This window comes from Cohnella suwonensis, assembly GCF_042655365.1.
Classification (GTDB): Bacteria; Bacillota; Bacilli; order Paenibacillales; family Paenibacillaceae; genus Cohnella; species Cohnella suwonensis.
This window is the reverse complement of record NZ_JBHSMH010000015.1, coordinates 1-57671: the sequence shown is the minus strand read 5'-3', so window position 1 is coordinate 57671 and position 57671 is coordinate 1. Positions and strand designations below refer to the sequence as shown.

41 protein-coding genes (1 of these 41 running past the window's edge) are annotated in these 57671 nt (G+C 54.2%); 40 read left to right on the top strand and 1 reads right to left on the bottom strand.

What is annotated here, in order from left to right:
• The 6 genes from ACFPPD_RS07340 to ACFPPD_RS07315 all read left to right on the top strand — a co-directional run.
• Positions 1 to 272: the final stretch of an extracellular solute-binding protein gene (locus ACFPPD_RS07340; RefSeq protein WP_209750017.1), read on the top strand. The gene continues 1294 nt to the left of window position 1, outside the view; only the last 272 of its 1566 coding nucleotides appear in the window; its start codon lies beyond the left edge, outside the window; its stop codon occupies positions 270 to 272.
• 71 nt (positions 273 to 343) lie between these two features.
• Entirely contained in the window at positions 344 to 1252 is a 909-nt protein-coding gene (locus ACFPPD_RS07335) for an ABC transporter permease (protein WP_378081683.1), read from the top strand.
• A gap of 15 nt (positions 1253 to 1267) precedes the next feature.
• Positions 1268 to 2134, top strand: coding sequence for a carbohydrate ABC transporter permease (locus ACFPPD_RS07330; RefSeq protein WP_209750018.1), 867 nt, complete (start codon positions 1268 to 1270; stop codon positions 2132 to 2134).
• 39 nt (positions 2135 to 2173) lie between these two features.
• The gene (locus tag ACFPPD_RS07325) at positions 2174 to 3205 is read left to right on the top strand and encodes a M14 family zinc carboxypeptidase (protein ID WP_209750019.1); all 1032 of its coding nucleotides are present in this window, start codon (positions 2174 to 2176) and stop codon (positions 3203 to 3205) included.
• Positions 3202 to 4395, top strand: a complete 1194-nt coding sequence (locus tag ACFPPD_RS07320) for a glycine C-acetyltransferase (protein ID WP_209750020.1) — start codon at positions 3202 to 3204, stop codon at positions 4393 to 4395. The genes ACFPPD_RS07325 and ACFPPD_RS07320 overlap by 4 nt, the downstream gene beginning before the upstream one ends.
• Positions 4396 to 4406: 11 nt before the next feature.
• Positions 4407 to 5441: an NAD-dependent epimerase/dehydratase family protein gene (locus ACFPPD_RS07315; RefSeq protein ID WP_209750021.1), complete on the top strand. Its 1035-nt coding sequence runs from the start codon at positions 4407 to 4409 to the stop codon at positions 5439 to 5441.
• Here the strand turns inward: ACFPPD_RS07315 and ACFPPD_RS07310 are convergent.
• Entirely contained in the window at positions 5393 to 6136 is a 744-nt protein-coding gene (locus tag ACFPPD_RS07310) for an AraC family transcriptional regulator (RefSeq protein WP_378081686.1), read from the bottom strand. The two genes, ACFPPD_RS07315 and ACFPPD_RS07310, sit on opposite strands and share 49 nt — an antisense overlap.
• A gap of 274 nt (positions 6137 to 6410) precedes the next feature.
• On the opposite strand from ACFPPD_RS07310, the gene ACFPPD_RS07305 reads away from it, so the two are divergent.
• The 34 genes from ACFPPD_RS07305 (at position 6411) to ACFPPD_RS07140 (ending at position 57224) form a co-directional block, all read left to right on the top strand.
• A complete protein-coding gene (locus tag ACFPPD_RS07305) occupies positions 6411 to 8168 on the top strand; it encodes a DUF4091 domain-containing protein (RefSeq protein ID WP_209750023.1) in 1758 nt (585 codons plus the stop codon).
• A gap of 246 nt (positions 8169 to 8414) precedes the next feature.
• Entirely contained in the window at positions 8415 to 11021 is a 2607-nt protein-coding gene (locus tag ACFPPD_RS07300; protein WP_209750024.1) for a LamG-like jellyroll fold domain-containing protein, read from the top strand.
• Between the two features lie 188 nt (positions 11022 to 11209).
• Positions 11210 to 11362 (top strand): AraC family transcriptional regulator, encoded by a 153-nt coding sequence (locus tag ACFPPD_RS07295; protein WP_209750054.1) that lies wholly within the window; start codon positions 11210 to 11212, stop codon positions 11360 to 11362.
• A gap of 393 nt (positions 11363 to 11755) precedes the next feature.
• A complete protein-coding gene (locus ACFPPD_RS07290) occupies positions 11756 to 13042 on the top strand; it encodes an ABC transporter substrate-binding protein (protein ID WP_209750025.1) in 1287 nt (428 codons plus the stop codon).
• Between the two features lie 89 nt (positions 13043 to 13131).
• Entirely contained in the window at positions 13132 to 14016 is an 885-nt protein-coding gene (locus ACFPPD_RS07285) for a carbohydrate ABC transporter permease (RefSeq protein ID WP_209750026.1), read from the top strand.
• An 18-nt stretch (positions 14017 to 14034) separates the two neighbouring features.
• Positions 14035 to 14850, top strand: coding sequence for a carbohydrate ABC transporter permease (locus ACFPPD_RS07280; protein ID WP_209750027.1), 816 nt, complete (start codon positions 14035 to 14037; stop codon positions 14848 to 14850).
• A 50-nt stretch (positions 14851 to 14900) separates the two neighbouring features.
• Positions 14901 to 15923, top strand: coding sequence for a LacI family DNA-binding transcriptional regulator (locus ACFPPD_RS07275; RefSeq protein ID WP_209750028.1), 1023 nt, complete (start codon positions 14901 to 14903; stop codon positions 15921 to 15923).
• A 30-nt stretch (positions 15924 to 15953) separates the two neighbouring features.
• Positions 15954 to 16904 carry a carbohydrate kinase family protein gene (locus ACFPPD_RS07270; RefSeq protein ID WP_209750029.1) on the top strand — a complete coding sequence of 317 codons (951 nt, stop codon included), beginning with the start codon at positions 15954 to 15956 and terminating at the stop codon, positions 16902 to 16904.
• Between the two features lie 25 nt (positions 16905 to 16929).
• Complete coding sequence (locus ACFPPD_RS07265; RefSeq protein ID WP_209750030.1) at positions 16930 to 18219, top strand: glycoside hydrolase family 125 protein; 1290 nt, start codon at positions 16930 to 16932, stop codon at positions 18217 to 18219.
• A 25-nt stretch (positions 18220 to 18244) separates the two neighbouring features.
• Complete coding sequence (locus tag ACFPPD_RS07260) at positions 18245 to 21283, top strand: glycoside hydrolase family 2 TIM barrel-domain containing protein (protein ID WP_209750031.1); 3039 nt, start codon at positions 18245 to 18247, stop codon at positions 21281 to 21283.
• Positions 21284 to 21308: 25 nt separating this feature from the next.
• Positions 21309 to 22247: an aldo/keto reductase gene (locus tag ACFPPD_RS07255; protein WP_209750032.1), complete on the top strand. Its 939-nt coding sequence runs from the start codon at positions 21309 to 21311 to the stop codon at positions 22245 to 22247.
• Entirely contained in the window at positions 22247 to 22999 is a 753-nt protein-coding gene (locus tag ACFPPD_RS07250; RefSeq protein ID WP_378081676.1) for a sugar phosphate isomerase/epimerase family protein, read from the top strand. The genes ACFPPD_RS07255 and ACFPPD_RS07250 overlap by 1 nt, the downstream gene beginning before the upstream one ends.
• 32 nt (positions 23000 to 23031) lie before the next feature.
• Positions 23032 to 26187: an alpha-mannosidase gene (locus ACFPPD_RS07245; protein ID WP_209750033.1), complete on the top strand. Its 3156-nt coding sequence runs from the start codon at positions 23032 to 23034 to the stop codon at positions 26185 to 26187.
• 18 nt (positions 26188 to 26205) lie between these two features.
• Positions 26206 to 28071, top strand: coding sequence for a 3D-(3,5/4)-trihydroxycyclohexane-1,2-dione acylhydrolase (decyclizing) (gene iolD / locus ACFPPD_RS07240; protein ID WP_209750034.1), 1866 nt, complete (start codon positions 26206 to 26208; stop codon positions 28069 to 28071).
• Between the two features lie 23 nt (positions 28072 to 28094).
• A complete protein-coding gene (gene iolC / locus ACFPPD_RS07235) occupies positions 28095 to 29090 on the top strand; it encodes a 5-dehydro-2-deoxygluconokinase (RefSeq protein WP_209750035.1) in 996 nt (331 codons plus the stop codon).
• Between the two features lie 22 nt (positions 29091 to 29112).
• Positions 29113 to 30573, top strand: a complete 1461-nt coding sequence (locus ACFPPD_RS07230) for a CoA-acylating methylmalonate-semialdehyde dehydrogenase (RefSeq protein ID WP_209750036.1) — start codon at positions 29113 to 29115, stop codon at positions 30571 to 30573.
• A 16-nt stretch (positions 30574 to 30589) separates the two neighbouring features.
• On the top strand, positions 30590 to 31396 hold the full coding sequence (iolB, locus tag ACFPPD_RS07225; protein ID WP_209750037.1) for a 5-deoxy-glucuronate isomerase: 807 nt from the start codon (positions 30590 to 30592) through the stop codon (positions 31394 to 31396).
• Between the two features lie 186 nt (positions 31397 to 31582).
• The gene (locus ACFPPD_RS07220; protein ID WP_209750038.1) at positions 31583 to 33277 is read left to right on the top strand and encodes a glycoside hydrolase family 2 protein; all 1695 of its coding nucleotides are present in this window, start codon (positions 31583 to 31585) and stop codon (positions 33275 to 33277) included.
• A 138-nt stretch (positions 33278 to 33415) separates the two neighbouring features.
• Positions 33416 to 35251, top strand: coding sequence for a sensor histidine kinase (locus ACFPPD_RS07215; RefSeq protein ID WP_209750039.1), 1836 nt, complete (start codon positions 33416 to 33418; stop codon positions 35249 to 35251).
• The gene (locus ACFPPD_RS07210; protein WP_209750040.1) at positions 35232 to 36722 is read left to right on the top strand and encodes a response regulator transcription factor; all 1491 of its coding nucleotides are present in this window, start codon (positions 35232 to 35234) and stop codon (positions 36720 to 36722) included. Before ACFPPD_RS07215 ends, ACFPPD_RS07210 begins: the two co-directional genes overlap by 20 nt.
• Positions 36723 to 36747: 25 nt before the next feature.
• On the top strand, positions 36748 to 38055 hold the full coding sequence (locus ACFPPD_RS07205; protein ID WP_209750041.1) for an ABC transporter substrate-binding protein: 1308 nt from the start codon (positions 36748 to 36750) through the stop codon (positions 38053 to 38055).
• A 129-nt stretch (positions 38056 to 38184) separates the two neighbouring features.
• A complete protein-coding gene (locus ACFPPD_RS07200; RefSeq protein WP_209750042.1) occupies positions 38185 to 39543 on the top strand; it encodes an ABC transporter substrate-binding protein in 1359 nt (452 codons plus the stop codon).
• 75 nt (positions 39544 to 39618) lie between these two features.
• Positions 39619 to 40491 carry a carbohydrate ABC transporter permease gene (locus ACFPPD_RS07195; protein ID WP_209750043.1) on the top strand — a complete coding sequence of 291 codons (873 nt, stop codon included), beginning with the start codon at positions 39619 to 39621 and terminating at the stop codon, positions 40489 to 40491.
• Positions 40491 to 41318 (top strand): carbohydrate ABC transporter permease, encoded by an 828-nt coding sequence (locus ACFPPD_RS07190; protein WP_209750044.1) that lies wholly within the window; start codon positions 40491 to 40493, stop codon positions 41316 to 41318. The genes ACFPPD_RS07195 and ACFPPD_RS07190 overlap by 1 nt, the downstream gene beginning before the upstream one ends.
• A gap of 26 nt (positions 41319 to 41344) precedes the next feature.
• Positions 41345 to 44095 carry a family 78 glycoside hydrolase catalytic domain gene (locus ACFPPD_RS07185; protein WP_209750045.1) on the top strand — a complete coding sequence of 917 codons (2751 nt, stop codon included), beginning with the start codon at positions 41345 to 41347 and terminating at the stop codon, positions 44093 to 44095.
• A 210-nt stretch (positions 44096 to 44305) separates the two neighbouring features.
• Complete coding sequence (gene nudK / locus ACFPPD_RS07180) at positions 44306 to 45301, top strand: GDP-mannose pyrophosphatase NudK (RefSeq protein ID WP_209750046.1); 996 nt, start codon at positions 44306 to 44308, stop codon at positions 45299 to 45301.
• 1 nt (position 45302) lies between these two features.
• Positions 45303 to 46286 (top strand): UDP-glucose 4-epimerase GalE, encoded by a 984-nt coding sequence (galE, locus tag ACFPPD_RS07175; protein ID WP_209750047.1) that lies wholly within the window; start codon positions 45303 to 45305, stop codon positions 46284 to 46286.
• A gap of 36 nt (positions 46287 to 46322) precedes the next feature.
• Positions 46323 to 47522 (top strand): MerR family transcriptional regulator, encoded by a 1200-nt coding sequence (locus ACFPPD_RS07170; protein ID WP_209750048.1) that lies wholly within the window; start codon positions 46323 to 46325, stop codon positions 47520 to 47522.
• Between the two features lie 150 nt (positions 47523 to 47672).
• Positions 47673 to 49442: a cache domain-containing sensor histidine kinase gene (locus ACFPPD_RS07165; protein ID WP_378081665.1), complete on the top strand. Its 1770-nt coding sequence runs from the start codon at positions 47673 to 47675 to the stop codon at positions 49440 to 49442.
• Positions 49435 to 50928 carry a response regulator transcription factor gene (locus tag ACFPPD_RS07160; protein ID WP_209750049.1) on the top strand — a complete coding sequence of 498 codons (1494 nt, stop codon included), beginning with the start codon at positions 49435 to 49437 and terminating at the stop codon, positions 50926 to 50928. Before ACFPPD_RS07165 ends, ACFPPD_RS07160 begins: the two co-directional genes overlap by 8 nt.
• Positions 50929 to 51164: 236 nt before the next feature.
• Entirely contained in the window at positions 51165 to 52523 is a 1359-nt protein-coding gene (locus ACFPPD_RS07155) for an ABC transporter substrate-binding protein (RefSeq protein WP_209750050.1), read from the top strand.
• An 87-nt stretch (positions 52524 to 52610) separates the two neighbouring features.
• Positions 52611 to 53477 carry a carbohydrate ABC transporter permease gene (locus tag ACFPPD_RS07150; RefSeq protein WP_209750051.1) on the top strand — a complete coding sequence of 289 codons (867 nt, stop codon included), beginning with the start codon at positions 52611 to 52613 and terminating at the stop codon, positions 53475 to 53477.
• Positions 53474 to 54304 carry a carbohydrate ABC transporter permease gene (locus ACFPPD_RS07145; protein ID WP_378081660.1) on the top strand — a complete coding sequence of 277 codons (831 nt, stop codon included), beginning with the start codon at positions 53474 to 53476 and terminating at the stop codon, positions 54302 to 54304. Before ACFPPD_RS07150 ends, ACFPPD_RS07145 begins: the two co-directional genes overlap by 4 nt.
• Positions 54305 to 54347: 43 nt before the next feature.
• Positions 54348 to 57224: a family 78 glycoside hydrolase catalytic domain gene (locus tag ACFPPD_RS07140; RefSeq protein WP_209750052.1), complete on the top strand. Its 2877-nt coding sequence runs from the start codon at positions 54348 to 54350 to the stop codon at positions 57222 to 57224.
• The last annotated feature ends 447 nt before the right edge of the window (positions 57225 to 57671 follow it).

Below are 57671 nucleotides of genomic sequence, written 5' to 3'. Positions count from 1 at the left end.
ATGAGCAATATGCGTTCACCGAAGCCGCTAAATACCAGTTCCCGGTCATCAACGCCCTGCCGCCTCTGACCGCCGAAGAAAAAAGCGCCATTGCCAACACGGAAGAGCAGGTAAGAAAATATTACGAAACGTCCATCGCCAAATTCATCTTGGGCGAAACCCCGATGACGGAATGGGACGCTTTCCTGGCCGAACTCACGAATCTTGGCTCGCAGAAGCTCATTGACGCCTACCAAATCGGATTGGATCGGCTCAAAAATAACATGAAATAAAGAGATCGCGATAGGGTTGGACGACTCCCGAAGACGTTCAGCCCTATCTTCTCGGGAAGGAGAACCGGCATTTGAAGCCATCCATCTTAGGGCAAATGAAGCGCGACCGCATCTTTCTGCTGCTGCTGGCACCCGTGCTGGTCTACTACATCCTGTTCAAGTACGTTCCCATGTTCGGAATCGCGATCTCTTTCATGGACTACAATTTGTTCAAAGGCGTTGCGGGGAGTCCATGGGTGGGTCTGAAATATTATAAGCTGATCATCGAAAACCGCGATGCCTTAGTCATTATCAAAAATACGGTGCTTCTCGGAGGATACAAGCTCCTGTTCGGTTTTCCGGCGCCTATCCTTCTGGCCATTATGCTCAATGAGCTTAGGGGTACGATCTTCAAACGGTTCGTGCAGTCGGTGAGTTACTTGCCTTACTTCCTTTCCACCGTAGTGGTATCGAGCATTATCGTTATGCTGTTGTCCCCTAGCACCGGCTGGCTCAACCATGCCATTCAACGGATGGGATTTCCGGCGATCAACTTCCTGCAGGAATCCGAATGGTTTCGGACGATCTACGTCAGCTCGGAAATCTGGCAGCAGGCGGGTTGGGGCTCCATTATTTTTCTGGCGGCCATTACGACCATCGATCCTCAGTTGTACGAGGCGGCCAAGATGGATGGCGCCGGCAGGATGAAGCAAATCCGGCATGTGACGCTTCCCGGTATCGCGACGACCGTCGTCATCATGTTCATTCTGCAGATCGGCCAAGTTCTGGAAATCGGCTTCGAAAAGGTGTTCTTATTGTCCAACGCGGCGACTTACGACACGTCGGACATTATCTCGACTTACGTCTACCGGGTGGGCATTCTGCAAGGGGGATACAGCTACGGCACGGCTATCGATTTGTTCATGGGAATCATAGGATTCCTGCTCGTATATGCGAGCAACAAGCTCAGCCGCAGATATGGGGAAACAAGTCTATGGTAAAGGAGAACTTGCGGATTGAAAAAGCATACGAGTCTTTTCGATGTCGTTAACATTCTGCTGCTGGGAATTTTCGCTTGCGCCATGCTGTTTCCCTTCGTTCACATGGCAGCGGTTTCGATAAGCTCCGCGGATCACGTGGTCGGAAATCGGATCGGCTTGTGGCCCAAAGGGATCAATTTCGATGCTTATACCGCCGTTTTTCAAGATAGCCGCATTCTGGTCGGCTACAAGAATACTCTCCTATACGTCGTGCTGGGGACCGCGCTCTCGCTGGCGTTCACGACGATGGGAGCCTATTCGTTATCGAGGAGGAACCTCGTCTTCGGCAAAACGTTCATGCTGTTGATCGTGTTCACCATGCTGTTCTCGGGCGGATTGATCCCGACTTACCTCGTGGTGCGCAGCTATCATTTGTTGGATACGATATGGGCCATGGTGCTGCCGGGACTCGTTTCCTCCTGGTACCTGATCATCATGCGCACGTTTTTTCAAGGCATTCCGCGGGATCTCGAGGAGTCCGGCAAAATCGACGGGTTGTCCGATCTGGGCATCCTGCTAAAAATCATCCTCCCCTTGTCGAAGCCCGTAATATTAACGATCTCCTTGTTCTATGCCGTGCAAATATGGAGTAACTTCTTTTACGCGCTTATTTTCATTCGGGATGCCAGCTTATTCCCGCTTCAAGTTATCATTCGGAACATCGTCCTAATCGGTCAATACTCGGATACCACCACGAGTTCCGCCGTCGGCGACAAGAACATCGTATTGGAATCGCTTAAGTACGCGGTGATTCTCGTCGGCACGCTGCCGATCATGCTGGTATATCCATTCATTCAAAAGCATTTTGTCAAAGGCGCTACGATGGGATCGATAAAAGGATAATGGACGGTCCTCATCACTTTCGCGAAGGAGGGACCGCTTTTGGTTGCGCCGTTCTGGAAAAGCAAGCTGTCGGAAATCGAGCAACGCCTGTTGAAGGTTAGCAGGGGAAAAGCAAGGATACTGGCTTCGTCGGCCGGCGGCCGCGACATTCATCTGGCCGAATACGGAGAGAAGATGGACTTCGGCCGGAGAGCCAATTATAACTCGGCTTGCGGCGCGGGAAATCCGGATCACTACGCCCGTAAAGGCGAAGACGCCAAACCCGTTCTGCTTCTCGTCGGAGGCGTTCACGGCGGGGAGCTTGAGGGCATCGCGGCGATTATGAACCTTATTCATCTGCTGGAAACCGGGAAGGATTATCGGGGAAAACGCCACGACTATTTATTGGACAACGCTCATCGATTCCGGTTGCTTCTCATTCCTTGCCTGAATCCCGACGGTCGGTCCAGGCTGCCGGTCGATACCTTGATCGATGTGCCATACGAGAAGTTCGTTTACTTCATGCAAGGCACCTGGAAAGACGGCACGCTCTGTTCGTGGCCCGACTGCAAGGCGGTTCATCCGATCAAGATCGCCTCCGGGTTTCTCGGCTCCTACTTCAACGATGACGGGGTCAATTTCATGCATGATAACTTTTTTAATCCCATGGCGCGCGAGACGGCGGCTCTGCTCGAACTGTCGGAGCTGGAAGCGGTCGATTTCCACGTGTCGCTGCACGGAGGAGCGAATGAGCCGATTCATTTTCCGGCGATCCATTATTTGCCTGCGTCCGTCAAACGGAAGCAGCAAGCGTTCAACGAGAGAATGGAAGCGGCCTGCCGTAGGCGGGGCTTTCCGTTCTCCCTAGTGGATCAAACCGAGACGGACGAAGAGAAGTCCCCGTTTCCGTCTTTCAACTTGACTTCGGCCGTCCATCATACTTGCGGCGGGATGAGCATGACGTTCGAATCCAATATGGGGCTTGACGAGCCGGGAGACAAAATGACGGAGGATGAGATTTTGGATAGCCATTTCGTCTTGTTCGAAGAGATGTTCCGGTTTGCTTTGGCAGAGAGCGAGGAAGCCGAATGACAAGCAAAACGCTGTCCGCTTTTCTGCTGAACCAGCTGAACGAACTGAAGGACCGGGGGCTCTATAACACGATCGACCCGCTGGAAGGTCCGAACGGACCGGTCATCCGCATGAAAGGCCGGGAGTTCGTGAACCTGTCTTCCAACAACTATTTGGGTTTGGCGACGGACAAGAGGCTGGTGGATGCCGCGGTCGAGGCCACGATTCGGTTTGGGGTGGGGAGCGGAGCCGTTCGCACCATTAACGGGACGCTCGCTTTGCACGTCGAGCTGGAGGAAAAATTGGCCGCCTTCAAAGGAACCGAAGCCGCCGTCGCCTTTCAATCGGGCTTTAACTGCAACATGGCGGCGATCTCCGCGGTCATGGGCGAAGGCGATGCCATTCTGTCGGATGAGCTGAATCACGCTTCCATTATCGACGGCTGCCGGTTGACCAAAGCGAAAGTGATCCGTTACCGCCATTCCGACATGGACGACTTGCGGACGAAGGCGAAGGAAGCCAGGGAATCCGGCGCGTTCGGGAAAATCATGGCCATCACGGACGGCGTGTTCTCGATGGACGGCGACGTGGCGAAGCTGCCGGACATCGCGGAGATCGCGGAATCCTATGATTTGATCACCTACGTGGACGACGCGCACGGTTCCGGGGTCCTTGGAGGCGGGGCGGGCACCGTCAAGCATTTCGGGCTTTCCGACCGGATCGATTTTCAGATCGGCACGTTGTCGAAAGCGGTCGGCGCGGTGGGCGGATACGTGGCGGGAACGCGGGAAGTCGTGGATTGGCTCAAAGCGCGAAGCCGTCCCTTCCTCTTCTCGACCGCGTTGCCGCCGGGAACGGTCGCGGCTTGCATAGAGGCGATCGGCATCCTGCAAGAAAGCAAGCAGCTGCAGGATCGGCTCTGGGAGAACGCCGCATATTTGCGGAGAGGACTTCAGGCGCTTGGCTTCTCGACGGGCCACACCGCAACGCCGATTACGCCTTGCATGATCGGAGACGAGGAAAAAACCCAACGCTTCAGCGCGAGATTGTACGAGGAAGGCGTATACGCGAAAGCCATCGTCTTCCCGACCGTGCCGAAGGGGACCGGAAGAGTCCGGAATATGCCCACGGCCGAACATACGACGAAGATGCTGGACCGCGCGCTCGCTGCCTACGGGAAAGCGGGCTGGGAGCTCGGCTTGATTCGATAGGAGGAAAAAACATGAGGCGGATTCTCGTGACCGGCGCGCTCGGCCAGATCGGGCGAGATTTGACGGACCGGCTGCGAGGGCTTTACGGACATGATGCGGTGATGGCGACAGATATCCGGAACGATCAAAGCGAGACGGCGATGTCCGGACCGTTCCGGCCGGTTGACGTTACCGACGGACTTGCGCTCTATGAAGCGGCCAAAGACCACCGTGCCGATGCGATCATCCATCTTGCGGCCCTGTTGTCCGCGACGGCGGAATCGAAGCCCATGCTCGCATGGCGGTTGAACATGGGAGGACAACTGAACGCGTTGGAAGCCTCAAGATCGCTGGGCTGCCAACTCTTTACGCCGAGCTCGATCGCCGCCTTCGGACCGGGCGCGCCCAAAAAAGATACGCCCCAAGATACGCTGCAACGCCCTTCCACCATGTACGGCATCAGTAAAGTATCCGGGGAGCTGCTCTGCGATTACTTTTTTCATAAATACGGAATCGACACGAGGGGACTTCGCTTCCCCGGATTGATCTCGCACGCCGCTCCTCCGGGAGGCGGGACGACCGACTTCGCCGTGGACATGTACGTCAGCGCCGTCAAATCCGGCAAATACGCGTCGTATATCGGCAAAGGAACCTTTCTCGACATGATGTATATGCCGGATGCGGTCGAGTCGGTGATCAAGCTCATGGAAGCGGACGCATCCCGGCTTAAGCATCGAAACGCCTTTAACGTTACGGCTATGAGCGTCGATCCGGAAGCGATCGCGTCCAGCATCCGCAGGCACGTGCCGGATTTCGAGCTTCAATATCGCATCGACCCCCTTCGGCAGGCCATCGCGGACGGGTGGCCGGACGCGATCGACGCGTCGGCGGCGCGAGAAGAATGGGGTTTCAACGCGGCATACGATCTGGATAAGATGACGGACGATATGCTGTCGAGCCTTTCCGGCAAGCCGTTATATGGCGATAATGGGGCGATTTTGCTATCGAGCCACGCGGGTCAAGATTGCCGGCCAAGGTCCGACAAGTATTCGGACGGGGTTTTATGATAATGTTTTTTGAACATCCGGCTGAAGTAGAGCTGATCTTCGAAGCCCACCATGTTTGCGATCTGCTGGATATTCAAGCTGGTGTGCTTCATGAGCTCTCGGGACCTCTGCAGCCGGAATCGAATAATGTACCGGTTCGGGGTGGTGGCAGTTAAGCGTTTGAATAAGGCGGTATACCGATCCGTGCTGAGATGCGAAATTTCGGCAAGCCGGTTCACGTAAATCTCTTCTGCGTAGTGTTGATGAATATATTTGATGGATTCATAGATTTCATTTCGAACGTGACCGCCCTTTGCGTTAACCTCCCGGTCCAGCTGCCGGGAAATGAGGGAAAACAGGTAGGAAAGATGCGAGGAGGAGGCCAACTCATAGCCGGCTTGCTTGTCGCGCAATTCGTCCATCATCTCTCCGAAGAGAGAAACGATCCGATCATCGAAACCTGCAAAAAAAGCGTTATTCTCCAGAAGCCCCACTTGATTCAGAAGCTCCTCCACGCCATATCCGGTAAAATGAACCCAGTAAGCCAAATATTCCTTTTCCAAGCGATGGCCGTATAGCTGCTCTTCGAAAGGCCGATACCAGAAAAAACTCCCGGGCCGCAGAACGTGCTCCCGTCCTTTGAGGTAGACTGTCATAGGTCCCGAAAGGTTGTAGGAAAGATAAAAATCCTTACGACCCGCTTTTCGGTGCGTCATTCGGAAAAAAGCCTCGAACTGATAGAACCCCGCCGAATTGAGGATCAAATGATGGCTTGGATCGCTGCAGCCCTGATCATCGTCGTCCGGCACCCGATAGAAACTCGAAAATTTCATACCCCTCACCTTTACGTTGGCATGCTTCAAACAGCTTGATTAAATCGTAGCACAAATGCGCGAAAAATCCATATTCCCGCGGATAAAAGATATACGAAAGCAAACCGACCGAAGACTATACTGAAGAGGAAGAATGACAAATTTTAGAGGTGATCGTATGAATGTAGCCGTAGGACTGGAGCATGAAAGCTATAAGTACGTTTTTGGCGCCTATCACAAATTCTCGGTGCCGTTTGACGAGCAAAAGGAAATTTCCCTCATCTGCGCGAGGAACGATCGGGCCGCGGTGCAGCTCCTCGTGTACGCCGATGAAGAAATGCTCGTATCCGTGAACGGGGAGACTTGTTTCCATGAGCGCGGCCCCATCGACATTGTCCGCGTGGAAGTCGAAGTACCGGGACTGAAGAACGGCCGGATCAAAGCGAGCCTGATCGGGCTCGTCGAGGACGATGACCGGCAATGGAAATCGGACATGATCTTGCAGCAGCCTTACGTATACGTAGAGAGAAGAAAAGCTCAGCCGGTTTGGATCGAAGCCGAGCTCGGGTCCGATGTCGAGCCCGGCGTATATTTTCCGAAAATTCACGTATACCGGCACCGAATGTTCGAGGATGAGACGTTGGTTCGGACGCTGACCTTCGAAATGAAAGTGTTGGACGTCGTGTTAACCGATCCGGCGGAGTATTCGTTTTATCTGGATTTGTGGCAGCACAGCTCCAATATCGCCCGTAAATACGACGTGGAGCTTTGGAGCGATCCGCATTTCGCGATTCTGGAAAACTACGTTTCCTCGCTGGCCGATCTCGGGCAAAAAGCCTCCGCCGTCGTCGTGTCCGAGATTCCCTGGTCGGGGCAAGCTTCCTGTTACGATCGGATCGATCCCGCGAATTTGTTCGAATATAACATCGTCAACGTGACGCATCACGGGAATGACGAATGGACGTACGACTTCCGATCCTTGAACCGATATGTAGAGCTATGCATGAAATACGGAATCGATCGGGAAATCGAAGTGTTCGGGTTGCTCAATATTTGGGTGCTCGAGGACGCGGGTTACGGCGGGGTGATCCAAGACCATGGCGATGCCGTCCGGATCCGGTACTACGACGAAAGCAGCCGGACCTACAAGTACATAAGGGAAAAACGGCAGCTGGAGCGCTACGTCGGCGCGCTGGAGAAGAACTTCGCCGAACGGGGATGGGCGGACAAAGTCCGGATCGTGGCGGATGAACCGGCGGACATCGGAATATTCAGGAACCGCTTGAAATTGTTGCAAGAGATGGCGCCGTCCTTCCAATACAAGGTCGCGATCAACCATGCCGCATTTATCGAAGAGGAAGGGCTCCTGGATCATGTGCCCGGCGTGGATTGCGTCGTCCAAGAATTCGATCGGCTTCAGGCCCTGATGCGTGATAAGCAAGGGAAAACATTGTATTACGTCGCTTGCGAGAACGCGTATCCTAACACCTTCATAAGCTCTCATCTATTGGAAAGCAGGCTCATTCCCTGGCTGGCGTGGTTATGGAATTTGGACGGATTTTTGCGTTGGAATTATACGGTCTGGCCGAACGATCCGTTGAAACGGATTTCCTATCATTTCCCGCTTTTTCCGGCAGGCGATACGAATTTCGTATATCCGGGCAGAGACGGGAAGCCGATGCTGACTCTCCGTTACAAGCTGCTACGAAAAGGGATCCGCGATTTCGAAATCATGAAAAGCTATGTCCGTCGGGGCGGAGATGCGGAGAAGCTCGCGCAGCGCATGCGCAAAGTGTTTTTATGGACGGACGCGAAGGAATTGCACCGGAACGCAAGGAGGAAAAGAGAAGAACTGTTTTCGCTCGATGACCGGGACTACGAAGACATCATAGGAGAAATCCTGTCGGAAATGGCGATTTTCGAACGGAACGCATAGCGGGTTCGGTATGAAAACAATCGAACCAAAACAAAGACGGCATGGAACCGACTTATATTTTCGAAAGAAGAATCGTTGAATAATAGACATCGATAGCATAGAAAGGTAATAGTTACATCTTTTAGCGCTTGCAGTAACTTTGGCTGCAGGCGTTATTTTATGCACGATGAGGAGGTGAACAGTATGTAACTCTCGTTGTCGCGTGCAGCTAAAGAATGTCCATTTGAAGATGAGGGAGGTTTAATAATGAAAAAAGGGTATATGATCGCCCTTTGCATCTTGCTGATTTCCTGTTTTCCGATCGCGGGCGAGGGGATGGCCGGCACGGCAACCGCCGCAGCCGCGACCGATGCGTCGGTCGTCGATATGTTCGGCAGGGAATTGAACAGCAATGGAATCGAACTGGTCGATTGGCAAGGGTATATAGCCAATCCGTACATTCAAATGACGGTCATACCGCCGGTGAGCGCTTCGTATCCGGTGACGATCAACTTGAACGCGCAGGGGTCGTCTCGGCTCATGATGGACCTGCCGAGCACGGTGTCGGCGACGGGCGCAACGAAGACGCTGACGTTCGCCAGCGCTTCCGAAACGAAGGATTTCAAGCTCGAAATTCACCCCGACCGCGTCGGCGGCAACGGCGACATCGAGAATTATACGCTCTCGCTGCTCGTGCAGGAGAACAACGGAAATTCGCACGCGCAGACGATCCCGATCCGCGTGACGGATCAGGACGAAAATGCGGCGACGACTTTTCCGCTACTGTTCGATTATCGCTTCGATACGATCACGAATTATTTCAGCAATCCGGGTATCAAGGCGGCGTCCGAACAGGCGATCAAGGATTGGTTCTACTTCTTCGACATGGCGCCTTTCGATACGGTCGCGGCCGGCGCGGAAACGAACTACGTGCCGAACGATAATTTTAACGGCAACACTACCGTCACGAACAATCAAGCCTATAACGGCGAATGGGTCATCCTCCGCGGCTTGAACGATCCGCATTCGACGGGGTGGACCACGAGCAACGGCCCATACCACACACGGGGCGGCGTACAAGCGCCGGGACCGATTCACCGCTCGATCGGCGCGGTGCTCGACTTCTTCCCGAATTTCTCGGCGCAAACCGACATGAACGACGACAATTGGTATTTAACGCAAAATGATCCCTCGACTTGCACCGTCAGCTGCGCGACCGACATCTATTCGGTCATCATGCACGAATTCGGGCACGGCCTCGTGTTCACCGGAGAATGGGACGGCATGGCCGCCTATGTCGCGAGCGGCGGCAATGACCCGGATGTCGTCGCGTACCAGGGTTACCCCGTACCGATCGACGGCGGCTATCATATCCCTGGCGAACAGCAATATTGGGATCGGATCAGCGGACAGAACGGCGGCCGCACTCATTACTTCCCATCGAAACGATGGATGCTGACGAAGCTGACGCTGCTCGTGGCGGAGAATGCGGGATGGAAGCTGAACCGGAACTTGACTCCGTTCCTCGCGCCATCCATCGTTACCGCTTCGCTGCCGAACGGAACGAAAGGCTCGGCCTATTCCCAGACGCTGGCCGCCAAGGGTGGCGTACCTTTCTACGACTGGAACGTCACGAGCGGCTCGCTGCCTCCGGGGCTGACGCTCAATCGTTTCACCGGCGCGATCACGGGCACGATCTCCGCCTCCGCGCCGCAGAACAGCTACACATTCACCGCTCAGCTGCGCGACTATGATACGGGAAGCGCGCCGGTCACCAAATCCTTCACGATTAACCTTGGCACGACGACGAATGAGCTAGTCGCGAACTATCTGTTCAACGAGACGAGCGGTACGGCCGCGGCGGATGCATCCGGTAACGGGAAGACAGCGACGCTTACCGGCGGAACTTCCTGGGTGGCCGGTCATGCTGGCAACGCCTTGAGCCTGAACGGCTCGACCGGCTATGCGAGCCTTCCTGCGGGCATCGTCAACGGGACGACGAGCCTGACGATCGCGGCGTGGGTGAAAGCGAACAGCTTAAGCAACTGGACGCGCATCTTCGATTTCGGCACCGGCACGACGGCCAACATGTTCTTGACTCCGCAGCCCGGCGCAGCGGGCTTGCGGTTCGCGATTACGACCGGCGGAAGCGGAGGAGAGCAGCGAATCAGCTCGACGACCGCGTTCCCTACGGGCGTATGGAAGCACGTCGCGGTGACGCTGTCGGGCTCGACCGGCACGCTGTACGTGGACGGCGCGCAAGTCGCGACGAACACGAGCATGACGCTGACCCCGTCGAGCCTGGGCAACACGACGCAGAACTGGATCGGCAGATCGGAATACGGCGATCCGTACTTTAACGGCGCGATCGACGACTTCCGGATCTACAACCGCGCGCTCGGCGCTTCGGAGATCGCTTCCCTGTACGGCGGTCCGACGATCGCGGATATTTCCTCGCAAGGCACGGCTCTCGCTTCATTCGTCTCGTCATGGGAGAGCTTGGCCGGCTTGAACGACACGTACGAGCCGACGAGCTCGAACGACCGCGGCCATCCCGTTTACGGAAACTGGGACAATCCAGGCACGACGCAGTGGGTGGAATACGACTTCAGCTCGAACAAGACGATTTCCAAATCGGACGTTTATTGGTTCGACGACAACGAGGGAATCGACTTGCCTGCCTCTTGCTCGATCCAGTATTGGAACGGCACCGCTTGGGTGAACGTTGGCAGTCCTTCGGGACTCGGCGTGCTGGGCAATCAATACAACACGACGACGTTCACGCCGGTAACGACGAACAAAATCCGGTTGAATATGACGGCGAAAGCCGGCGTGTCGACGGGACTCGAAAAATGGAAGGTGTACGGCTTCTAATAGGTTGACGATTCGACGAACTGTGCCTGCCGCGTCGATCCTTCGGGATCCGATGCGGCAGGCTTATCCGCGTGACGGGAGCACATCCGATGTAAGTCGGCAGCTCGGTGACAGCATCAAGTGGGCGAGAGACAACCTGATTCGGAAAAGAGCTGTCTCATTAGGATTGTTCCTAATGAGACAGCCCTATCGTTGGCCAGCAGCGGCTGACCGATCTAACGATTCAGGCTATCGCCCAGGCCGTCGGCATCGCCGATTATAATTATTTCACGAGGTTATTCCATAAGAAAACGGGAACGTCGCCGGCAGAATTCCGAAAAAAGAGACGAGGATTGATTTAAAGAATCGGCCGTTTATCAAAAAAGGTTATTGCAATAATAGGCATGGGGAGTTTATACTGGGCACATGTTCAAGTGAAAGCGATGACAAAGACAACATTCTGGTATCGATTCCATACGAACGACTCCTACTTCGCAAATCTCTGGATGACAAAAAAACGAACGGGGAACAATCCTAAATCTGGTATCGATTCCATACAAATGAACTTTAATATGGAATCGATACCAGAATCGGCGATTCATGAATATTTCAAGCCTCTTTTAAGGTGGTGGTGCTTGCTTACGAAGTTTCGCATGCTTCGATCGAAAGATTTAATGAAATGACAAGCATTAATGCAGGGAGATTGGCAAAGAACTGTACTAAACAACCATTTCATTATTCGGGGGGACGTTAGAATGAAATTCAAATCCTTGACTATCGCTTTGCTCTCTTGTTCGGTCATTCTCGGAATCACGGCGTGCGGCAATAACGCCAATAACGCCGGACCTAGCGGCAGTGCAAATGAAAGCGCTGCAAACGGGAAAATTACGTTGAAGATGTGGTACTGGAACGGCGCGATCTCCGATTCCACGATCGAGGCGGCCAAGGCGAAATTCCCGAATGTCGACCTTCAAGCGGAAAAGCTCCCGTCCGGAGGAGACTTCCTAACGAAACTGAAAACAACGATTACGGGCGGGGGCAGCGGTCCGGACATCGTCACGATGGATAGCTGGATTTCTACGATGATTACTTATAAAGAAAAATTCGTGAATTTATACGATCAAGGCGCGCGGGACATCCAACCTCAGTACTTGGATTGGAAATGGCAGTTGGGCGCGTCGTCCGACGATAAATATTTGATCGGCTTGCCGATCGACGTCGCTCCGGTCGTGCTTTACTATCGCAGCGATTTGTTCAAGGAAGCCGGAGTGGCAAGCACGCCGGAAGAAGTCAAAAATCAGGTGAAAACGTGGGACGATTACTTTAATCTTCTCAAGCAAGTGAAAGACAAAACCGGATCCCAATCGGCCACGGTCGTGGATATTTTCAGAAGCCTGATCGGTCAAAGCAGCCAAACCTTCTTCGATCAAGACGGAAAATACATCGGAGATCAAGCGCACATCAAGGGAGCTTGGGATTCGTCGGTCAAAGCTTATCAAGCCGGCTTGACGTTCCCGTTCGCCAGCGATTCCGAGAAGAACGCGGCCATGAACAACGGTAAAATCTCTTCCTTCACGGGAGCGTCTTGGGCGGTCGGAGACGTTATCGCCGCGGCGCCGGACACGAAAGGGAAATGGAACATCGCGTATCCGCCGGGCGGCGTCGGCAATCAGGGCGGCTCGTTCATGGGCATCCTGAAATCGACGAAGTACCCGAAAGAAGCTTACGAAGTCGTCAAATTCCTCGTAAGCCCCGAAAACTTGATGGTCGGCTACAAGGAGTTCGGCAACTACCCGTCGACGCCTGAAATTTACGCGACGCCGGAAATGGCCAACAAGAACGAATTTTTCGGAAATCAAGATCTGAGCACCGTATTCGGCGATGCGGCAAAGGACGTAAAAGTGGCGCATACGGATACGAGAGACGACATGGTATTCAACGAGCTCACCAAAGCGATCGGCTCGGTAGACGCCCAGAAAAAAGATTCGGAAAAAGCTTGGAACGAAGCGCAGGAGCAAATCAAACGTCAGCTTTCGCGTTAATCGGCGCTCTCGAATCAAAGGGAATAAAATAGAGGATGCGGCAGGGGGCTATACGTACCCTGCCTCGTCGAATGATTTGGAGGAGTCATATGGGAGGCCTTATAAAAGAAATATACAAGAGCAAAACTCTTTATTTGTTCATTTCTCCATTTTATATCTTGTTCCTGATCTTCTCGGTGTTTCCGATATTCTTCTCGATCTATCTCTCTTTTCACAAATGGGATGGAATCGGGGAAATGACATGGGTAGGATTGAACAACTTCGATTATATGTTTAGCGATCCGAATTTCTGGCAAGCGTTGATCAATAACGTAGCGATTTGGTTGTTGGCCAACGGCCCCATGCTGGCATGCGCCCTGGTCATCGCCTATACGATCAATCTGTCGATCGTTAAATTCAAAAGTTTTTTCAGAATCGCTTATTTTCTTCCGAACATCACGGCCATGGTCGCGGTCGTCATCATCTTCCAATCCATGTTCGGGAACGAGTACGGGCTAGTCAACTACTTGCTTGAGAAACTCGGGCTGGATAAAGTGGCTTGGTTTAACTCTAGCGCCGGCGTTCGGAGCGTCATTGCGCTCATGATCGCTTGGAGGTATTTGGGTTACAATGCCATCATTTATTTGTCCGGATTGCAGAGAATCCCGAAGGATTTGTACGAAGCGGCGAATCTGGACGGGGCGACGATGTTCCAGAGCTTTACGAAAATCACGCTGCCGATGCTTCGTTCGATCATTTTGTTCACGGTCATGATGTCCACGATCGGAGGGTTCCAGATTTTCACGGAACCTCAAGTGCTCGCCGGCAATCAATCGCCTTATCCGGGATCGGAAACGATCGTGCTCTACATGTTCCGGGAAGGTTTCGTCTATCAGAACTATGGCTATGCGGCTTCCGTATCTTGGGTTCTGTTCGTGATTATCGGACTGATATCCGTGTTGAACTGGAAGCTTTTTAATAAGTCGGACGATTGACAAAAAGGAGCATAAATCATGACGGCAAAAAAGATATTCGTGCATGCTTTTTTGTTAATCGGCGTTATCTTCTCGATATTCCCGTTTTATTGGCTCGTGGTCATGTCGACGAATGAAACGAGCGCGATCTTTGCGTTTCCTCCGAAATTGACGCTCGGGGACTACTTCTTGGAGAATTACCGAAACGTCATGGATAGCATCGACTTTTATCGCGCACTGTTCAATACGCTCTTTATCGCGATCGCCAGCTGCCTGCTTCAATTGTTTTTCAATTCGTTGACGGGATTCACGTTCTCGAAATTCAAATTCCCCGGCTCCAAAGCGCTCTTCTATCTGATGATGGCTACGATGATGATTCCGGCGCAAATGCTTCTCGTGCCGCAATTCATTATCATTAAAGAACTCGGATGGCTCGGAAGCTACAAAGCCTTGATCGTTCCGGGAATGGCAACCGCGTTCGGGATTTTCTGGATCAGGCAATACGCGTTGGCGATTCATGACGATTTGCTTGAAGCGGGACGCATCGACGGGTGCACCAAGTTCGGGCTGTATTGGCGAATCGCGTTGCCGATTCTGCGGCCGGCGCTCGCGTTCCTGGCCATCTCCACGTTCATGGGCGTATGGGAAGATTACTTGTGGCCGTTGATCGTATTGACGGACACGTCAAAATTTACTTTAATGTTAACGTTACAACAATTAAAATCGGTTCATACCGGAGATTATTCGATGGTCATGACCGGTACGCTGCTTGCTACCCTTCCGGTGATCGCTTTCTTCCTGATGGTAAGCCGACAATTTATCGCGGGAATTATGGAAGGGGCGGTAAAAAGTTAAGGTAATCTAGAAATTAAACGTTTAGCGAAGACGAAAGCAGGGTGACGATGATGGCGCCGAAGATTAAAGATGTCGCCAAGCATGCGGGAGTTTCCGTTACGACGGTCTCGAGGGTGCTCAACGGAGAGAAGTACGTGAAGGACGATCTGAAAGCCAGGGTACAAAAGGCGATAGACGATCTCGGATACTCGCCAAGCCATATCGCGAGAAGCCTCGTCCGCAAGAAAACGAATCTCATCGGAGTCATCGTACCCGACGTGACTTCGAGTTTCTATTCCACGATTCTAAGCACGATCGAGAAAACCGCAAGCTTGAACGACTATAATCTGCTGGTTTGCAATATCATCGAGGATACGGATAAAGAGCTGAAATATTTGAACGTGTTCAAAGAAATGCGCGTGGACGGCATTATCGTCATGCATGAAAAAATAAACGAAGAAATTCGCGAATTGATAAGCAAGTTGGGAATACCCATCATCTTTTCGAGCGTTAAACCGGCCGATCAGCCCTTTATTTCCGTCATCATCGACGATTATACGGCCGCCTACGACGCCACGAGACATTTGATCGATCTCGGCCATCCGCGCATCGGATTTATCGGGGGCGACATGAACGACGTCACGTCGGGTCAGAATCGCTATTTCGGTTATATTCATGCCTTGTCCGACTTTGGAATCGAGCCAATCGAAGATCACGTCCGATTCGGCGATTACAAAACCCGCAGCGGGTACGAGACGATGAAGGAAATCTTGGCTTGTCCTTCCCGTCCGACGGCGGTGTTCGCGGTGAGCGACGATATGGCGGTAGGCGCGATGAACTGTATTCACGATCACGGGTTAAAGGTTCCGGACGATATATCCGTTATCGGATTCGACGGAAGCCAATTGACGGAGCAGGTTCGTCCGCGATTGACCTCCATGGAGCAACCGATCTTGGAGATGGGGAAAGTAACGGTGGATAAGCTTCTCGAGATCATATCGGGCAAGAGAGCAGCGTATAAAGACGACGTCATTCTGAAGCATGAGCTAGTCGTTCGCGATAGCTGCAAGAAATACGTCAACAACGAGCGTTAACATCATTGAAGCCGGAAGAGGGAGAGCAATTTGAAAATTTTCGATGCCGTAGTCATAGGCGATGCCAATATCGATCTTGTCGTGCCCGGGCAAAGTCAAGTTCCCGAGCCCGGCCAAGAGGTTCTTGTCGACAATATTGCGATGCACGTTGGCGGAGGAGCCGCGTTATTCGCGATTTCTCTCGCAAAACTGGGCACTCGGGTCGCATTTAACGGCGTTTTGGGAGACGATAGCCATGGCCGATATATTCGGGATCGTTTTGCCGAATATGGTATCGATACCAGAATGGTGCGGACGAGCCGAGAGCACAATACGGGCATCTCGATTGCTTTTAACCCGGGCTCGGATCGATCCTTTATTACTTATTGGGGATCCAACATGGAACTTCGGTTCGATAACTTGGATATCGGTCAAATCTCTCAAGGCGCCCATGTGCATTTGACCGGGTACAAAGGGAAACGCAACCACGATCCTTACTTAAATCTGGTCAAGACGCTTAAGGACAACGGAGTCACGTTGTCCTGCGACGTGGGATGGGACGATTCCGGCGAATGGGACCGTGGCGTATTCGAATTAATGCCATACGTCGACGTATTCTTGATGAACGAGACCGAGTGCTTTCACTATACCGGCATGGAAAACGTAGAAGAGAGTCTGAAATATATGAGCGATTACGGCGGCCATGTCGTCGTCAAATTGGGCAAAAACGGGGCCATTGCGGTAAAGAACGGAATTCTTTATCGCGTTCCGGGTTATTCGGTCGAAGCGGTCGATACGACGGGGGCGGGAGACTCCTTTAACGCGGGTTATTTGTTCGGGTTCCTGTCGGGCAAGAACGTTGAAACGAGCATGAGATACGGGAACGCCTGCGGGGCGCTTTCGGTCAGCGCGTATGGCGGGAGCACGAACACGCCGACTTTCGAACAACTCGAACGATTCATAGACGGTCATCGACAGATGAATCAGCCCGTTCAGTCATGACGGGCGGGGAAGGGAGAAGCGAACGATGACGAAACTTCCCGCGTCGGTAGCGGAATTGCTGAAAGAAGCGGAGTCGGCGCTTGCCGGACATCCGAAACTGCTGGGCATGTTCTTGAAATGTTATCCCAACACGCTGGAAACGACGACGAAGCTGCTGGAAGATCAAACGGCGTTCGTCATTACCGGAGACATACCGGCGATGTGGTTAAGAGACTCCAGCGCGCAAGTCAGGCATTACTTGCCGCTTGCCGCCCAAGATGTCGAGCTTCAGCGATTGCTGGAAGGCTTGATTCGCCGCCAGATCGCTTATATTCATATCGATCCTTATGCCAACGCCTTTAACGAAGAAGCGAACGATAACCGTTACGACGTGGATCTAACCGAACTCGATCCTTGGGTATGGGAAAGAAAATACGAAATCGATTCGCTTTGCTATCCCATTCAACTAGCCTATCTGTATTGGAAAGAAACCGGCAAGGCGGGCGTCTTCGACGATTCCTTCCGTGCAGCGGTTCATAAGATCATGGACTTGTGGAGAACCGAACAAAGGCATGCCGAGCAGTCGCCCTACCGGTTCGAACGGATCGATTGTCCTCCGAGCGATACGCTGCGAAACAACCGAATGGGGATGCCCGTGAATTACACGGGAATGACTTGGTCAGGGTTTCGGCCGAGCGACGACGCTTGCGCGTTCGGGTATCATATCCCCTCGAATATGTTCGCAGTCGTAGTCCTTCGATATATCGGGGAGATAGCCGCCGACGTATGGGGAGATGCCGAAACCGTTCGACGCGCGGAAGCTCTTCGGGAAGAGATCGATTACGGCATACAAACTTACGGCACCTATATTCACCCCGTCTACGGCAAGATCTATGCGTACGAGACGGACGGTTTCGGCAACCGCAACTTGATGGACGACGCCAATGTGCCCAGCCTACTCTCGATACCCTACTTGGGGTATACGACCTTCGAGGACGCCACGTACCGGAATACGCGCAAGTTCGTGCTGAGCCAAGACAATCCATACTATCACGAGGGGAAATTCTCCAAAGGGATCGGGAGCCCTCATACGCCCGCCGGTTATATTTGGCCGATCGGGTTGGCGATGCAGGCGCTAACGGCGCAGGAAGACGGCGAAATCCTCGAGGTGCTGGATATGCTGCAGGGGACGGATGCGGGGACGGGATACATGCATGAAGGATTCGACCCGAACGAACCCGAGAACTATACGCGGCCTTGGTTCGCATGGGCGAACAGTCTATTCGCCGAGTTGATCTTCCGTACGATGAATAAAGGACTATTAAACAAAAGTTGAATGAGTTTGGAACGGAGGACGATCGATGATCCGCTTGAATCGATATTGGGAGAACTTGAACGTTCCGCACGTGAACAGGGAACTACCGCGGGCATCCTATATCCCCCACGCGAACGAAAGTGCGGCGAAGTCGGGAAAGCGGGGACGCTCCCCGTTCTATCGAACGTTAAACGGAGTTTGGAAATTCCAATACCATAAAAGCATTCTAGACGTGGAAGAACCCTTCTACGAGACTTCGGCCGACGTAAGCGCATGGGACGATTTGATCGTTCCCTCCTGTTGGCAGACGAACGGTTACGATCAGTTACATTATACGAATATCGATTATCCTTTCCCCAACGACCCTCCGTTCGTTCCCAACGACAATCCCGCGGGGCTATACGTTCGGGAGTTCCATGTCGCCGATCGTCGGGAAGATAAAGAGAATTTCATCGTGTTCGAAGGGGTCAATTCGTGTTTCTACTTGTGGGTGAACGGACAATTCGCCGGTTACAGCCAAGGCAGCCGCATGCCCGCGGAATTTAACGTGGATTCCCTTCTGAGAACGGGGACGAACAGGTTGGCCGTACTTGTGTTGAAATGGTGTTCGGGTTCGTATTTGGAAGATCAGGACTTGTGGCGGTATTCGGGTATTTTCCGCGACGTGTACATGCTTTCCAGGGATCGGATCCGCATGAGGGACGCGTATAATAAGCAATCGTTCGAAGATGGATTCCGCAAGGCCGTTCTGACGACGGAGATCGAGACGACGGGGCGCATGAACGTCGCCGCCGAACTCAAGGACGCCGAGGGGCATATCGTCGCCGCGGCCGAAACCGTCGTCGACGGGAAGGGCGTTCTTCGATTCGAGGCGGAACATCCGAAGCTCTGGAACGCGGAGACGCCTTATCTCTACGAGCTCTATCTTCGCGGAGGGGAAGAGGTACTGCGGTTTCCGGTCGGATTCAAACAAGTAACGATCGAGAACGGACAATTCCGGATCAATGGCCGCGCCGTCAAGCTCAAGGGCGTTAACCGGCATGATTCCCACCCGGAGCTAGGCCAGACGATTCCCGTAACCCATATGATCGAAGATCTCGTCATGATGAAACAACATAACGTGAATACGATCCGTACTTCCCATTATCCGAACGACTCCCGTTTCATGGATTTGTGCAACGAGTACGGATTTTACGTCGTGGACGAAGCGGACCTCGAATGCCACGGCATCGGCAACGAACATCAGGAAGGTTCTTCGCATTCGTTATCCCGCAATCCGGACTGGAGGGCGGCTTTCGTGGAGCGCGCGGCCAGGATGGTAGAGAGGGACAAAAATCACCCGTGCGTCGTCATGTGGTCGCTCGGCAACGAGTCCGGTTACGAGGCGAACCATATCGCGATGGCCGAATGGATCAGAGCGCGCGATACGTCAATTCCGATCCATTACGAAGGGGCGGCCCCGCATTACAAAGGCAACCCGAACACGGAGTGCCTGGACTTGGAAAGCCGGATGTACGCGTCGGTTCAAGAGATCGAAGCGTACGCGAAAGACGAGAACAAAGGAAAGCCTCTGTTCTTGTGCGAGTATAGTCATGCCATGGGCAACGGACCGGGAGATTTGAAGGATTATTGGGACGTCTTTTACCGTTATCCGAAGCTCGCGGGCGGATGCGTGTGGGAGTGGAGCGACCACGGCATCCGAACGGAAACGATCGACGGGAAGATTTGCTTTGCCTACGGCGGCGACTTCGGAGATACGCCGAACGACGGCAATTTCTGCATAGACGGGTTAGTTACTCCGGACCGAAAGCCCCATACGGGACTGCTTGAATTGAAGAAGGTGCTGGCTCCCGTTCGATTCGAAGAATATGACCGGCAAGCAGGCCGGATCAAGGTCACGAACCTGTACGACTTTATCGATCTCTCCCACGTAGGCGTGTTCTGGAAAATAGAACGGGACGGGCGATTGATTCGACAAGGCCAGCTAGACGCGGAAGGCATCAAGCCGCACGAATCGCGTATGTTGACTTTGCCGCGCGCCGTCATGGACGCTAGCGCCGGGACGTATGTTCTTACTTTCTCCTGCTGGTTAAAAACGGAGACGAGTTGGGCTCCGGCCGGGCATGAGATCACGTTCGACCAATCGGAATGGCGAATCGGCAATCCGAACATAGGCTCAATCTTCGCCGATAAGCCCGCAGCCGCGATTCGAACCGAGGAAGCGGGTCGCTGGCTGACCATCGAAGGAGCTGATTTCCGTCATTCGTTCGACCTGGAGCTCGGAACCTTGAACCGGATATCGAGGAACGGAGTGAACATGCTGGGGGAGCCCTCGGCATTCTCGATATGGCGGGCGCCGACGGATAACGATATGTACGCGAAACGAAAGTGGATCGAGGAAGGTTACGATCGCGCCGCGATGAAAACTTACGGTTGCGATTGGACGAGGACCGAAGACGGGGGCATCGAGCTGATAAGCCGGTTCTCCTTGGGAGCCGACAGCAAGCCGGCGATCCTGACCGGGGAATCATCGTGGCATGTCAGTCCCGACGGAGGGCTTACGCTTCGGGTGGACGTTAAGGTTCAGAAGGAATTGCCATACCCTTATCTTCCGCGATTCGGCCTTCGGCTTACGATGCCTCGGGGAATGAAAGAAGTTGAATACTGCGGCTTCGGCCCTCACGAGAGTTATATCGACAAACGCCAAAGCGTAAGACGAGGCGTGTTCCTGACGACGGTGGACGAGATGTTCGAGAATTACATCATGCCGCAGGAGAACGGCTCCCGATTCGGCACGGAATGGGCTATCGTCTCCAACGCGTTGGGCATGGGCCTTCGTTTCTCCTCGCCTGAACCGTTCTCGTTTCACGCGTCCCATTTCTCGCCGGAGCATCTGACGGAAGCGAAGCATGATTGGGAGCTCCCGGCAAAGAAGAGAGAGGAAACGATCGTCCATCTGGATTACAAAATGAGCGGAGTAGGTTCGAATTCCTGCGGACCGGAGCTGGCTGATGCTTACCGCCTTAACGAGAAAGAGTTCAGGTATGAGATAAGCCTAACTCCCGTGTTCAAAGAGGATGAATAAACGATCTTTCAAGGAGCGCTGTCTAGTGAAATACATCCGAATTCAAGGCGTCGACAAAAAGATATCCCGTCTATTCATGGGTACCGGGGATTTAAGAAAGCTGGAGGAACCGCAACGGCAGATGTTGGATGCGTACATTCAAGCCGGAGGCAACGCGTTCGATACCGCGCATCAGTATCGCGGCAAGGAACTAGTGCTCGGCCAGTGGCTGGCGGAGACGAAGCTGAGAGACCGACTCGTCATCTTGACGAAGGGCGCTCACCATGACGACGGAAGCCCGGGTCCCCGCGTGAATCCCCAGGCGATTCGGAAAGACTTGACGGAAAGCCTTGAGCGGCTGGGAACGGATTACGTCGATTTATACGCTCTTCACCGGGACGATCCGACGGTTGCCGTCGGTCCGATCATGGAAGAGCTGAACGAGCATCTGCAAGCGAAAAAAATCCGCGCGATCGGAGCTTCGAATTGGTCCCATCGTCGAATCCAGGAAGCGAACGATTACGCTGCCGCCCGCAACTTGACGGGCTTCTCCTTCAGCAGCCCGAATCTAAGCTTGGCCAAACCTCTGGAAGCCAGATGGGCAGGCGCGATTTCCGCGGACGAGCAAGCCTGCGAGTGGCACGCCAAGACGCAAATGCCTTTGTTGGCGTGGTCCGCGCAGGCGGGAGGATTTTTCTCCGGCAACTTTACGCCCGACGACCGGTCGGACGAGGAGATGGTCAGGGTCTATTATAGCGACGACAACTGGGAAAGGCATCGCCGCGCCGCGAAGCTCGCGGAAGAGAAAGGCGTGACAGCGATCCAAATCGCGTTGTCCTATGTCCTCTATCAGCGTTTCCCGACTTGCGCCATTATCGGCCCGCGAAATCCGGAGGAGTTCCATTCCTCGATCCGATCGATGAATCTCGAATTGACTCCTGCGGAAGTGGATTGGTTAGATCTGCGAAGGGAGGCCGTCGGCTAATGATCAGACATCGACTAGCGGCTCAATTGTACACGGTTCGGAACGAAGCGAAAAAGGATTTCGAAAGCGTGCTTAGAGACTTAAGCAAAATGGGCTGGGCCGCCGTTCAAATCGACGGCCTCCATGGCTACCCCGCGCGGGAGATCGCGGCGGTGATGAAGGAAGTCGGCCTAAAGGCGGCCGGCATGCACGTAGGCTTGGAGCGTATGAAGAACGATCTCGACGCCGTGCTTGAAGAAGCGGCCCTATTCGATACGAAGGATTTTATTTGCCATTCGTTGCCGGACGGTCTGCAAACGCCCGAAGGTTATGCCAGCGTGAGGAACGATTTACTCCGGGTCGCCGCCAAAGTGTCCGGTACGGGCTATCGGGCCGGTTACCATAATCACGACTTTGAATTTCATACTTCGATCGACGGGAAAATCGCGCTCGAATATTTGCTGGAAGATCCCGCAGTCTTCGCCGAGATCGATACCTATTGGGTCCTGAAAGCGGGCCAAGACCCGCTTTCCTTTATCCGGAATTACGCGAATAGGATGCCGATCCTACATCTGAAGGACATGACGGCCGACGGTCGGCAAACCTTCGCCGAAATCGGTACCGGACTGATCGATTTCGCCCCGATTCTGAAGTGGGGACTGGAGAATGGCGTGGAATGGTTTGCGGTGGAACAGGACTATTGCCCCGGCAACCCGATGGATAGCTTGGCAACCAGTTTGGATCATTTATTGAAGCTCGAGAAGGAGCTTTGAGTCGATATCCCACGAAAAGGATGAGGAATAAGATGTTGTTCACGGAAAAGAAGCTGGAAGCGAGGCTTCTGGAATTAAGCGAAACCCGTTATCGCGACGCGATTCCGATGGGAGGCTTCTCCGCGATCGAAGACGAGGCGGGAGAAACGGGCGCTCGTCCGCCGATCGGTTCGCCGGACTTCGAATTGAAGACTGGCGAGACATGGAAAGGCCGCGATCGTTATATATGGTTATCCCGAATCGTTGAGATTCCGAAGGAGTGGACGGGGAAAACCGTACTCGGACGCTTCGACTTCGGAGAGACGGGCGGAGGAAACAACGACGGCTTCGAGTCGTTGCTCTATTGGAACGGAGCTCCTTACCAAGGCGTGGATTCGAACCACCAAGAAGTGTTCCTGCCGGAAGAAGCGGCCGGAACGGCGGCCAGAATGGACATTCGGCTGTGGTCGGGCTTGGATGGCGGCGGTAAGCCGCGCGAAATGAAACACGCCGTGAATCGGGCCGAGGTTTGCTGGCTGGACGAGAAAATCGACGATTTCTATTATACGGGCCGCGCCGTGCTCGAGACGATCCAAGCGCTCGAAGCCTCGCATCCCGATCGCGCGGGCCTCGTTAAGGCGCTGGATCGCGCGTTTCTGCTGATCGATTGGGCCGATCCCGGTTCCGATGACTACCGGGAGTCCGTATATGAAGCCCGCGAAAGGTTACTGGGGGAACTGAACCGGTTCGAGAAACGTCATCCGGTGACCGTGACGACCGTCGGGCATACCCATATCGACGTCGCATGGTTATGGAGACTGAAGCATACGCGGGAAAAATGCGCCCGTTCTTTCTCTACCGTTCTTCGGTTAATGGAGCGTTTCCCCGACTACGTGTTCTTGCAGACGCAGCCTCAGTTGTACGCCTATGTCAAACAGGATTATCCGGATATCTACGAGCAAATCCGCGAGCGCGTGAGGGAAGGGCGCTGGGAAATCGGCGGCGGCATGTGGCTCGAAGCCGATTGCAATCTGACTTCGGGCGAATCTCTGGTCCGGCAATTTCTATTCGGTACCCGCTTCATGCGCGAGGAATTCGGCGTCGAGAGCACGTATTTATGGCTTCCGGACGTGTTCGGCTATAGCTGGGCATTGCCGCAAATCTTGCGCAAGTCGGGATTCGATACGTTCATGACCACCAAAATCAGCTGGAACCAATTCAATAGAATGCCGCACGATACGTTCAAATGGCGGGGGATCGATGGATCCGAAGTGCTCACGCATTTCATAACGACGCCGGACGATTGGGAGGATGCCAATTCCTTCTTCTATACGTATAACGGGCTGGTCACGCCCAAGACGGTCAAGGGAGCTTGGGAAGGCTACCAGGAAAAAGAAGTGAACCAAGAATTGCTTCTTTCCTACGGTTACGGAGACGGAGGAGGAGGCGTCAATCGGGAGATGCTCGAAATGCGCCGGCGGCTGGAAAACATGCCGGGATTGCCGAACGTGAAGACGGGACGCGCGGACGACTATTTCCGGCGGCTCCATGAAACGTTCGATGCAACGGATCGTTACGTGCATACCTGGGACGGGGAACTGTACTTGGAATACCACCGCGGCACGTATACGAGCCAAGCCTACAACAAGCGGATGAACCGGAAATTGGAGCTTCTCTATCGCGAGACGGAATGGATAAGCGCGTTGGCCGGCGCGTTGCGAGCCGATATGGGCGATTATCCTCAAGAGAAGCTGAATCAAGGCTGGACGATCATTCTTCGCAACCAATTCCACGATATCATTCCCGGTTCCTCGATCAAGGAAGTGTACGAGGATAGCCGCGAAGAGTATGCCGAAGCGATGTCCATCGCGAGAGAGGCATGGAGCGAAGCTGTATCCGTCGTCGGCGGCAACGACGCGGAGGGCGCATTGACGGTTCTAAACGGCTCGCCTTGGGAACGCGACGACTTGATCGAGTTCGCCGGAGAGCGGGTACCAACCGGAAGCGTCTGGACGGATGCGGCGGGGAACGTTCTTTCGTCCCAATATGGCGACGGCAAGTGGACGGTCGCCGCCACTAAGGTGCCTTCGATGGGATGGACCGCGATTCGGTATAAGACAGGGTCGGCGCTAGATCGGACAGATACGGAATATGCTGTTCCTTTCCGATTGGAAGGTCGAATACTGAAGACGCCTCATTACGAAATCGAATGGAACGAAGCGGGACAGCTGTCTCGCGTATACGACTTGGACAATCGCCGGAACGTGCTCGCGCAAGGAGCCCGGGGCAACGTCCTGCAAGTCTTCGAAGACAAACCGCTTAACTTCGAAGCATGGGACATCGATATCTTTTACCAGGAGAAAATGCGGGAAGTTAACGGGCTGGTATCCGCCGAACTCGTGGAATCAGGGACGTTGGTTGCCGCAGTCGAATTCAAATGGCGATACGCGAATTCCGAGATCATGCAAAGAATGACGGTATACGCCGGCAGCAGAAGAATCGATTTCCGCACGCATATCGATTGGCGGGAGCATCAGCAATTGCTGAAAGTCGCATTCCCGGTAGACGTCCGTTCAACCGAAGCGACATACGATATCCAATTCGGTAACGTCAAGCGCCCAACGCATTGGAATACAAGTTGGGATTGGGCTCGCTTCGAGACGGTCGGGCACCAATGGGCCGATCTGTCGGAACGCGGCTACGGCGTGAGCCTGCTGAACGATTGCAAGTACGGCTACGACGTCAAGGACAACGTCCTTCGCTTGTCGTTGTTGAAATCGGCCATCAATCCGGATCCGGACGCGGATATCGGCGAACATGAATTCGTGTATGCTTTGTTCCCTCATGAAGGAGATTGGTATGCGGGAGGCACGGTGCAAGAAGCGTGGTCGCTGAACAATCCGCTGAGTATCCATGAAGGCTCTCCCGACAAAGGCTCGTTCTCTTCGTTCCGTCTTTCTTCCTCCAACGTGATGGTGGATGCGGTGAAAAAGGCGGAGGACGGCGATCATCTGATCGTGCGGGTTCATGAATTCGCGGGCGTTCGATCGACGGTCGTTCTGGGGAGCGATTTTACAATCGCGTCCGTTCAGGAATGCGATCTGATGGAGCGGCCGATCGGCTCGGCGTTCGACGCCGACGCCTCATTCGAACTGAAGCCGTACGAGATCAAAACCTTTATCGTGAATCTCGAATTTTCCAAATCATAAGAAACCGAGGTTTCCGCCATGAAAACCATTCGATTGACAATGGCCCAGGCGCTGTTGAAGTTTCTGGATAGTCAGTACGTCTCCGCGGACGGAGAAGAAACTAAATTCGTCCGGGGAGTCATGGGGATATTCGGCCACGGCAACGTGACCGGCATCGGAGAAGCGCTCGAGCGGGCATCCGGCAACCTGGTTTTCCTGCAAGGAAAGAACGAGCAAGGAATGGTTCACGCGGCCACGGCCTTCGCCAAGCAGAAGAACCGCAAGCAAATCTTCGCATGCACGACTTCGATCGGTCCCGGGGCGCTGAACATGATCACGGGCGCCGCAACGGCGACGGTCAACCGGATACCGGTCCTGCTTCTGCCCGGCGACAATTTCGCCTCCCGGCAACCGGATCCCGTGCTGCAGCAATTGGAAATTCCCGGCGATTACTCGATTTCGGCTAACGATCCTTTCAAATCGGTCAGCAAGTTCTGGGATCGCATCGTCCGTCCCGAGCAATTGATGTCGTCCCTGCTTCAGGCGATGCGCGTGCTTACAGATCCCGCGGATACCGGCGCCGTTACGTTGGCGTTGCCGCAAGACGTTCAAGCGGAGGCTTACGATTATCCGGCGGAATTCTTCGAGAAGAGAATCCATTGCTTGGATCGTCGTCCGGCGGCGCCGGAAGCCATCCGGCGAGCCGTCCATCTGATCTCGAGCAAGCGGAAACCGCTTATCATCGCCGGCGGAGGCGTTCATTACTCGGAGGCGGTCAAGGAATTATTGTCGTTCGCCGAAGCTTTCGGCATACCGGTAGCCGAGACGCAAGCCGGCAAAAGCGCCGTTCCGTGGCATCATCCTCTCGGCGTAGGCGGCGTCGGCACGACCGGTACCCTGACGGCGAACCGGATCGCGGCAGAAGCCGACTTGATCATCGGCGTGGGTACGCGGTACTCCGACTTCACGACGGCTTCCAAATCCGCCTTCCGTAACCCGGACGTCGCTTTCCTGAACCTTAACGTCAGTGCGTTCGACTCCGTGAAAATGCAGGGGGAATACGTTACGGCGGACGCAAGGGAGGCCATCGCCGCCCTCCGCGAGCCCTTATCCGCTATCGGTTACCGTTCCGGATACGCGGACGGTTACTTGAAGGGACTTAAAGCGGAGTGGGACGCGGAAGTCGATCGCCTGTACGCGATGGAGAGCGAGGAAGGCCTCTCGCAAACGCGCGCCCTTGGCGTCGTGAACGGCTTCATCGGGCCGAGGGACGTCGTCGTCGCGGCGGCCGGCAGCTTGCCGGGCGACCTTCACCGGGTATGGAGGACGACGGAACCGAAAACGTACCATATGGAGTACGGGTTCTCCTGCATGGGTTACGAGGTCAGCGGCGCGTTCGGGGTGGCGCTGGCGGAGCCTGAACGGGAAGTGTATGCGGTCTTGGGCGACGGCAGCTATCTGATGCTTCACTCGGAGCTCGTAACCGCCGTTCAGGAAGGCGTTAAACTTACCGTACTGCTATTCGATAATCACGGTTTTCAATGCATTCATAACTTGCAGCGCGGACACGGCAGCGACGGCTTCGGCAACGAATTCCGTTTCCGTTCGAAGGAGTCCGGTAGACTGAACGGCAACTATATTCCGATCGATTTCGCCGCGCACGCCCGCAGTCTCGGCGCCGCGTCCTATACCGCCCGCAATGCGGAGGAATTGGAACTTGCGTTGCGTCAAGCGAAAGCCGAGCAAGGTCCCGCGCTCGTCGAGATTAAAGTCCTTCCCGGGACGAACACCGACGGCTACGATTCTTGGTGGAACGTCGGCGTACCCGAAGCGTCCACGGACGATAAGGTATTGAAGGCGCATGCGGAGATGAGGAAGAAGATTCGGACGGCGCGGCCGTACTAACGGATGAGAAAGTTGGGATAGGGATGGAGCGCGTTTCATTCGCGGCCGACAAACCGCTTGACCTCGTAGCGATCGGACGTCTATGCATCGATCTGAACGCCAATGAAATCAATCGTCCGATGGAAGAGACGATGACGTTCACGAAATACGTCGGCGGTTCTCCCGCCAATATCGCGATCGGCATGTCCCGCTTGGACATGAAGACGGCCTTTATTGGCAAAGTGGCCGACGATCAAATGGGACGATTTATCCTTCGATACTTGCGGGATAACGGCATAGAAACGAAGGGCGTCGCAACGGATCGTACCGGCGCGGTCACCGGCTTGGCTTTTACCGAAATCAAAAGCCCGGAAGATTGCAGCATCCTGATGTACAGGGATAATGTCGCCGATCTGAAGCTCGAGCCCGGAGAAGTGAACGAGGGGTTGATCGCCTCCAGCAAGACGCTTCTCGTATCCGGCACGGCTCTCGCGAAGAGTCCCTCCCGGGAAGCGGTGCTTCTGGCTCTACGTTATGCGCGCAAACACGGCACGAAAGTCGTATTCGATATCGATTACCGGCCTTACACTTGGACCAATCCTCAAGAAACGGCGATTTATTACCACGCGGCGGCGGAGAAGAGCGACATCATTATCGGAACCCGCGAAGAGTTCGACATGCTCGAACAGTTCGACGGCAACGCTGAACGGAGTGACGAAGCAACGGCCGCGCAATGGTTCGGCCACCATGCGGAAATCGTCGTCGTCAAGCACGGCAAAGAAGGATCGATCGCGTACGGCAAGGACGGCAGTTCGCGCCGGGGTTCGATTTTCCCGGCGAAGGTCATTAAAACTTTCGGAGCGGGCGACTCCTACGCCGCCGGTTTCATTTACGGTCTCATGAAGGGCTGGCCCATCGACCGAAGCATGGAATTCGGAAGCGCGTGCGCATCGATCGTCATCTCCAGCCATAGCTGTTCGGATGCCATGCCTAAGCTCGACCAAGTAGAGGACTTTATGAGGTCAGTCAAGCAACTTTAATTTCGAGAGGAGAATTACCGATATGACTCGCACCAACGCTCCCGTTGCGCTCAACAATTTCATCGGCGGCCAATGGGTCGCTTCCTCTTCGGGCAAGACCGACGCGGTATTCGATCCGGCTACCGGAGAAACGATTGCCCATGTTCCTCTATCTTCGAGAGAAGACTTGGACGCAGCCGTCCGATCCGCCAAGGAAGCGTTCGCGGGCTGGAGCCGCACGGCCGTGCCGCGTAGGGCGCGAGTGTTGTTCAAGTACCAGCAGCTGCTCGTGGACAATTGGGAAGAGCTGGCCAAGATCATTACATTGGAGAACGGGAAAAATTACGCCGAAGCATACGGCGAAGTCCAACGCGGCATCGAATGCGTGGAGTTCGCCGCCGGCGCTCCGTCCCTGATGATGGGGAAGCAGCTTCCGGACATCGCCACGAACGTGGAATCCGGCATGTTCCGCTACCCGATCGGCGTCGTCGGAGGCATTACGCCGTTTAATTTTCCGATGATGGTGCCCTGCTGGATGTTTCCGCTCGCCATCGCTTGCGGGAATACGTTCGTGCTTAAGCCGTCCGAGCGCACGCCGTTGCTTGCGAACCGCTTGGCCGAGCTCTTCAAGGAAGCCGGATTGCCGGACGGCGTGCTGAACGTCGTGCATGGCGCCCATGACGTCGTGAACGGGTTGCTCGAGCATCCGGACGTTAAAGCGATCTCGTTCGTCGGCTCCCAGCCCGTCGCCGAATACGTGTACAAAACCGGTACCGCGCACGGCAAAAGAGTCCAAGCGCTTGCAGGCGCCAAAAATCACAGCATCGTCATGCCGGACGCGGACCTGGACGGCACGGTGCAGCAAATCGCGAACGCCGCTTTCGGATCGGCGGGAGAGAGATGCATGGCTTGCGCGGTCGTCGTAGCCGTCGGCGAAGTCGCCGATTCGCTCATAGAGAAGCTCGTTGCGGCAGCCGATAACCTGACGATCGGTAACGGCATGGACAAGGACGTATTTCTCGGACCGGTCATTCGGGGGCCTCACAAAGAACGCGCGCTAGGTTACATCGAAGCGGGCGAACATGAAGGGGCTACGCTGCTTCGCGACGGACGCGACGATGCGGCAGCAAGCGGCGACGGTTACTTCATCGGACCGACGATCTTCGACGGCGTCACGAGCGAAATGAATATATGGAAGGACGAAATCTTCGCGCCGGTACTGTCGGTCGCGCGGGTGAACACCTTGGATGAGGCGATTGAGCTGGCCAATCGATCCGATTTTGCCAACGGCGCCTGCATTTTTACCCAGAACGGGAGCAACGTACGTCATTTCCGCGAGAATATCGATGCCGGCATGCTCGGAGTGAATCTGGGAGTCCCCGCTCCGATGGCGTTCTTCCCGTTCTCGGGATGGAAGAAATCGTTCTACGGCGATTTGCACGCGAACGGTACCGACGGCGTTGAATTCTATACGCGCAAGAAAATGGTAACGGCCCGCTGGTAGCGAATGGAGGATGTCAATGTCTAAGTTAATCGTTAAGCCCCTTAATGAACCTAGAGAGGGCGGGTCCGTCTTATCCGTCACGCCGGAATCGGCCGGATGGACGTACGTCGGATTCGAAGTGTTGCAACTTCGTGCGGGCGACAAAACGGAGCGCCTTACGGAGAACAAGGAAGTATGCCTGGTGTTGCTAAGCGGCAAAGCGAATATTCGAACCCGTCATGCGGATTGGATCAATATCGGGAAACGGATGAACGTGTTCGAGAAGACGCCTCCCTTCTCGGTATACGTACCGAACGACGACCGCTACGAGATCACGGCATTGACGGATGCGGAGATCGCGGTGTGTTCCGCCCCGGGCAAGGGAACCCATGCGGCAAGATTGATTCACCCGGACCAGGTTGGAGTAGAGACGAGAGGGCAAGGCAATGTCGAACGTCAAATCCACAATATTTTACCCGAGGGTGAAGACGCGGATTCCTTGCTGGTCGTCGAGGTGTTTACGCCGGAAGGACATTGGTCGAGCTATCCTCCGCACAAGCACGATCGGGACGCGTTGCCGGACGAGTCGTTGTTGGAGGAAACTTATTATTTCCGCGTGCAGCCTGAGCAAGGCTTTGCCATACAGCGGGTTTATACCGATGACAGGTCGATCGACGAAACGATGGCGGTTACGGACGGACAAGCCGTATTGGTTTCGAAGGGGTATCATCCGGTTTCGGCGCCTCCGGGCTACGAGGTTTACTATTTGAACGTAATGGCCGGACCTAGACGAATATGGAAGTTCCATAACGATCCGGACCATGCATGGCAATTGAAGGTTTAAAGTAAGTTTCCCATAAGCCGCTGCTTTGTTGCCAACAACAAAGCAACGGCTATTTATGTTGCGAATCATCTATCAAGCAGGTACTTGGGGGCGGTTACGTCGAACACATACAAAGCCTGCGTCTGTCCAAGACGCCGACTCCATACCGGAAGACGTACGCGCAGAATAAGTAAGGGGGAAAAGAGAATGGAACGAATGTACAAGAATCATGCCGTTCGGGAGAGCGTCACATTGGATGGCTTATGGGATTTCGCGTTGGCGAACGATCGGACTACGACGACGGATACGCTAACGTTCGATTATCGGCTCATGGTTCCCGGTTGCTGGGAGACTCATCCGAGCCTTCGAACCTACAGGGGCATGGGAGTCTATCGCCGACAGGTCCGGATGGAACGGTCGGGTCCGATCCGACTCGAATTCAAAGGAGTCAGCCATACCGCCAGCGTGATCTGGGATGGCGTGGAGGTCGCGAGCCACTATAACGCCTATACGGCTTTTCAAGTCATCGTGCCGTTCGCGGAAGCCGGAGAGCACGAGTTGGTCGTCTGGGTGGATAATTCATTCGGCGAGCATTCGTCCCTGCACGTACCCAACGATTATTATACATACGGAGGTCTGATCAGACCGGTCGTGATGGAGTCGTTGAACGGTCCGTTCGTCGAACGCATCGCATTCTCGCCTTCCGGGAAGATCGGAGCCTGGCGCGGAATGCTAGAGGCTGAGATTATCAATCCGGACGGCGAAGCCCGCGAGATAAGAGCGGAAGCCGAGCTGGCCGGAAAAAAGATCGCATGGGGCCCGATTCGCATGGAACCCGGACAATCCTTGAAGTTGGATTGGGACGGCGATGTTCCGGGAGTTCGGGAATGGTCTCCGAAGTCGCCGCAACTCTACGATCTTAACGTTCTCGTGTATGTCGACGGAGATGAGCGGGCTTCCGACGATTTGATCGAACGGGTCGGCTTCCGTACGATCTCGACCGACGATGGAAGAATCCAGTTCAACGGAGAGGATATCGTATTGAAGGGTTTCAACCGCCACGAAGATCATCCCATGGCAGGCGCTTCTCTGACGCCTTCCTTAATGATTCAGGATATCGACCTTATGCTGGACATGGGCGCCAACATGGTCCGGACAAGCCATTACCCAAACGACGAGAGATTCCTGGATCTATGCGACGAACGGGGCTTGCTCGTCTGGGAGGAGAATCACGCCCGCGGGTTAAGCATCGAACAGATGCGCAATCCGAACTTCATCGGGCAGTGCGAGGAAGTGAACCGCGAGATGGTCAACCAGCATTACAACCATCCGTGTATCGTCTTATGGGCGATTCTCAACGAATGCGCCAGCGATTGCGAGGAAGGGCGGGTTCATTACAAGCGACAGCTGGAACAGATCCGCAGTTTGGATTCGACGAGGCCGCTGACCTTCGCAAGCCATCATCGCGCGAACGAGATCTGCTTCGACCTCGCGGACATCGTATCCTTTAACCTGTATCCGGGTTGGTACTCCGACGAGGATCCCGGACAGCTGTGCGACCTGGCGCGCGGATGGGCGGATGCGAAAGGAGGAGCCGGCAAGCCGATGATCATGAGCGAATTCGGCGCCGACGGGTACTATGGCATGCGCGATCCGAGCCGCGTGCGGGGAACCGAAGAGAGGCAGGCGGATATCATCGAGGCGAACTTGGCGGCGTACACGGCGCGGCCTTATTTGTCCGGCATGCTGATCTGGCAGTTCTGCGATTGCCGGGTGACGGAAGGAACGGGCTGGCTGATTACGCGAGCGGGAACTCAGAACAGCAAAGGAATCGTCGATCGTTATCGCCGTCCAAAGCTCGCCTATGCGGTCGCGAAAAAATATTATTCCCTAATCAAGTAGAAAAACGCCCCACCTAAAATGGAAAATTACCCTCCCATTTATGCGGGGAATTCTCGATTATTATTTAAATAGGAAGAAGCGGTCAGGCTAATCAAGGGTATGATAGAACTAACGAATCAGGGCGAAGAAGAGGGAACCATGAAACTATGGCAAGCGTGGAATCTTAAGACGAAGCTCGTCATCAGTTTTTCATTTCTGTTCGCGGTATCATTTATTTGCAGCGGAGTCTTCTACTATTACAGCAGCGTAACCGAGCTCAAGAACCAATCGCTGCAACTGCTCGGAAGCAATAGCGCCCAAATCTCGAGATCGATCGAGCTTTATACCGAGGATTTGGAAAAGCTAAGCTTATCCGTATTCAATGATGCCATCATTCAGAAGGCGGTCGGACAAGAGGAGCCCGGCTCCGTCGTGGAGCAAGCGGATCTTTCCCAACAAGTAACGTCCCATCTTCTCAACCTGACGGTTTCCTGGCCTGCCGTCCAAGGTATTTACCTCTATCCGGACAAGCAACGCGAGCTTATATATTTCTGGTCCAAGCGAAGTCCGCCCGTCGATTATTCGATCGAACAAGAGCCCTGGTATCCCTACGGCGATCAAGGGATAAGGACTCCGTTCATTCTGTGGCCGACGATGAAAGAAAATACGATTACGAATTTTCTGGGAGAGAAAGTCTTTTCTCTCGTTCGGCCGATCAACCAAATAAATACGGGTAAGCGAATCGGCTACATGAAAATCGATATCCATGCCGACGCGTTCAAGAATTTGGTTTCCTTCCGGGGAAATAACGATTCGGGCGATTCGTTGCTCTATATTCTGACGGATCGCGGTCAAGTCGTGTACGATCAACGCGACGAGTTGACGGGCGGCAAGATGACGGATTTGTCCGGGAACGACGTGTCCCGTCTCGGTTCTTCCGGGACGATCGTCCTGCAGGGAACGCAATATTTGTACGGCTATTATCGGTCGGATTATACGCGGTGGTCCGCTCTGATCCTGACGCCGATGGATGCCATTACGAATAAGCTAAAGGTCATTCGGAATACCGTCATGGGAATCGAAGCCATCGTCATGCTGCTCGTATTCGCGTTTGCCTGGTTTATCGCTACCGGGGTGACCCGGCCGCTGCGCAAAATGATCGTCACGATGAGGCACGTCGAGCGCGGCGATTTTACCGTTCGGGCGGAACAAACGGGCAACCGGAACGAGATCGGTTTGCTCGGCAAAGTATTCAATCAGATGTTGGATAGTCTGCAGGATATGATCGCTAAAATATACGTGGCGGAAATTCGAGAGAAAGATGCCCGATTGGTCGCGTTGCAGGCGCAGATCAACCCGCATTTTTTATTCAATACGTTGACGATACTAAAGTCGCTCGGGAGAAAAGGGGCGTCGGAGGATGTCGTGGCGGTTACGGAGTCGCTTGCCCATCTGTTTCGTTACAGCCTGTACGATTGGAACCGTACGGTCGAACTGAGGGAAGAGCTTCGCTTGATCGAAAGCTATATCAAAATTCAGAAATATCGCTTTCAGGAGCGGATCTCGTTCGAAACGGATATTCCCGAAAGCCTCATGGGATGCCAAGTGTTGCGGTTGACGATCCAGCCGCTCGTCGAGAACGCCGTCGTCCACGGGCTCGAGAAACGTAAATCGGGCGGGGTCGTTTCCGTACGCGTACGGGCGAGCAGCGACACGTTGAATATCGAGGTTGCGGACAACGGCGCGGGCATGGACGCGACCGTCAAGAACCGTCTGCTTCGCCGCTTCGAAGACGGAGGCATGCACGGTTCCGACGCGGACGGGGAACATATGGGTATCGCGCTGGCCAACATTCAACAGAGGCTACGATTAGTGTACGGCAGCGAGTACGGGTTGTCGTTCGGAGACGTATCCGGGGAAGGAACGGCCGTCGTGTTGAAGCTGCCTCTTCGGCTGGAAGCAAAGGAGGCGCGCCATGAAGATCATGCTGATTGAAGACGAAGCGCTGGCGATGGACGAACTCCGTCATCTGATGAAGCCTTACGAGGACAAGCACGAGATCGTCGGCTTCGATAATGGCGAGGAAGCGCTCGATTATGCTTATCGGTGGCTGCCGGACATCGTCGTGTCGGATATACGAATGCCGGGAATGGACGGCCTGGAAGTCATCCGCCGAATGATCGAGCGCCATCCGCGGCTGCAAGCGATCATGCTCAGCGGCTACAATGATTTCGAATACGCGCGTGGCGCGCTGAAGCTTGGCGCCAAGGAGTATCTCTTGAAGCCCGTACCTGCCGCGGAGTTGTATGCCGCCGTCGACAGGATGATCGAAGACGCGCGCAAGGAAGAAGAGAAAAGCCGTCAGGAACGAAATTGGTCGTTATCGATGAAGGTTCGCGGACTTGAGAGCGGAGAGGAAACCGGCATAACCGACGAACCATCCGGCGAATGGCTGATCGTCGCCATTCTGGCCGATAATTGGAATAGCCCGGCGACCTGGTCGCGTAGCGGGATTCCCGTATCCGCCGCGGCTCAATGGCTCCGTAGCGAGATCGATTCCGGCGCGGACTGTTTCGACGTGGACGCTCACCTAAGGATTATGTTGATCCCCGCCTCGACGGATCGAGAGAGCGGCATGCGGCATAAAGCGAATCGGATCCACGATTATTTTCGCGAGTCGGTTAACGTCGTCCATACGGTATACCGGTTGAAGGCGAGTCGGGACTCCATGAAAGAGGCTTACGAAAGATGCCTTCAATTGCTGGAGTCGCAAGTGCGTCTCGGCCAATCCACGTTCATGCCCGCGACGGGACGCAACGTTGCGGTTCAACCTTTCTGGGATAGCGCGAGACGCATCGAGCAGCACGTTCGCGAAGCCGATTACGCCATGCTGCAGTTGGAATCGAGACGACTCGTCGACGCGCTGCGGCGGGCAGAGGTCACGTTGAAGCAATCGTCCGTTCTTCTTTCCGATCTGTTCTACGCCCTGAAATACAAAATGTCGGAATTGCATGGCGAGGCGGAAGCCGTCGATGCCGACTCGATCTACGATTTTCTCAAAACCTGTCTGGACGAAGCGAGCGTCCAAGCCTGGCTGACGGAGCGCTTGATCGGTCTGATGTCGGGCACGGAACAAGCGCTCCCGAATCCGAAGATGATCATTCCGCCGCTTCTGGACCATATTCATCACCATTACGCGGAAACGGTTCGCCTGCAGGATTTCGCGGCCAAATATCACGTGAGCATCGGCTATCTGTCCAAGCTGTTCAAATCCGAGACCGGCGATCATTTCTCCGACTATCTCATTCGCGTTCGAATGAACAAGGCGAAAGAATTGTTGGACGCCGGATATAAGAAAATAACGGATATCGGCAAGCTGGTCGGCTACGAGGATCCGAAATTCTTCAGTCAGACGTTCAAAAGATGGATAGGCGTCACTCCTCAACAGTACAAGCGGAACGATTGACGATCTCTATCGAAGAGGGATGAACATGAAAGCAACGAGAGGAATCGGGTCCGTCTTCATGAGTATCGCGATTGCGGCCCTACTGAGCGCGGGATGCGCCGACGAAACGGATCGAGGCGCGAACAACGCGGAGCGGACCTCGCCCGATGCCGTCACGCTCAGGATGGTGCATTGGTTCGGAACGGAGGCCGGGCCGGTCGTATCGGAGATCAACGAGCGATTTCATCGGGAGTATCCGAATATATCGGTAGAAGTGGAATATGCGCCCGTCGACCAATATCAGAGCATTATCCGAAGCCGATTCGTCGCGGGCGGGGCCCCCGACTTGCTCGGGGTATTTCCGGGGAAGTGGCAGGAGCCCTTCGCCGAAGCGGGGTTTCTGATGGACTTGTCAGGAAGCGATTGGGCGGACAGGCTGAAGCCCGACGCCAGGAATACGATGACGACCGGCGGCAAGCTGTACGCGATGCCCGTCAATCGGAACGCGATCGGCGTCCTGTACGACAAGGGGTTTTTCGAACGAACTGGGTTGGACATACCGCGTACTTGGAACGAGTTTCTATCCCTTTGCGAAACGATCAAGCGCAAGGGGCGAGTTCCGATCGCGCTCGGGCTGAAGGATCAGTGGGTAACGCAGATCATCCCCTATGCGATGGCTCCGTCGGCGATCTATCGCGACCATCCCGACTTCGACGCGCGGATGTATGCGGGAAAGGCGTCGTTCTCGGATTCCCCTTGGCGGGCGATGCTCGAAGATTATGCGAGGTTAGAGAAGAACGGTTACTTTAACGAAGGGTTTCTCGGCACGACCTACGACCAAATGGTACAAATGCTCGCGACGGGCAAAGCGGCCATGATGGTGATGGGGAATTGGTCGCTCGGACCGATTCTACTGACGAACCCGAATGCCGAGATCGGCATGTTTCCGCTCCCGTACGGGGATGCGGACAAGCCGTATTGGGTATCTTCGGGCGTAAGCATCGGAATCGGCGTTTCCCGTACGACGCCGTATCCCGAAGAAGCGAAGAAGTATTTGGCGTTCTGGAGCCGTCCCGAGGTCAATACGTTGTTCCTGGAGGGAACGAAGTCCTTCTCCGTCTATCGGGACGTGAACCCCGCGCTCGATCCGGCGCTAGCTGAGATCGAACCGGCTATTCGGGCGGGCACCTATCCGTTCCTCGATCAGAATTGGCCGCCGGGCATGCAGGATAAGCTGTTCCAAGTGCTGCAAAATTGGATGGCGGGCGGAGGGAAGTATTCGGTCGGCAAGGCGTTAAGCGAGCTGGACAAGACGTTCGAGGAAACGAAAACCAATCATGATTGGGTCCCTTAGAGATTTCGGGGGCCTTTTTTTATTGTCGAAAACGAACCTACCTTTTTTGGAAAACGACCCTGCATTTCCTGTCGCGGCCTGCCGTTACACTGAGATTGTAATCGACAAACCTATCAGGAGGTCATAAAAATGTCATCTAGAAAGAGATTTGTAGGATCGGCAACTGCACTTGTCCTATTGCTATCCACCGTATTAGCGGGGTGCGGAGGCAATAACGGGAATAACGCCGCGGAGTCTTCCCCGGCGAGCCCGGCCGCGACAAGCTCCGCTTCGCCGAGCGCAAGCGCGGAAGCATCGCCGTCCGAAGACGCCAAGCCGGTCACGCTTAAGATGCTTCACTTCATGGAAGCTGAAGCGGGCCCTACGCTCAAAGAAATCAACAAGCGGTTCCACGAGAAGTATCCGAACATTACGATCGAATACGAGAACGCTCCCGTCGATCAATATCAGACGTTGATCCGGACGCGTTTCGCTTCCGGCGACGCGCCCGATCTTCTGGGCGTACTCCCTGGAACGTGGAAAGCGCCGTTCGTCCAATCGGGCTACTTGATGGATTTGTCCGATCGTCCTTGGGTGTCCCGTCTGCAGCAGGGCGCGAAAGACATGGAGAGTACGGACGGCAAAGTCTATGCGCTGCCGCTCGACCAGAACGCGATCGGCGTTATCTACAACAAGAAAATATTCACGGATCAAGGGCTTGCCATTCCGCAAAATTGGGATGAGTTCCTAGCGTTGAGCGAGAAATTGAAAGCCTCGGGCGTTACGCCGCTCGCGATCGGCAACAAGGATTTGTGGGTCACGCAGATTATCCCTTTCGCGATGGCGCCATCGGCGATTTACCGGGATACGCCAAACTTCGATCAAGATATGTACGACGGCAAAGCGACGTTCGCCGGATCGGCTTGGACGAAGATGATGGAAGACTACATCGCGCTGAACGACAAAGGCTATTTCAACAAAGGCGTTCTGGGCACCAGCTACGACCAATCGGTTCAATTGATGGCAACGGGCAAAGCGGCGATGATGGTCATGGGCAACTGGGCGTTGCCGGCAATTCTGGGGGTCAACAAAGACGCGGATCTGGGCATGTTCCCGTTGCCTTACGCGGAAGCGGGCAAACCGGTATACGTGTCGTCCGCGATCGCGCTCGGCATCGGCGCCAGCGCGAAGACGGAGCATCCGGACGAGGTGAAGAAATATATCGACTTCTGGGCGGAGCCCGAGAATAACGAGCTGCTGCTGAAGCAAGCGCAAGCTTTCCCGGTGTTCACGGACGTGAATCCGGATCTGAGCCCGACCTTGAAAGAACTTGTCCCTTACCTGAACGTGGGAACGTATAACTTCCTTGACCAGAAATGGCCGCAAGGCGTTCAAGATACGATGTTTACCGGAATTCAGAACGTATTGGTCGATGGAGGTAAGTCTTACTCAATCGATAAAATGCTGAAAGAAATGGATAAAGTGTTCGCGGAGAAAAAAGGCAAATAAACGATAGACTAGAAAAACGATGAAGATCAAGCGGAGTCATCCGCCTGGTCTTCACGGAAATAAGAGGGATAGCGAATGCAGAAACCAGGAATCCAGCTGCTATTTATGTTGCCGGCTTTTCTTATCTTCACTCTTTTCATCATGATTCCGATGGCAGGCAGTTTTTACTTCAGCTTGACGGACTGGGATGGGTTAAACCCGCATTTTCATTTTATCGGTATCCAAAATTACGAAAAACTGATTCATGATTCCGAAGTGTGGATCGCGTTAAAGAACACGATCGTGTTCGCCTTGCTCGTAACCGTTTTTCAGAATGTCCTATCGTTGCTGCTCGCGATCTTAGTCGACGGCTCGAGCTGGATCAAGCGTTTCCTTCGCGTATTTTATTTAGTTCCCGCCATATTGAGCGCGCTAGCGATCGGATTCATCTGGAGTTACTTGTATAACCCGGTATTCGGCCTCATTAACGCGGGCTTGGAAAACATCGGACTCGGAAGTTGGGCCCAGGACTGGCTCGGAGATCCGAAGTGGTCGATGTACAGCGTCGTATTCACGAACATCTGGCAATGGACCGGTCTATCGATCGTCATCTATCTCGCGGGACTTCAGGCCATTCCGGCCGACTTATACGAAGCGGGAGACATCGACGGCGCCAGCAGGTGGCAGAGGTTTTCCCGCATTACGTTCCCTCTGATCGCGCCGGCTTTTACCGTCAATATTCTCATCTCCATCATCGGCAGCATGAAAGTATTCGACATTATCTTCGTCATGACAAAAGGAGGACCGGGGACGGCCACCGAGTCGCTTTCGATTCTCTTATATAAAAAGGCATTTAATTTCAACGAGATGGGTTACGGAACGTCGATCGCCATCGTCATGTTCGTGATTATCTTGTTGATCTCGGTGTTTCAACTCCGAATTCTTCGCCGAAGGGAGATTGAAGCCTGATGCCCGCATCCATCGCGAGAAAAACGTTATCCGGCATCGTCCTCATCCTATGGGCGCTTATCGTCGCATTGCCGCTGATCGTGCTCGTCAACGTGGCCGTGAAGTCCCCGCAGGAGCTGCTTGAATCCTCGCTTTCGATTCCGAAGCAATGGATGTGGAGCAACTTCTCGGAGGCGTGGAAGACGGCGCATCTGTTCTCCGCGTTCGGGAACAGCCTGCACATTACCGCTCTATCGCTTGCGGGCGTTGTACTCGTCAGCGCGTTCGCCGCGTATCCGATCGCAAGAACCAAGACCAAGCTGACGAACTCGTTCTTCCTTTACTTCATTTCGGGCATCATGGTGCCGTTTCCGTTAGCAATGATTCCGCTCTATAAGCTCTTGAAAACGATGCATATGATCAACACGCATCAGGGCGTCATCTTTATCTACATCGCGCTGACGATCCCTTTCTCCGTGTTCTTGTATACGGGCTTCTTGAAGGGAATCCCGAAGGAGTTGGAAGAGTCCGCGCTGATCGACGGCTGCGGACCGTTCCGGACATTCCTGACTATCGTATTCCCGTTGATGAAGCCGGTCACCGCATCGGTCATCATCACGAACAGTCTCACCATATGGAATGACCTTCTCGTCCCTTTGCTTTATTTGCAAGCGCGGGAGAATCGCACGATTACGATCGCGATATTCAGCTTTACCGGACAGTATAATAACAATTGGGCGATGATTTTCTCCGCGATCGTGTTGGGGACGTTGCCGCTCGTCCTCACGTTCCTTTTCCTGCAAAAACAATTCATCAAAGGGATCGTCGGCGGCGCGGTGAAAGGGTAATCGATTCGGGAGGTAGAGGCGTCATCATGAAAATCGCAAACTTATTGGTCCAGTATTTGAGAAATCCGATCGGTATCGAGAAGCAAAGGCCCTTGCTTGGCTATTCGCTCGAATCGGACGAACGAAATCAGACGCAAACGGCTTATCGCATATTGGTCGCATCTACGAAAGAACAATTGGACAGTCATATCGGCGATCTATGGGACTCGGGAAAAGTCGCGGGATCCGCTAACTTCGCGATCGAATACGACGGATTGCCGCTCTCCTCCAGACAGACGGCATTTTGGAAAGTCAAAGCGTGGGATGCGAACGATATCGAGTCCGAATGGAGCGAGCAGGCTTCTTGGGAAATGGGGCTTCTGAACGAGAAGGATTGGGAAGCGGCTTGGATCGGGCAAGGGGACGACGCGGATGCGTACAAATCGGCGGCGCCCCAGATCGCCGCGGAATTCCGCGTTCCCGATTATACGAATATGGTGAAGGCCCGCGCTTATATTAGCGGCTTGGGATTATTTCAGGCCAGCTTGAACGGACGTCCGTTGGACGATGCCTTCTATCATCCGGGCGAAAGCGATTTTTCCAAGACGGTCTATTATGTCGCGTTCGATATTACCGATCTCCTGAATAGCGAGCGGAATGCGATCGGCATTCGAATCGGCAACGGACAATACGTCAACTTCATCATGAACCCCGTCATGATGCTGGACGAGAATACCGAAGCGCCCGAGCATCGCTACCAGAAAAACGACGGCGGTTACGTCAGGAATGGACTTTACGGCGATAAAAAAGCGATCGCCCAGATCGAAGTCTCGTATGCGGACGGACGAACGGAAATCGTTGCGGCGACGGACGAGCGATGGCGCATAACGGACAGCCCGATCAAGTTCAACGACTGGTACGGCGGCGAAGATTACGATGCGACGGCGGAAATAGCCGGATGGGATATGCCCGGAACGGACCGATCGGGATGGGACCATGCGAAGCGGATGTCCAAGCCTCTCGGAAGGCTAAGAGGCAAGGCATTCAATCCCGTCAGAATGATGGAGAAATTCCCCGCGGCTTCCGTGACCCGACTGCCCAACGGCAATCTTCTCGTCGATATGGGACGGAACGTGGCCGGATTTCCGGAATTGGCGTTGCGGGGCATGACGGAAGCGGATAGGGGTACGACGATCAGAATGTACCCCGCCGAAACGCTGAACGCGGACGGATCGGGCGTAGACCAATCCTCCTGCACGCAGAGCTGGTCCCGGAAATACCATTGCGACATTTCGAACGGCTATACGGTGAAAGGAACGGGCGACGAAACGTGGCATCCCTCTTTCTGTTATCAAGGCTTCCAGTACGTCGAGGTGTCGGGATTCAAGTGGGAAGCTTCGACGGACAATTTCCATTGTTGCGTGCTCAGAGTCGCGAACGAGAAGACGGGAACGTTCGAAACGTCGAATCCGGTATTGAATCGAATCAACGAAATTACGGAACGGGCTATCGAAAGCAACATGTATTTCTCGTTTACGGACTGCCCGCAGATCGAGAAGCTGGGGTGGCTCGAAACGACGCATTTAATGTTCCGTTCCATGTCGGCAGGTTATGATATCCGTTCGTGGATTCCGAAGATCGCGCAGGATATGATCGACGCGCAGACGGACGAGACGGATATCCGGAACGGAGATCCCGAGGGTCTCGGATACATGCCCGCGATCGCGCCGGAATACCATCGCATCGTCGGCTTGCACAGGGACCCGAATTGGGGCGGCGCCTGCATTCTGACGCCTTGGGAGTATTATCGGATATACGGAGATAAGACTTTGTTGGCGCGCGGATACGCTACGATGAAGAGGTACCTCGTCTATTTGGAATCCCACGCGGAAGAAGGACTGTTGAACGGCTACGCGCAGATGGGGGATTGGGGACAGTTAAACGAATCGACGCCTAACGCGTTAGTCGAGAACTGCGCCTACTATTATTTGCTGAGCACGATGTCGAGCATTGCATGGCTGACCGGTCATCCCGAAGACGTAGAGGCATACGCGTCTAAGGCCGCTCTTGTCCAGGATCGTTTTCACCTCAACGAGACGTGTTATCAGCCCGGCACCGGCAATTACGGGAATGGCAGCCAAGCCAGCTACGGATGCGTGCTATTCAGCGGCATTGCATGGGAAGAGAACAAAGGGAGCGCGGTCGTAAAGCTGATCGAAGCCGTTCAAGCCCGCGATGATCACCTGTCTTCCGGCGAAGTCGGCTTAAAGCAAGTGTTCGCATCGCTCGGCGCGCATGACCGGAACGATATCGTCTATCGAATGGTCATGAACGATACGCAGCCGAGTTACAAGTTCTTCGTCGATCGCGGACTGACGACGTTGCCCGAATATTGGAATTACGAGGAGCTCTGGCTGGGCACGATGGTGCGTTCGAGGAATCATGCGATGATGGGTCATGTGAAAGAGTGGCTGACCGGTTACGTCCTTGGGATCAGAATGGAAGAGCCGGGATATCGGAAAATCATCATAGAGCCTGCGTTATCGCACGGGATAGAAGAGGCGAAAGGCAGCGTAGGGAGTGCGTACGGCGCCATTAGCATGGCGTATTCGAGGGACGGAGAGGGCATGTTCCTTGAAGTAAGTATACCGGTTGGAACGACCGCGGATATCGGGATGCCCGTCATCGGCGCCGGGATGCTTTCGGAGAATTGTCGCGACTTCGCTGTCGAAAGCATAGAAGGAACGTTCTGGATTCGGAACGTGGGTTCGGGAAGTTACCGGTTTGCGGTTAATTGAAGCAGCGGCTTTGGCCGGTCTTCTTCGAAGAAAAAAATTTCCGACCTTTCATAACAACATGAAGGATGCATCCCGTGAGCCTGTTGCCGCAGGCCCACATACATGGGAGGCATCCTTTTCGTTTTCTGCAGAGCGAATATTTTGCTTGAAGGTGACGTAACGTCACCGTGTACAATGAAATTACAGGATTTTTCAAGGGAGGAAATCAAGATGACAGCGCGTCGCCCAAGAGTACGAATCGTAAACGAGGAACTTCTATCGGATAATTGGTACTTGCTCAAAAAGGTTACGTTCGAATATCAAAAGGAAAACGGACAATGGGAGACGCAATCCCGCGAAGTTTACGACCGCGGGAACGGAGCTACGATTTTGCTTTACAACCGGCAAAAGCAAACCGTTATACTGACTAAACAGTTTCGAATGCCTACTTATCGGAATGGCAACGAGTCGGGGATGCTTATTGAAACCTGCGCGGGTCTCTTGGATAAAGAAACGCCGGAAGAAAGCATCCTGCGCGAGACTAGGGAAGAAACGGGTTATCAAGTCAACCGCGTGCAAAAGGTAGGAGAGGCTTATATGTCGCCGGGATCCGTCACGGAACTTCTGCACTTTTATGCGGCCGAGTGCACCGAAGATCTGGCAGAGGGACAGGGTGGAGGCGTAGAAGAGGAGCAAGAAAACATCGAAGTGATAGAGCTTCCGTTTCATCAAGCTCTCGATATGATCCATACCGGCGAAATCCGGGACGGCAAAACGATCATGCTGCTTCAATACGCGCAAATCCATGGACTGCTCGAGGCAAAGACGAATGATCGGAAACCTCAGCACATCCTTGTTGCAGGGCCTTACCGTTCCGGTACGAATGACGACCCCAAACTCATTGATCGGAATGTCCGATTCATGAATGAAGTAGCTCTTCAAATTTACGATCGGGGACACTTGCCGGTACTAGGGGAATGGTATGCATTGCCGCTTATCGCGACGGCCGGCTCGACGAATATCGGAGATGATATATTTAATCGAATCTTCCATCCGTCTTCCGTTCGTTTGCTTGACCACTGTAATGCAGTACTACGGGTCGGAGGAGCGTCGCAGGGAGCCGATGAAATGGTAAGAGCGGCAAGGGAAAAGGGACTGCAAGTGTACGAACGGGTTGAAGATATTCCATTGGTTGAGCAAGATTCGATGAAACGGAGGCACCTGTAAATTGACGATATTAGTTTGCGGCGGAGCCGGTTATATTGGAAGTCATATCGTTGCATCCTTAATCGAACGGCATGAGGAACTCGTTGTTCTAGACAGCATGGTTGCCGGAAGAGAGAAGGCCGTACTAGGCGGTAAACTGTATCACGGCGATTTGAATGATCGGGAATTGCTGAACGGAATTTTTAACGATAATAACATCGAAGCTGTCATTCATTTGGCGGCCAGCTCGCTTGTTGGCGAAAGCATGACGAATCCGTTAAAGTATTATCGTAATAATGTGGAGGGTACATTGCGGTTGCTTGAGGTTATGCGCGAGCATGACGTGGACCAAATCGTGTTTTCTTCTACGGCGGCGGTTTATGGCGATCCGGAACGTATTCCGATTCGGGAAGACGACCGGAAGATGCCGAGAAATACGTATGGAGAAACCAAATTGGCGGTAGAAAGGATGCTGCATTGGGCTGAACTGGCGCACGGGATCAAGCATGTGATTTTGAGATATTTCAATGTGGCGGGAGCCCACGATAACGGGCTCATAGGCGAGAATCACGATCCCGAAACTCATCTTATTCCTTTGGCTATTCAGGCTGCATTGGGACAAAGAGAAAATATATCGATATACGGTGACGATTATCCTACGAGAGACGGAAGTTGCATAAGAGATTACATTCATGTTATGGATGTCGCTGATGCGCATCTGCTGGCATTGAATCATTTAAGGTGCGGAGGGAAAAGCGGCGTTTATAATCTCGGCAGCGGCGAGGATTTTACCGTCAAAGAAGTCATTGAAGCCGTCAGGAAAGTTTCCGGAAAGCCCGTCCCGGAACGCATCGCTCCCAGACGACCGGGGGATCCGGCGGTACTGATCGCATCGCCCGATCTCATCATGGCAGAGCTAAAATGGCGCCCGAAGCGAAGCAACTTGGAAAGGATGGTCGCGAGCGCTTGGGATTGGCATCGCGCACATCCTCAAGGATTTGTTTAACCGAGAGCAGGAGGCATTCGAAGGGGGCCGCTAGAATTGAAGCGCGGAGATAAAGAATATCTGACAACCGGACAGATCGCGAAACGGACGGGAATGACGATTAGAACCTTGCGGTATTATGACCAGATAGGTTTGCTGAAGCCGTCGTATTACAATCATGCATCCGTCCGCTTGTACGGCAGAGAAGACTTGGTCCGACTGCAAAAAATCCATGCTCTTAAGTATATCGGTCTGAATCTTGCCGAGATCAGGCAAATTATTCATGACGGCGCGTTTCCCGAACAGGATTTAAGGAGCTCTCTCCTGATGCAGAAAGAAGTGATCCGGCACAAAATGTCCCACATGCAGTATGTATCCAAGGCGATCGATGAAGCGCTGGAGTTGCTGAAGGATACGGCTGAAGCGGATTGGGACAGCTTGTCGGACATCATTCAAATGATTCATACCGAAAATAATTGGGGAGAGCAGTACCGCAATGCGCTCAGACTGCAGGCAAGAATTCAGCTGTACGACCGATTCAGCGCCAATAAACTCGGTTGGCACCGGTGGTTCTTCGATCAGCTCGGCACGGCGCCGGATCTCAGAATATTGGAACTCGGCTGCGGCGATGCCGCTTTGTGGAGCCGAAATTCAGATTGGATCCCCCCTTCATGGAGCATCACGCTTACGGATCTATCGACGGGCATGCTGGAGGCCGCTCGCGTCAATGTGAACGACCGAAGCGGCCAGTTTGCTTTCCTGACAGCCGACGCGCAATCGATTCCGTTCCACGACGGCGAATTCGATGTGGTCATTGCGAATCACATGCTTTATCACGTGTTGGATATCGGGAAAGCTCTGTCTGAATGCCATAGGGTACTTAAGAATGACGGCATGCTCTATACGTCTACCATGAGCAGAAGCCATCTTCGGGAAATAGAGCAGCTCGCGAGGTCGTTCGACCCGGAAATGCGAGTGCTGGACGAAGTTATGGAAAGGTTTCATTTGGATAACGGAATGGAGATCCTGGCGTCCCGTTTCTCCTCGATTGAATTGATCCGGTACGAAGATGATATGGAGGTAGGCGAGGCGGAACCGCTTATTCGTTATATTACCTCGACGCCGATGAACGCAAGGTACTCCCTTGCAGGCGATAAATTGGAAGCCTTTAGAACCTATTTGAACGAGAAGATTCGGGAAGGGAACGGGAAAATCTATATTACGATGGATTCCGGATTTTATCGATCAAAGAAATGATGGCCAAGATATCCAAAAAAACCGGACTCGAGCCCAAAAAATCAAGCGCTTTCTTTTGCGGCGGGCGTTGATTAAAATAATAGTTCATAGAGCGGAAGCGGCCTGGGCGCAATCATCGGGTCGCTTATTGGTTATGAAGGGGTGGACGTGGTGGCCGGCAGAACCCGCAAGCTTATTTCACGTATTCGTTTCCGCAAAATCAGAAGCCGCTTTTTCTTCGTTATGATCTTGCTCTCCTTGCCCCCGTTATTTCTACTGGGCTACGTGTCCTTCAATATCGCCAAAGATACATTGACGGAAAACAATACGAAAACGAACATCGATCACCTGCGCACCTCCAGCGAGGTTGCGGATTTGTTGTTCCGAAACATCGTGAATCTTAACCGGTACGTCGTCCTGAACGACGATATTCGCAACGATTTGCGGAAAAGCGAAATCAAGAACAGCCAGGAACAAAACGAAATGAATACCCGGACGATCAACCGGCTTCAGAGGGTCATCAACAACAATTCTTTCGATACCCGGTTCGTGGATTCGATGTGCGTGTTCGACCTGCATTACCAAACGTACTGTCTAGGCAGGTCCGACGATGCCGGCATATACGAGACGCCGAACAAGAAGCAGGAGATCGAACGGACGGAATGGTACCGAAAAGCGGTGAACGCGCAAGGGCGCGTCGTTTTTTTCGGTTATAACGTGCTGGGAGACAAGGCTGATTCCTTCTCTACCGTCAAGCTGTTTCGGGATTCCGAGAGCCGCGAGGGAAAGACGATCGGACTGCTCGTCGTCAATCTATCGAAGTCGATGTTCGGCAGCGTCTTTAACGCCAGCCAGGAGAACGGGCTATTCATGGCGATCGATTCGTCGCGGGAAACGGCCCGGATCGTATACCCGGAAGTACCGGCTCTAACCCCCCCGCTTGCGGTCGGCACGCTGACGGAAACGATGGACGAGCTGAAGGAGCGGGGCTACCTGATCAGCGAGTTCCGGAACCAATCGACCCAATGGACGTTCGTTCACATGATCAAGAAGCGCGAGCTGCTTAAGCAATCGAACAAGATCGGCACCGCGACAGCCCTGATCGCCTCTTTGATCGCCTTTGTCGCTCTTGTCATTTCCTTTATCGTATCCGGCAGCATCACCCGCCCGCTGTTGCAGCTGAAGAAGATGATGGTAGACTGGAACAAAGGCTCGCGCGATATCGGAGGCGCATTTAAAGAAGACGAGGTTGGCGCCATAGGCGAGACCTTCAAGCGAATGGCGATAGAAAATCAAGAGCTGGACGCCAGGCTCTTTCATTCGGAGCTGAAGGAACGCGAAGCGGAGCTGCGCGCGCTGCAGGCGCAGATCAAACCGCATTTTCTGTACAACACGCTCGATTCGATCTATTGGATGGCCCGGCTGAAGAAAACGGAGGAAGCCGCCGCGATGGCGCTCGCTTTATCCGAAAGCTTCAAGCTCAGCCTGAACAAAGGCAAGGAAACGATTCCCGTCTTCAAGGAATTGAAGCATATCGAGCATTACATGACCATTCAAAACATCCGTTACAATGGCCGGTTTCGATACGATGTGGATGTAGATCCCGCCATCATGGGAATCGAAATGCTTAAGCTGATTTTGCAGCCATTGGTCGAGAACGCCATTTATCACGGCTTGGAGCCGAAAATCGGAGAAGGAACCATTCGCTTCGAAGGACGGAAGGACGGCGATTTCCTTTTGTTCGCGGTGGAAGACGACGGCGTAGGGATGGAGGACGTTTCCCGGACGGAGCAAGGGTATGGTCTTCGCAACGTTCGGGAGAGGTTGATGCTGTATTACGGTCCTTCAAGTTCTTTCGAGATTTCAAGCGAACCGGGCCGCGGAACCCGAATCGAATTCCGCATTAAACCGTTTCCGGAAGAGGTGACCCCGAATGCTTAAAGCCGTGCTGTTCGACGACGAGTACATCGTGCTGGAGGCGCTCGGAGCCTTAGTCGATTGGGGAGGACTGGGGATTGAGCTTGTCGGCACCGCGGGGGACGGAATTTCCGCGCTTGCGATGTTCCGAAGCGTGCGCCCGGACATCGTGCTGACCGACATCCGGATGCCGGGAATAGACGGTTTGCAATTGGTCGGGGAGATCCTGAAGGAAGCGCCGGATACGTGGTGCATCGTATTCAGCGGCTTCAACGAATTCGAATATGTCAAACGCGCCATTCAGCTTGGCGTTGCGGATTACGTGGAGAAGCCGATCACGGAAGCGAGCATCGAGAAGGCGCTCCGTAAGGTATTGGGACATATCGGCAGGCAGAACGAAACCCGGGCGCTGGAACGCAAATGGGAAGACAGCAGGCAGGAGTTGCTGGATAAAGCGGTGCGAGAGCTGCTTCTGTTCGGGATAGAAGCAGAGCCCAAGTGGCGGGAGAGCTTCGGACCGCAGGCCGAACAAGTCGTCGGCATTACGGTATGGGTTTCCGCCGAAGAGTTCGCGCTTCCGGACAATCCGGCTTATCGGACGGTTTATTTGCGCAACGGGCAGGAAACGGCGGCTGTCGTCTTTCATTTGATGGAGCTCTCGAACACGTATTGGGACGATGTCGCGAACGATTTCGAGAACGCCGGCAACGTCATCGGCATCGGAAAAACCTATGCGGATATGGCCGATGCTCCGCACAGCTATAAGGAAGCGCAGCGGGCGTTGAAATCCGCTCTGTTTCTTCAGGTCAAGGGAGTTGTCCCGTTCGGCGAGTTGGGCGGACTGATGACCTCGCCTGAAGAATTGTCCGAGCGGGAGGAGGCGATCATCCTCGGCATGCGCTCGGGCAATAAAGCGCTGTTGATGGACCAGGTCGACCGGTTCGTCGGGTGGATCCAGTCGGCGAAGCTGGACCCGGACGTAGCCGAACGCGAGATGCTTAAGCTGATCTACTTGGCGCTCGAAGCGGCTAAGGAATCCGGTACGACCTCCGGCCAATCGTCCGCTTCGCAAGAGCGCTATATGCCTCATGTGGAAATTCGGGAAATGGCCGCGAAGGGAAAGCTTGCCGAGTGGTTCCGGGAGCAGATCCAAGCCATCGCGGACAGCGTCATGGATGTCCGGGAGCATACGAAACACGCCGCCGTGGAGAAAGCCCGGCTTTATATCGAACGGAATGTTTCGCGCGACGTCTCGCTTCAGGAAGTGGCCGAGCATGTCGGTCTTAACGCCACCTACCTGAGCGTTGTGTTCAAGGAAGCGGTAGGGGAAACGTATATTAAATTTTTGACCCGGTACCGGATGGAGCTGGCCAAAACGATGCTGCGCAAGGGGTTCAAGGTGAACGAAGTCAGCGAGAAGGTCGGTTATTTGACGCACCGGCATTTTACGGAGGTGTTCAAGAAATATACCGGACTCACTCCCGGACAATATAAGGATACGCGAGCTTGACGGCGATTCCAAGCAAAAACGCCTTCGGCGTCCTTTCGACGACGGAGTAGCTTTGCGGTGGTTATTCAGATATGGATAAGCGTGAAACTTATAAAGTCTGAATAACCAAAAAAATCGGAACCGAACCCAAAGAATGACGCACTGCCGAATGAATGCGCTTCCTCTTACAATAAGGCTACAGGGTACCCGGGCCCTATGAAGCCTTTTTTACTTCGAATGATTAGGGGGACAAACGAATGAGTAAACCAAGGAAGTTCATTGCCGCACTGTCCAGCGCAGTCCTGTTGACCGGCCTGCTTGCCGGCTGCGGCGGCGGTTCGTCGAACAGTGAAAGCAGCCCCTCGGCTTCCGGCGGCAGCGAGCCTTCGAGCAGCGCGCCGGCCAGCGACTCTCAAGAGAAAGTCACGCTTTCGCTCCTCATCGACAACAATCAGGATTCCGTTAACATCGCCAAAGCATTGGTTGACGCTTTCCAGGCCCAAAACCCGAACATCGCAATCGAAACGGAGACTCGCCCGGGCGGCGGCGAAGGCGACAACTTCGTCAAGACGCGCCTCTCGACCGGCGACATGAACGACATCTTCTTCTACAACTCCGGATCACTCATGCAAGCGCTTAATCCGGAGCAGAACATGCTGGATCTGACGAACGAGCCATTCCAGGCCAACGTGTTCGATTCTTTCAAACAAACCGTTACCATTAATGGCAAAGTATTCGGCGCTCCCATGACTTCCTCGATAGGAGGCGGCTGGTTCTACAACAAGAAGGTGTACGCCGATCTTGGCCTTGCCGTTCCGAAGACCTGGGCCGAGCTGATGGCGAACAACGACAAGATCAAAGCCGCGGGCATCACCCCGATCATCGGCACGTATAAAGACACTTGGACGTCCCAGCTTATCGTTCTGGCGGATTATTACAACGTTCAAGCGCAGGCTCAGAGCTTCGCGGCCGATTATACCGCCAACAAGGCGAAATACGCGACGACGCCAGCCGCGTTGAGAAGCTTCGAGAAGCTTGAGCAAACCGTCGGTTACTACAACAAGGACTTCTTGGCCACTACGTACGACGCCGGGATGAAGATGCTCGCTGAAGGCAAAGGCGCGCACTATCCGATGCTCACCTTCGCGATCCCGGCGATCGCGCAGAACAATCCGGACCAAATCGGAGACATCGGATTTTTCGCCCAACCGGGCGACAGCGCCGACTCGAACGGTTTGACGGTATGGATGCCGGGCGCCGTCTATATCTACAAAAACACCGAGCATGCCGATGAAGCGAAGAAGTTCATCGCATTCATCGCTTCGGTCGAAGGAATGGCTACCGTCGCGAAGGTGTCCACGCCCGTCGGACCTTATGTCGTCAAAGACGCCGCCATCCCGGACACTGTGCCTCAGGTCGTCAAAGACATGCTTCCTTACTTCGATAACGGAACGACGGCTCCCGCGCTCGAGTTCGTATCCCCGGTCAAAGGACCGAGCCTCGAACAAATTACGGTCGAAGTCGGGTCGGGCCAAAGAAAAGCGAAAGACGCCGCCGCCCTTTACGACAAAGACGTGGAGAAGCAAGCGAAGCAGCTCGGTCTGGCAGGCTGGTAAATCGATCGCGGCTTGAATAAGCATAATCGGCCCTGCGAAGAAGCTCGAGCAGGGCCGATTGCTTCACCCGGATCAGGAGGGATCAGGATGACCAAAGTCTTCAAGAGAATTTATACGTACAACTTTCTTCTTCCCGCGGCCATCATATACACCGTCATTTTCATCGTGCCGACGTTCATGTCCTTCTTCTTCAGCATGACGAGGTGGACGCTGTCGGATTGGCATTTTATCGGGCTCGACAATTTTACTTCCTTCTTCGAAGAGCCTTCCCTGAGCATCGGCTTCAAGAATACGTTCGTCTACGCGGTCGTTACTTGCGTTCTGAAAGTCGTGCTGGGGCTGCTGCTCGGCGTATTTCTGACATCGAAAATAAAAACGAAGGGTTATTTGCGATCCGTCGTTTTTTTTCCTACCCTCGTCAGCACGATCGCGGTCGGGATCGCCTTCGGCATGATGATGCATCCGACGACGGGACTTATCAATACATCGCTTGGGTGGTTCGGCATCGAAGGTCCGGATTGGCTCGGCAATACGAAGCTCGCTCTGCTGTCGGTCGCGTTCGTCGATGTCTGGAAAGGCGTCGGATTCGCCACCGTCATCTATATCGCAGGCATCATGTCCATTCCCGAGGAGTACTACGAGGCGCTTCAGATCGACGGCGGCAACGCTTGGAACAAGTTCTGGAGCATTATCGTTCCGCTAAGCCGTTCCGCCACGAACGCGGTCATCGTTCTTGCCTTTATCGGCGGGCTCCGCTCGTTCGATCTTATCTGGGCCATGACGAGAGGCGGCCCGGGCTTCGCGACCGACGTCATCGCCTCGATCATTTATAAGCAGTATCAAGGCGGCTTTTACGGGCTTGCCACAGCGGGCAACGTCATTCTGTTCGTGTTCGTCACCGCGCTCGTATTCCCGTTGACCCGGTACTTGAACCGAAAAGAGGTGGACTTGTGAGCCGGAGCATCCGCAAGATCGGCATCGAAGCCGTCGCCGTCCTCGCTTCCGTCCTTATTTTCTGGGTGCCGCTCTATTTCGTCGTCGTCACGTCTTTGAAAGACGCGAAGGAAGCTTCCTTGATGAACCTGGACTGGCCGTCCCGAATTCATCTTTGGGAGAACATCAGGGCCGTCTTCTCCGCCAGGGATTACATGCTGGTTCGCGCCTTCGTCAACAGCGCGACGCTGACGGTCCTGTCGATCGCGGTCTTGATCTTGGTATGCTCGATGGCCGCCTTCGTCATGCAGCGCAGGTCGGACAAAGCCACGCCTTGGATCACGTTCTTCGTATTGGCCGGCTTGATCATTCCTCCGGCCATCGTTCCGACGATCTGGGTATTGGACGAGATCGGCCTGTTCAAAACGATGACGGGTTTGGTTCTGGTGGAGGTCGCGCTAAGCTTCCCCTTCTCCGTCCTGCTGTATAGGGGCTTTATCGGCGCGATCCCGCGCGAGATCGACGAAGCGGCGGTCGTGGACGGCTACGGCGGGTACAGGCTGTTCTTTACGATCATATTCCCGCTGCTGCAGCCGGTGACGGCGACGATCATCGTCACGTCTTCCGTCGGCATTTTCAACGATTTCACGAACCCGCTGTATTTCTTCCCGGGCTCCAAGAACGCGACGGTGCAGCTGACGCTTTATAATTTCACCAGTCAATACGTCTCCCAATGGAACCTGTTGTTCACGAACATTCTGCTCATTACGATTCCGCCGCTGCTGTTGTTTATTTTCTTCAATAAGAAGATCGTAGCCGGCATGACGGCTGGATCGGTTAAAGGTTAACGAAGATTAAATGCGGATTTCCGATCTGAGGAGGCAATCATAGATGAGCGCATTACAAGTAACGGCCTTGACATGCGAATACCGAACGAACCCGATTGGCATTGGGGTGACCGCGCCGCGGTTCAGCTGGCAGCTGTCGTCCGAAGCGCGCGGCACGCTCCAGAAAGGATATCGGCTGGTCGTGGCCGGAGCGGACGGCGATTTCGCTTCGCCATTGTGGGATACCGGCTTCGTCGAGACGGAGCAATCGATTCAGGTCGATTACGAAGGACCGGCGGTACAGTCGCGCACGCGGTATTCGTATCGAGTCAAAGCGTGGGATCAATCGGGCAGGGAATCGGACTGGAGCGAGGAGGCCTGGTGGGAGACGGGGCTGTTGGACAATGGCGAATGGAACGCGAAGTGGATTTCGGCTCCGGCCGGGGCCGAATCGGAAGGGGCTTGCCTGCTGCGCAAAGGCTTCGCGCTGAAAGAGGGAATCGCGTCGGCACGAATCTATGCCACCGCAGCCGGCGTATACGAAGTGTATGCGAACGGGCGGCGGGTATCCGACGAGCTGCTCGCCCCGGGCTGGACGAGTTACAAGTCCCGGCTGCAGGTTCAAACGTACGACGTGACGGAGTTGCTTCGGACGGGCGGCAACGCGGTCGGCATCCTGCTAGGTACGGGATGGTACCAAGGAATGGGTTTCGATAACCGCAATTACCGTTACGGCGAACGGCGGGCGGCGCTGCTGCAGCTTCACGTGAATTACGAGGACGGCTCCGAATCGGTCATCGCGACGGATTCGACGTGGCAAACGTCCGCGGGTCCGATCGCGTACGCTTCGATCTACCACGGCGAATCCTATGACGCCAGGCTGGAGCAGACCGGGTGGAGCGAGACGGGTTTCGACGACGGAAAATGGGCGGCGGCCGAGCCCGTCGATTTGCCTTTCGCGCATCTCGTCGCGCAGGAGAACGTGCCGATGCGGGTGACGGAGACGATCCGACCGGTCGCTTATTTCGTCACGCCGGCGGGCGATCACGTGCTGGACATGGGTCAGAACATGGTCGGCCGCGTCCGCATGTCCGTCAACGCTCCGGCGGGAACGCGTATCGTCATCCGGCATGCGGAAGTGCTGGATAAGGACGGAAACATTTATTTCGGCAATCTTCGTCCCGCCAAGCAGACGCTTACGTACGTCGCGAAGGGCGAAGGGACGGAGACCTATGCGCCATCCTTTACTTTCATGGGATTCCGGTATATCCGGGTGGAAGGGTACCCGGGCGGCACGCTGCCGCTTGACGCTTTCGCCGGCGAAGTCATTCATTCCGATATGGAGCCGACCGGCGAATTCGAATGCTCGGACGAGCGGGTGAACAAGCTTCAAAGCAACATTCGGTGGGGCCAGAGAGGCAACTTCGTGGACGTGCCGACCGACTGCCCGCAGCGCGACGAGCGGCTAGGCTGGACGGGCGATGCCCAAGTCTTCATCGGCACGGCGTTATATAATTTTCAGGGTGGTCCGTTCTTCACCAAGTGGCTGCGTGATCTGAAAGCCGAGCAGCACCCGGACGGCGGCGTTCCGTTCGTCGTTCCCGACGTCGTAGGAGGCGCGAGCTCCGCGGCTTGGGGCGACGCCGCGGTCATTTGTCCGTGGACGGTATACGAGTATTACGGAGACAGGCGGCTGTTGGCCGAACAATACGACAGCATGAAAGCCTGGGTGGAGTACATCAGGGCCCAGGGAGAGAACGAATATTCGTGGGACACGGGGTTCCATTTCGGCGACTGGCTCGGTCTCGACGCCAAGGAAAACAGCTATATCGGCGCGACTCCGACCGCTTTGATCGCCACGGCTTATTTCGCGTACTCGACTCGCATTGTGAGGGATGCCGCTCGCATACTCGGGAAAGCGGAGGATGCGGCCCGATACGACGAGCTTCAGCGTCAGGTGTTGAAAGCCTTTCAGGCGGAGTTCGTCACGCAAACCGGCCGTATGGCGGCACCGACCCAGACGGCTCACGTGCTTGCGCTCCTGTTCGATCTGGTAGAAGACAAGGTTAGGGCCCGGGTGGCAAGCGATCTGAACGATCTGATCGCCGACAACGACTACCACCTGACGACCGGATTCGTCGGGACGCCGTACTTGTGCTTCGCGCTGTCGAACAACGGCTACCACGATACCGCGATGAGATTGCTGCTTCAGGAGAGTTATCCCGGCTGGCTCTATTCCGTGTCCAAGGGCGCGACGACCATCTGGGAGCATTGGGACAGCATCAAGCCGGACGGCTCGTTCTGGAGCGACGATATGAACTCGTTTAACCATTACGCCTACGGCGCCATCGGGAACTGGATGTACCGGAAGGTCGCCGGACTGGATATGGACGCCGCGGCCCCCGCATTCAAGAAGATCCGCATCGAACCGTTGTTCGGGACCCAAGCTATGAAGCACGCGAGAACGGCGCATCAATCGATGTACGGCCGGATTGAATCGGGCTGGGTCGTAAGCGGAGAAAGGATCGAAGTGAACGTGACGATTCCGGCGAACGCGACGGCGGAAGTGGTGCTGAAAGGCGCGACCCTCGGCGGACTGACGGAAGATGGCCGGGAGCTGGCGTCGGCGGCAGGCATTACTTCGTCCGCGGAAGCGAACGGGAGCGTCAGGCTGACGGTCGGTTCCGGAACTTATCGCTTCGCTTATCGGAATGCGGATATGTTCCGCGTCGCCTATACGGAGAAAATGCGGCTGTCCGATCTTCTGAGCGCGGAAACGACGACCGATGTTCTGAAGAAGCATCTTCCTCATCTGTTCGAGGGCGCGATGCTGAACTTCATGAGCAATAATACGCTAAAGCAGATTAGCGAAAACGCGATGGCCAGAGTGTCGCGCGAAGCGATGAATGCCGTTCTTGAGGATTTGGCCCGTCTTCGATAAGGGCGAAATGGATTACGTCCGGGTACTGGAAACGGCGAAAGGATTTAAAGATCAAGCGGCGGGAAGACCGCTAAGGCTGTCGAGAAAAATCTCGACAGCCTTTATTAAATTTATTCGGCCAACAGCTTAATCGCACAAAGTACAACTAATTTTAATAGATAACCGACTTTCGTAGAATTAGTTGTAAAAAGTCCCATTATTTCATCTAGGTTTAACCTAATTTCCGTGTCATTTTGGAAAAATCGTACTATTATCCCCTTGCCTCAGAAGGAACCAATCAGCGGATTTTTGAATGCTATGAATGGAGAATGGAGAATGGAGAACGGATTCCCGGATATCACGTTCGTTTTTGCCGTTTCATATTAGAATGGAACGGGTTATCGGCAACTTAAAAAAGCAAGCATCCCTTGCATCAGGCGTTCCATAGACTGAGATATTGACCTTTCC

What these genes read in the sequence shown, in the direction of transcription:
- ACFPPD_RS07320 (WP_209750020.1), top strand. Translation starts at nt 3,202, where the DNA reads ATGACAAGCAAAACGCTGTCCGCTTTTCTGCTGAACCAGCTGAACGAA.
- ACFPPD_RS07315 (WP_209750021.1), top strand. Translation starts at nt 4,407, where the DNA reads ATGAGGCGGATTCTCGTGACCGGCGCGCTCGGCCAGATCGGGCGAGAT.
- ACFPPD_RS07310 (WP_378081686.1), bottom strand. Translation starts at nt 6,136, where the DNA reads ATGACGCACCGAAAAGCGGGTCGTAAGGATTTTTATCTTTCCTACAAC.
- ACFPPD_RS07305 (WP_209750023.1), top strand. Translation starts at nt 6,411, where the DNA reads ATGAATGTAGCCGTAGGACTGGAGCATGAAAGCTATAAGTACGTTTTT.
- ACFPPD_RS07300 (WP_209750024.1), top strand. Translation starts at nt 8,415, where the DNA reads ATGAAAAAAGGGTATATGATCGCCCTTTGCATCTTGCTGATTTCCTGT.
- ACFPPD_RS07290 (WP_209750025.1), top strand. Translation starts at nt 11,756, where the DNA reads ATGAAATTCAAATCCTTGACTATCGCTTTGCTCTCTTGTTCGGTCATT.
- ACFPPD_RS07285 (WP_209750026.1), top strand. Translation starts at nt 13,132, where the DNA reads ATGGGAGGCCTTATAAAAGAAATATACAAGAGCAAAACTCTTTATTTG.
- ACFPPD_RS07280 (WP_209750027.1), top strand. Translation starts at nt 14,035, where the DNA reads ATGACGGCAAAAAAGATATTCGTGCATGCTTTTTTGTTAATCGGCGTT.
- ACFPPD_RS07275 (WP_209750028.1), top strand. Translation starts at nt 14,901, where the DNA reads ATGGCGCCGAAGATTAAAGATGTCGCCAAGCATGCGGGAGTTTCCGTT.
- ACFPPD_RS07265 (WP_209750030.1), top strand. Translation starts at nt 16,930, where the DNA reads ATGACGAAACTTCCCGCGTCGGTAGCGGAATTGCTGAAAGAAGCGGAG.
- ACFPPD_RS07260 (WP_209750031.1), top strand. Translation starts at nt 18,245, where the DNA reads ATGATCCGCTTGAATCGATATTGGGAGAACTTGAACGTTCCGCACGTG.
- ACFPPD_RS07250 (WP_378081676.1), top strand. Translation starts at nt 22,247, where the DNA reads ATGATCAGACATCGACTAGCGGCTCAATTGTACACGGTTCGGAACGAA.
- ACFPPD_RS07245 (WP_209750033.1), top strand. Translation starts at nt 23,032, where the DNA reads ATGTTGTTCACGGAAAAGAAGCTGGAAGCGAGGCTTCTGGAATTAAGC.
- iolD (WP_209750034.1), top strand. Translation starts at nt 26,206, where the DNA reads ATGAAAACCATTCGATTGACAATGGCCCAGGCGCTGTTGAAGTTTCTG.
- iolC (WP_209750035.1), top strand. Translation starts at nt 28,095, where the DNA reads ATGGAGCGCGTTTCATTCGCGGCCGACAAACCGCTTGACCTCGTAGCG.
- ACFPPD_RS07230 (WP_209750036.1), top strand. Translation starts at nt 29,113, where the DNA reads ATGACTCGCACCAACGCTCCCGTTGCGCTCAACAATTTCATCGGCGGC.
- iolB (WP_209750037.1), top strand. Translation starts at nt 30,590, where the DNA reads ATGTCTAAGTTAATCGTTAAGCCCCTTAATGAACCTAGAGAGGGCGGG.
- ACFPPD_RS07220 (WP_209750038.1), top strand. Translation starts at nt 31,583, where the DNA reads ATGGAACGAATGTACAAGAATCATGCCGTTCGGGAGAGCGTCACATTG.
- ACFPPD_RS07215 (WP_209750039.1), top strand. Translation starts at nt 33,416, where the DNA reads ATGAAACTATGGCAAGCGTGGAATCTTAAGACGAAGCTCGTCATCAGT.
- ACFPPD_RS07210 (WP_209750040.1), top strand. Translation starts at nt 35,232, where the DNA reads ATGAAGATCATGCTGATTGAAGACGAAGCGCTGGCGATGGACGAACTC.
- ACFPPD_RS07205 (WP_209750041.1), top strand. Translation starts at nt 36,748, where the DNA reads ATGAAAGCAACGAGAGGAATCGGGTCCGTCTTCATGAGTATCGCGATT.
- ACFPPD_RS07200 (WP_209750042.1), top strand. Translation starts at nt 38,185, where the DNA reads ATGTCATCTAGAAAGAGATTTGTAGGATCGGCAACTGCACTTGTCCTA.
- ACFPPD_RS07195 (WP_209750043.1), top strand. Translation starts at nt 39,619, where the DNA reads ATGCAGAAACCAGGAATCCAGCTGCTATTTATGTTGCCGGCTTTTCTT.
- ACFPPD_RS07190 (WP_209750044.1), top strand. Translation starts at nt 40,491, where the DNA reads ATGCCCGCATCCATCGCGAGAAAAACGTTATCCGGCATCGTCCTCATC.
- ACFPPD_RS07185 (WP_209750045.1), top strand. Translation starts at nt 41,345, where the DNA reads ATGAAAATCGCAAACTTATTGGTCCAGTATTTGAGAAATCCGATCGGT.
- nudK (WP_209750046.1), top strand. Translation starts at nt 44,306, where the DNA reads ATGACAGCGCGTCGCCCAAGAGTACGAATCGTAAACGAGGAACTTCTA.
- ACFPPD_RS07160 (WP_209750049.1), top strand. Translation starts at nt 49,435, where the DNA reads ATGCTTAAAGCCGTGCTGTTCGACGACGAGTACATCGTGCTGGAGGCG.
- ACFPPD_RS07155 (WP_209750050.1), top strand. Translation starts at nt 51,165, where the DNA reads ATGAGTAAACCAAGGAAGTTCATTGCCGCACTGTCCAGCGCAGTCCTG.
- ACFPPD_RS07150 (WP_209750051.1), top strand. Translation starts at nt 52,611, where the DNA reads ATGACCAAAGTCTTCAAGAGAATTTATACGTACAACTTTCTTCTTCCC.
- ACFPPD_RS07140 (WP_209750052.1), top strand. Translation starts at nt 54,348, where the DNA reads ATGAGCGCATTACAAGTAACGGCCTTGACATGCGAATACCGAACGAAC.